Origin of the sequence: Nocardia sp. NPDC058519, assembly GCF_042719755.1 — a bacterium.
In the GTDB taxonomy this organism is placed as follows: Bacteria; Actinomycetota; Actinomycetes; order Mycobacteriales; family Mycobacteriaceae; genus Nocardia.
The window spans coordinates 56,454-112,610 of record NZ_JBHXNK010000013.1; the positions used below are offsets into that span (position 1 = coordinate 56,454).

Annotated in this window: 57 protein-coding genes (2 of these 57 running past the window's edge); 26 read left to right on the forward strand and 31 right to left on the reverse strand. The window is 66.7% G+C overall.

The window, feature by feature from the left end; translation table 11 throughout:
* On the forward strand, nt 1–272 hold the 3' end of the coding sequence (locus ACFWPK_RS16560; RefSeq protein ID WP_378916406.1) for an alpha/beta hydrolase. 745 nt of this gene lie to the left of the window's left edge; 272 of the gene's 1,017 nt are visible here — the last part of the coding sequence; the start codon falls outside the window, past its left edge; it ends in the stop codon at nt 270–272.
* A gap of 62 nt (nt 273–334) precedes the next feature.
* Here ACFWPK_RS16560 and ACFWPK_RS16565 read toward each other — a convergent pair whose 3' ends face one another.
* The 5 genes from ACFWPK_RS16565 to ACFWPK_RS16585 all read right to left on the reverse strand — a co-directional run bounded on the left by ACFWPK_RS16565 (nt 335) and on the right by ACFWPK_RS16585 (nt 4,555).
* On the reverse strand, nt 335–1,009 hold the full coding sequence (locus ACFWPK_RS16565) for a TetR/AcrR family transcriptional regulator (RefSeq protein WP_378916408.1): 675 nt from the start codon (nt 1,007–1,009) through the stop codon (nt 335–337).
* Between the two features lie 96 nt (nt 1,010–1,105).
* On the reverse strand, nt 1,106–1,471 hold the full coding sequence (locus tag ACFWPK_RS16570; RefSeq protein WP_378916410.1) for a DUF3349 domain-containing protein: 366 nt from the start codon (nt 1,469–1,471) through the stop codon (nt 1,106–1,108).
* Between the two features lie 11 nt (nt 1,472–1,482).
* On the reverse strand, nt 1,483–1,764 hold the full coding sequence (locus ACFWPK_RS16575; RefSeq protein ID WP_378916413.1) for a hypothetical protein: 282 nt from the start codon (nt 1,762–1,764) through the stop codon (nt 1,483–1,485).
* Between the two features lie 12 nt (nt 1,765–1,776).
* Nucleotides 1,777–2,964, reverse strand: coding sequence for an anion permease (locus ACFWPK_RS16580; RefSeq protein ID WP_378916416.1), 1,188 nt, complete (start codon nt 2,962–2,964; stop codon nt 1,777–1,779).
* A 73-nt stretch (nt 2,965–3,037) separates the two neighbouring features.
* Nucleotides 3,038–4,555 carry an ATP-dependent DNA ligase gene (locus ACFWPK_RS16585; protein ID WP_378916417.1) on the reverse strand — a complete coding sequence of 506 codons (1,518 nt, stop codon included), beginning with the start codon at nt 4,553–4,555 and terminating at the stop codon, nt 3,038–3,040.
* A 93-nt stretch (nt 4,556–4,648) separates the two neighbouring features.
* Between ACFWPK_RS16585 and ramB the strand changes: the two genes are divergently transcribed.
* Nucleotides 4,649–6,055, forward strand: coding sequence for an acetate metabolism transcriptional regulator RamB (gene ramB / locus ACFWPK_RS16590; protein WP_378916418.1), 1,407 nt, complete (start codon nt 4,649–4,651; stop codon nt 6,053–6,055).
* A 10-nt stretch (nt 6,056–6,065) separates the two neighbouring features.
* On the opposite strand, the gene ACFWPK_RS16595 is transcribed toward ramB, so the two are convergent.
* Entirely contained in the window at nt 6,066–7,895 is a 1,830-nt protein-coding gene (locus ACFWPK_RS16595; RefSeq protein ID WP_378916421.1) for an acyl-CoA dehydrogenase, read from the reverse strand.
* Between the two features lie 337 nt (nt 7,896–8,232).
* Here ACFWPK_RS16595 and urtA point away from each other — a divergent pair, with 337 nt between their 5' ends.
* The 6 genes from urtA to ACFWPK_RS16625 all read left to right on the forward strand — a co-directional run bounded on the left by urtA (nt 8,233) and on the right by ACFWPK_RS16625 (nt 13,814).
* Nucleotides 8,233–9,483 carry an urea ABC transporter substrate-binding protein gene (gene urtA / locus ACFWPK_RS16600; RefSeq protein ID WP_378916423.1) on the forward strand — a complete coding sequence of 417 codons (1,251 nt, stop codon included), beginning with the start codon at nt 8,233–8,235 and terminating at the stop codon, nt 9,481–9,483.
* Between the two features lie 70 nt (nt 9,484–9,553).
* The gene (gene urtB / locus ACFWPK_RS16605) at nt 9,554–10,438 is read left to right on the forward strand and encodes an urea ABC transporter permease subunit UrtB (protein WP_378916425.1); all 885 of its coding nucleotides are present in this window, start codon (nt 9,554–9,556) and stop codon (nt 10,436–10,438) included.
* On the forward strand, nt 10,435–11,565 hold the full coding sequence (gene urtC / locus ACFWPK_RS16610; protein WP_378916428.1) for an urea ABC transporter permease subunit UrtC: 1,131 nt from the start codon (nt 10,435–10,437) through the stop codon (nt 11,563–11,565). Before urtB ends, urtC begins: the two co-directional genes overlap by 4 nt.
* Nucleotides 11,562–12,365, forward strand: a complete 804-nt coding sequence (urtD, locus tag ACFWPK_RS16615; RefSeq protein WP_378916431.1) for an urea ABC transporter ATP-binding protein UrtD — start codon at nt 11,562–11,564, stop codon at nt 12,363–12,365. The genes urtC and urtD overlap by 4 nt, the downstream gene beginning before the upstream one ends.
* Nucleotides 12,358–13,050 (forward strand): urea ABC transporter ATP-binding subunit UrtE, encoded by a 693-nt coding sequence (gene urtE, locus ACFWPK_RS16620; protein WP_378916433.1) that lies wholly within the window; start codon nt 12,358–12,360, stop codon nt 13,048–13,050. The genes urtD and urtE overlap by 8 nt, the downstream gene beginning before the upstream one ends.
* A gap of 14 nt (nt 13,051–13,064) precedes the next feature.
* Nucleotides 13,065–13,814, forward strand: a complete 750-nt coding sequence (locus ACFWPK_RS16625; protein WP_378916435.1) for a GntR family transcriptional regulator — start codon at nt 13,065–13,067, stop codon at nt 13,812–13,814.
* Here ACFWPK_RS16625 and ACFWPK_RS16630 read toward each other — a convergent pair whose 3' ends face one another.
* Nucleotides 13,815–14,696: an NERD domain-containing protein gene (locus ACFWPK_RS16630; RefSeq protein WP_378916438.1), complete on the reverse strand. Its 882-nt coding sequence runs from the start codon at nt 14,694–14,696 to the stop codon at nt 13,815–13,817.
* 200 nt (nt 14,697–14,896) lie between these two features.
* Here ACFWPK_RS16630 and ACFWPK_RS16635 point away from each other — a divergent pair, with 200 nt between their 5' ends.
* Together ACFWPK_RS16635 and ACFWPK_RS16640 are read left to right on the forward strand one after the other, a co-directional pair.
* A complete protein-coding gene (locus ACFWPK_RS16635) occupies nt 14,897–15,442 on the forward strand; it encodes a carboxymuconolactone decarboxylase family protein (protein WP_378916440.1) in 546 nt (181 codons plus the stop codon).
* 90 nt (nt 15,443–15,532) lie between these two features.
* Nucleotides 15,533–15,910, forward strand: coding sequence for a VOC family protein (locus tag ACFWPK_RS16640; RefSeq protein ID WP_378916443.1), 378 nt, complete (start codon nt 15,533–15,535; stop codon nt 15,908–15,910).
* Here the strand turns inward: ACFWPK_RS16640 and ACFWPK_RS16645 are convergent, their stop codons facing one another.
* Together ACFWPK_RS16645 and ACFWPK_RS16650 are read right to left on the reverse strand one after the other, a co-directional pair.
* Nucleotides 15,911–16,294, reverse strand: a complete 384-nt coding sequence (locus ACFWPK_RS16645; protein WP_378916445.1) for a hypothetical protein — start codon at nt 16,292–16,294, stop codon at nt 15,911–15,913.
* 133 nt (nt 16,295–16,427) lie between these two features.
* Nucleotides 16,428–17,267, reverse strand: a complete 840-nt coding sequence (locus ACFWPK_RS16650) for an NmrA family NAD(P)-binding protein (protein WP_378916448.1) — start codon at nt 17,265–17,267, stop codon at nt 16,428–16,430.
* An 85-nt stretch (nt 17,268–17,352) separates the two neighbouring features.
* Between ACFWPK_RS16650 and ACFWPK_RS16655 the strand changes: the two genes are divergently transcribed.
* A complete protein-coding gene (locus tag ACFWPK_RS16655; protein ID WP_378916450.1) occupies nt 17,353–17,751 on the forward strand; it encodes a winged helix-turn-helix transcriptional regulator in 399 nt (132 codons plus the stop codon).
* Nucleotide 17,752: 1 nt separating this feature from the next.
* On the opposite strand, the gene ACFWPK_RS16660 is transcribed toward ACFWPK_RS16655, so the two are convergent.
* The 3 genes from ACFWPK_RS16660 to lpdA form a co-directional block, all read right to left on the reverse strand.
* Complete coding sequence (locus ACFWPK_RS16660) at nt 17,753–18,448, reverse strand: polysaccharide deacetylase family protein (protein ID WP_378916452.1); 696 nt, start codon at nt 18,446–18,448, stop codon at nt 17,753–17,755.
* 52 nt (nt 18,449–18,500) lie between these two features.
* Nucleotides 18,501–18,995: a L,D-transpeptidase gene (locus ACFWPK_RS16665; RefSeq protein WP_378916455.1), complete on the reverse strand. Its 495-nt coding sequence runs from the start codon at nt 18,993–18,995 to the stop codon at nt 18,501–18,503.
* 290 nt (nt 18,996–19,285) lie between these two features.
* Nucleotides 19,286–20,689, reverse strand: coding sequence for a dihydrolipoyl dehydrogenase (gene lpdA, locus ACFWPK_RS16670; protein ID WP_378916457.1), 1,404 nt, complete (start codon nt 20,687–20,689; stop codon nt 19,286–19,288).
* Between the two features lie 134 nt (nt 20,690–20,823).
* On the opposite strand from lpdA, the gene ACFWPK_RS16675 reads away from it, so the two are divergent.
* Nucleotides 20,824–21,891 carry an AraC family transcriptional regulator ligand-binding domain-containing protein gene (locus ACFWPK_RS16675; protein WP_378916459.1) on the forward strand — a complete coding sequence of 356 codons (1,068 nt, stop codon included), beginning with the start codon at nt 20,824–20,826 and terminating at the stop codon, nt 21,889–21,891.
* Nucleotides 21,892–22,023: 132 nt separating this feature from the next.
* A complete protein-coding gene (locus tag ACFWPK_RS16680; protein ID WP_378916461.1) occupies nt 22,024–23,052 on the forward strand; it encodes an NADP-dependent oxidoreductase in 1,029 nt (342 codons plus the stop codon).
* A gap of 7 nt (nt 23,053–23,059) precedes the next feature.
* Here ACFWPK_RS16680 and ACFWPK_RS16685 read toward each other — a convergent pair whose 3' ends face one another.
* Nucleotides 23,060–24,034, reverse strand: coding sequence for a dipeptidase (locus tag ACFWPK_RS16685; protein ID WP_378916463.1), 975 nt, complete (start codon nt 24,032–24,034; stop codon nt 23,060–23,062).
* A 139-nt stretch (nt 24,035–24,173) separates the two neighbouring features.
* Here ACFWPK_RS16685 and ACFWPK_RS16690 point away from each other — a divergent pair, with 139 nt between their 5' ends.
* The gene (locus tag ACFWPK_RS16690) at nt 24,174–24,704 is read left to right on the forward strand and encodes a hypothetical protein (protein WP_378916466.1); all 531 of its coding nucleotides are present in this window, start codon (nt 24,174–24,176) and stop codon (nt 24,702–24,704) included.
* A 1-nt stretch (nt 24,705) separates the two neighbouring features.
* Here the strand turns inward: ACFWPK_RS16690 and narI are convergent, their stop codons facing one another.
* From narI to ACFWPK_RS16715, 5 genes are read right to left on the reverse strand one after another with little or no spacing between them, the layout of a single operon-like run.
* Nucleotides 24,706–25,437: a respiratory nitrate reductase subunit gamma gene (gene narI / locus ACFWPK_RS16695; protein ID WP_378916667.1), complete on the reverse strand. Its 732-nt coding sequence runs from the start codon at nt 25,435–25,437 to the stop codon at nt 24,706–24,708.
* A gap of 16 nt (nt 25,438–25,453) precedes the next feature.
* Nucleotides 25,454–26,134 (reverse strand): nitrate reductase molybdenum cofactor assembly chaperone, encoded by a 681-nt coding sequence (narJ, locus tag ACFWPK_RS16700; RefSeq protein WP_378916468.1) that lies wholly within the window; start codon nt 26,132–26,134, stop codon nt 25,454–25,456.
* Complete coding sequence (gene narH, locus ACFWPK_RS16705; RefSeq protein WP_378916470.1) at nt 26,131–27,780, reverse strand: nitrate reductase subunit beta; 1,650 nt, start codon at nt 27,778–27,780, stop codon at nt 26,131–26,133. The genes narJ and narH overlap by 4 nt, the downstream gene beginning before the upstream one ends.
* The gene (locus tag ACFWPK_RS16710; protein WP_378916473.1) at nt 27,780–31,466 is read right to left on the reverse strand and encodes a nitrate reductase subunit alpha; all 3,687 of its coding nucleotides are present in this window, start codon (nt 31,464–31,466) and stop codon (nt 27,780–27,782) included. The genes narH and ACFWPK_RS16710 overlap by 1 nt, the downstream gene beginning before the upstream one ends.
* Before the next feature lie 52 nt (nt 31,467–31,518).
* Complete coding sequence (locus ACFWPK_RS16715; protein ID WP_378916475.1) at nt 31,519–32,715, reverse strand: MFS transporter; 1,197 nt, start codon at nt 32,713–32,715, stop codon at nt 31,519–31,521.
* A gap of 191 nt (nt 32,716–32,906) precedes the next feature.
* Between ACFWPK_RS16715 and ACFWPK_RS16720 the strand changes: the two genes are divergently transcribed.
* The gene (locus ACFWPK_RS16720; protein ID WP_378916478.1) at nt 32,907–34,967 is read left to right on the forward strand and encodes a prolyl oligopeptidase family protein; all 2,061 of its coding nucleotides are present in this window, start codon (nt 32,907–32,909) and stop codon (nt 34,965–34,967) included.
* A gap of 21 nt (nt 34,968–34,988) precedes the next feature.
* Here ACFWPK_RS16720 and ACFWPK_RS16725 read toward each other — a convergent pair whose 3' ends face one another.
* Nucleotides 34,989–35,858, reverse strand: coding sequence for an alpha/beta fold hydrolase (locus tag ACFWPK_RS16725; protein ID WP_378916480.1), 870 nt, complete (start codon nt 35,856–35,858; stop codon nt 34,989–34,991).
* Nucleotides 35,858–36,490, reverse strand: coding sequence for a TetR/AcrR family transcriptional regulator (locus ACFWPK_RS16730; RefSeq protein ID WP_378916482.1), 633 nt, complete (start codon nt 36,488–36,490; stop codon nt 35,858–35,860). The genes ACFWPK_RS16725 and ACFWPK_RS16730 overlap by 1 nt, the downstream gene beginning before the upstream one ends.
* A gap of 545 nt (nt 36,491–37,035) precedes the next feature.
* Here ACFWPK_RS16730 and ACFWPK_RS16735 point away from each other — a divergent pair.
* The gene (locus ACFWPK_RS16735) at nt 37,036–37,488 is read left to right on the forward strand and encodes an SRPBCC family protein (RefSeq protein WP_378916485.1); all 453 of its coding nucleotides are present in this window, start codon (nt 37,036–37,038) and stop codon (nt 37,486–37,488) included.
* A 51-nt stretch (nt 37,489–37,539) separates the two neighbouring features.
* On the opposite strand, the gene ACFWPK_RS16740 is transcribed toward ACFWPK_RS16735, so the two are convergent.
* Entirely contained in the window at nt 37,540–37,989 is a 450-nt protein-coding gene (locus ACFWPK_RS16740; RefSeq protein ID WP_378916487.1) for a MarR family winged helix-turn-helix transcriptional regulator, read from the reverse strand.
* 82 nt (nt 37,990–38,071) lie between these two features.
* Here ACFWPK_RS16740 and ACFWPK_RS16745 point away from each other — a divergent pair, with 82 nt between their 5' ends.
* Nucleotides 38,072–39,049, forward strand: coding sequence for an SMP-30/gluconolactonase/LRE family protein (locus ACFWPK_RS16745; protein ID WP_378916670.1), 978 nt, complete (start codon nt 38,072–38,074; stop codon nt 39,047–39,049).
* On the opposite strand, the gene ACFWPK_RS16750 is transcribed toward ACFWPK_RS16745, so the two are convergent.
* Entirely contained in the window at nt 39,036–39,815 is a 780-nt protein-coding gene (locus tag ACFWPK_RS16750; RefSeq protein ID WP_378916490.1) for an alpha/beta fold hydrolase, read from the reverse strand. The two genes, ACFWPK_RS16745 and ACFWPK_RS16750, sit on opposite strands and share 14 nt — an antisense overlap.
* A gap of 76 nt (nt 39,816–39,891) precedes the next feature.
* Here ACFWPK_RS16750 and ACFWPK_RS16755 point away from each other — a divergent pair, with 76 nt between their 5' ends.
* Both ACFWPK_RS16755 and ACFWPK_RS16760 read left to right on the forward strand, forming a co-directional pair.
* On the forward strand, nt 39,892–40,578 hold the full coding sequence (locus tag ACFWPK_RS16755) for a ZIP family metal transporter (RefSeq protein ID WP_378916493.1): 687 nt from the start codon (nt 39,892–39,894) through the stop codon (nt 40,576–40,578).
* A gap of 106 nt (nt 40,579–40,684) precedes the next feature.
* Nucleotides 40,685–41,485 carry a DUF6585 family protein gene (locus tag ACFWPK_RS16760; protein ID WP_378916496.1) on the forward strand — a complete coding sequence of 267 codons (801 nt, stop codon included), beginning with the start codon at nt 40,685–40,687 and terminating at the stop codon, nt 41,483–41,485.
* A gap of 20 nt (nt 41,486–41,505) precedes the next feature.
* On the opposite strand, the gene ACFWPK_RS16765 is transcribed toward ACFWPK_RS16760, so the two are convergent.
* The 3 genes from ACFWPK_RS16765 to ACFWPK_RS16775 all read right to left on the reverse strand — a co-directional run bounded on the left by ACFWPK_RS16765 (nt 41,506) and on the right by ACFWPK_RS16775 (nt 44,531).
* The gene (locus tag ACFWPK_RS16765; protein WP_378916498.1) at nt 41,506–41,841 is read right to left on the reverse strand and encodes a hypothetical protein; all 336 of its coding nucleotides are present in this window, start codon (nt 41,839–41,841) and stop codon (nt 41,506–41,508) included.
* 87 nt (nt 41,842–41,928) lie between these two features.
* Nucleotides 41,929–43,554 (reverse strand): chaperonin GroEL, encoded by a 1,626-nt coding sequence (gene groL, locus ACFWPK_RS16770; protein ID WP_378916501.1) that lies wholly within the window; start codon nt 43,552–43,554, stop codon nt 41,929–41,931.
* Nucleotides 43,555–43,799: 245 nt separating this feature from the next.
* Nucleotides 43,800–44,531, reverse strand: coding sequence for a Clp protease N-terminal domain-containing protein (locus ACFWPK_RS16775; protein ID WP_378916503.1), 732 nt, complete (start codon nt 44,529–44,531; stop codon nt 43,800–43,802).
* Between the two features lie 72 nt (nt 44,532–44,603).
* On the opposite strand from ACFWPK_RS16775, the gene ACFWPK_RS16780 reads away from it, so the two are divergent.
* Nucleotides 44,604–45,836 (forward strand): hypothetical protein, encoded by a 1,233-nt coding sequence (locus ACFWPK_RS16780; protein ID WP_378916505.1) that lies wholly within the window; start codon nt 44,604–44,606, stop codon nt 45,834–45,836.
* A gap of 18 nt (nt 45,837–45,854) precedes the next feature.
* Here ACFWPK_RS16780 and ACFWPK_RS16785 read toward each other — a convergent pair whose 3' ends face one another.
* The 5 genes from ACFWPK_RS16785 to ACFWPK_RS16805 form a co-directional block, all read right to left on the reverse strand.
* Nucleotides 45,855–46,937, reverse strand: a complete 1,083-nt coding sequence (locus ACFWPK_RS16785; RefSeq protein WP_378916507.1) for an NAD(P)/FAD-dependent oxidoreductase — start codon at nt 46,935–46,937, stop codon at nt 45,855–45,857.
* A gap of 84 nt (nt 46,938–47,021) precedes the next feature.
* Nucleotides 47,022–47,897, reverse strand: a complete 876-nt coding sequence (locus ACFWPK_RS16790; RefSeq protein ID WP_378916509.1) for an RNA polymerase sigma-70 factor — start codon at nt 47,895–47,897, stop codon at nt 47,022–47,024.
* 96 nt (nt 47,898–47,993) lie between these two features.
* Nucleotides 47,994–48,863 (reverse strand): CDP-alcohol phosphatidyltransferase family protein, encoded by an 870-nt coding sequence (locus ACFWPK_RS16795; RefSeq protein ID WP_378916512.1) that lies wholly within the window; start codon nt 48,861–48,863, stop codon nt 47,994–47,996.
* Complete coding sequence (locus ACFWPK_RS16800; protein WP_378916514.1) at nt 48,860–49,573, reverse strand: phosphatidylserine decarboxylase; 714 nt, start codon at nt 49,571–49,573, stop codon at nt 48,860–48,862. Before ACFWPK_RS16800 ends, ACFWPK_RS16795 begins: the two co-directional genes overlap by 4 nt.
* A 70-nt stretch (nt 49,574–49,643) precedes the next feature.
* Complete coding sequence (locus ACFWPK_RS16805; RefSeq protein WP_301903856.1) at nt 49,644–49,916, reverse strand: GlsB/YeaQ/YmgE family stress response membrane protein; 273 nt, start codon at nt 49,914–49,916, stop codon at nt 49,644–49,646.
* Between the two features lie 238 nt (nt 49,917–50,154).
* On the opposite strand from ACFWPK_RS16805, the gene ACFWPK_RS16810 reads away from it, so the two are divergent.
* The 5 genes from ACFWPK_RS16810 to ACFWPK_RS16830 all read left to right on the forward strand — a co-directional run bounded on the left by ACFWPK_RS16810 (nt 50,155) and on the right by ACFWPK_RS16830 (nt 55,152).
* Nucleotides 50,155–51,183 (forward strand): beta-ketoacyl-ACP synthase III, encoded by a 1,029-nt coding sequence (locus ACFWPK_RS16810; protein ID WP_378916516.1) that lies wholly within the window; start codon nt 50,155–50,157, stop codon nt 51,181–51,183.
* A 191-nt stretch (nt 51,184–51,374) separates the two neighbouring features.
* Nucleotides 51,375–51,566 (forward strand): hypothetical protein, encoded by a 192-nt coding sequence (locus ACFWPK_RS16815; RefSeq protein ID WP_378916518.1) that lies wholly within the window; start codon nt 51,375–51,377, stop codon nt 51,564–51,566.
* A 34-nt stretch (nt 51,567–51,600) separates the two neighbouring features.
* Nucleotides 51,601–53,268 carry an FAD-dependent oxidoreductase gene (locus ACFWPK_RS16820; RefSeq protein ID WP_378916521.1) on the forward strand — a complete coding sequence of 556 codons (1,668 nt, stop codon included), beginning with the start codon at nt 51,601–51,603 and terminating at the stop codon, nt 53,266–53,268.
* Between the two features lie 77 nt (nt 53,269–53,345).
* The gene (locus ACFWPK_RS16825; RefSeq protein ID WP_378916523.1) at nt 53,346–54,812 is read left to right on the forward strand and encodes an ATP-binding protein; all 1,467 of its coding nucleotides are present in this window, start codon (nt 53,346–53,348) and stop codon (nt 54,810–54,812) included.
* A complete protein-coding gene (locus ACFWPK_RS16830; protein ID WP_378916525.1) occupies nt 54,805–55,152 on the forward strand; it encodes a UBP-type zinc finger domain-containing protein in 348 nt (115 codons plus the stop codon). The genes ACFWPK_RS16825 and ACFWPK_RS16830 overlap by 8 nt, the downstream gene beginning before the upstream one ends.
* Nucleotides 55,153–55,315: 163 nt before the next feature.
* Here the strand turns inward: ACFWPK_RS16830 and ACFWPK_RS16835 are convergent, their stop codons facing one another.
* Nucleotides 55,316–55,780: a hypothetical protein gene (locus tag ACFWPK_RS16835; protein ID WP_378916527.1), complete on the reverse strand. Its 465-nt coding sequence runs from the start codon at nt 55,778–55,780 to the stop codon at nt 55,316–55,318.
* 77 nt (nt 55,781–55,857) lie between these two features.
* Here ACFWPK_RS16835 and ACFWPK_RS16840 point away from each other — a divergent pair, with 77 nt between their 5' ends.
* Nucleotides 55,858–56,157: the beginning of an AAA family ATPase gene (locus ACFWPK_RS16840; protein WP_378916530.1), read on the forward strand. It continues 1,956 nt past the right edge of the window; 300 of the gene's 2,256 nt are visible here — the first part of the coding sequence; its start codon is at nt 55,858–55,860; the stop codon falls past the right edge of the window.

A 56,157-nucleotide genomic window follows, 5' to 3' on the forward strand; every position in this document is an offset into this window, starting at 1 on the left:
ACATCTCCAGCGGTAGCGGCATGCCGACCAACGCCGACGTCGCCTACTACCTCAACGGTTCCCCCGGCCCGATGGGCGTGATCAACCTCGGTCTCGGTATCGGCATCGAAGCGGCGACCAACGCTTGCACGCAGAACCTGAAGGCCAAGCTGGACTCGCTGAACATCCCGGCGACCTACCAGTTCACCCCGATGGGCACCCACTACTGGCCGTACTGGGAGCAGGCGCTGCACGAGTCGTGGCCGCTGCTCGCTCAGGGCATGGGCATCTGATTTCCCACTGAAAGCGGGAGGCATCCGGATTCGGATGCCTCCCGTTTTTGCGTTGTGGGCAGCTACGTCGTCGGCGCGACCGCGGTGCGCACCGTGAGCCCGGAGCGGATGAAATAGGCGATCTCCTCGCAGATCTCGTCGACCGAGATCGCGTCACCGGGAACGGTGGCGTGCACCATCTCCTGCGCAAGCGAATTCACCGCGCCGATTACCGCGAGGCCGAACAGGTGCAGGCTGCGCGATTCCGCTTCGCCGCGCTCGGCGGCGCGTTGCGCTTCGCGGGTGAGCAGTGCCGAAATCGACCGCCGCTGCGCGCGCCGCCATTCCTCCACCACCGGACTCACGCCGACGACCTCGACGTAGAACACCCGCGCCGCCCGGCGATCACGGCAGGTCACCGCGAGGAACGCGCGGAAACTCTCCACCACGCGCACCACCAGCGGCTGTTCACTGGTACTTTCCAATGCCTCGTCGAGGCGGCGCAGCGCGGCCGCGTTCAACCTGTCGACGAGTGCGATCAACAATGCCTCGCGGCTACCGATGTCTTCGTAGAAACTGCGGGTCGACACATTCGCGGTCGAGCACAGCCGCTCGATCGAGGTCGACGAATATCCCTGGGTGCCGAATAGTTCCAGCGCCGCGTCGGTCAACCTGTTGCGGCGTAGCGCGACTCGCTGCTGGCGCGACAATCCACCGTAACTACGACCACTATCGGTTACATCCGCACGCCGAACCACGGATGCATGCTAGCGCGCGATCGCCCGGCAGCCAGGCGATTCGCCATTGTCACGGTGAATTGCGCTGGCACACGGGAATTGTCGAAGCTCCGGCGATCAATTCTGTTCGGTAGTTGGTTCGCCGTCGTCGAGCGGTTCGGCCAACGGCCAGCCACCGGCCGCCAGATGCGAAGCCACGCGCGAGACATCGGCGGGCGCGGGCTGCTCCTTCGCGAAATCGGCGATGGCCGCTTCGATTTCGGCCTCGCTGATCGACTCCCGATTCGGATTCGCCTCCACCAGTTTCTCCCCGATCACCACCACCTCGTAGTCGGTGAGGTGGCGGTGCAGCACCGCGAACAACGCGACGTAGTCCGACTGCGGAATGCCCTGCGGATAACCGGCACGCAACCAGCCGAGCACCCGCGAGAGCAGATTGCCGCGGACCGGCGGGCTCGGCGGGGTGGGGTTCGGATCGGTCATGGCGTCCTCACTCATGCTTGGCCGAACAGGTGGATGCCGAACTGATGGGCGATGAATGCCTTGGCGGTGAACAGGATTCCGGAGATCACCACGATGACGATGAGGACCAGGCAGATCAGCGCACCAGCCAGCGCCGGATAGTTGCGCTGCACCCGGCCCTCGGCGTCGACGGTCTCGGCATTGGCCCACCACCGCACGGCGTAGGCGAAGACCGCGGGTACGCCCGCGCCGAAGATCAGTGCGGCGAGCACCACTTCCCACAGTGAACTCAGATTGGTGATCACGGTGTGCACGATCGCTCCCCTCTACCCGGCATGGTTCTGGTCGATCGGCGACGGTGCCGAGACGGGTGGCTGATGACCCTCGGGCCATTCGTTCACATTGTGGGTGCCGACCGGGTCCCGGCGCGACCGGAGGTAGATCCCGAGCGACCCCGCGATCAGCAGGCCGAACACCACGAGAACGCCGGCGAGACCGCCGATGAGGTGCGCGATCGCCCAGCAGATCGCGCCGACGATGCCGGCCATCGGCAGGGTGAGCAGCCAGGCGACGGCCATCCGGCCCATCACCCGCCAGCGCACCTCGGCGCCCTTGCCGATGCCGGTACCGAGGATCGCGCCGGTCGCGGTCTGTGTGGTCGACAGCGGCAGGCCGAAGTGCGCCGAGGTGAGAATGATGGCCGCCGAGGTCGACTCCGCGGCCAGGCCCTGCGGCGACTCGATCTCGACCAGACCCTTGCCGAGGGTCCTGATGATCCGCCAGCCACCGAGATAGGTGCCGAGGGCGATCGCGACCGCGCAGGCCGACATCACCCACAGCGGCATGTGGTCGTCTTTGTCCAGCGAGCCGTAGGCGACCAGCGCGAGGAAGATGACGCCCATCGTCTTCTGCGCGTCGTTGGTGCCGTGCGCCAGCGAAACCAGCGAGGCCGAGCCGATCTGCCCCCAGCGGAAGCCCTCGTCGGTCTTTCCCCGATCGACACCGTGGGTGATCCGATACACCAGGAACGTGCCGATGGCCGCGACCACGGCCGCGATCGCCGGCGCGAGCAGCGCGGGCAACACGATCTTGATCAGCACTCCGTCCGAACCCGATGCCCAGATCACCCCGTTCCAGCCGAGCGCGGCGATCGTCGAGCCGATCAAGCCGCCGAACAGCGCGTGCGAGGAACTCGACGGCAAGCCGAGCAGCCAGGTGAACAGGTTCCACAGGATGCCGCCGACCAGGCCGGCGAAGACGATGACCAGCAGGTCGTGTCCGCTCACTTCGTTCAACTGCACGATGCCCTTTGCCACCGTCGCCGCTACCGACACCGACAGAAACGCACCGATCAGATTCAGCACTCCCGAGAGCGCGACCGCGGTCTTCGGCTTCAGCGCTCCGGTGGCGATCGAGGTCGCCATGGCATTGGCCGTGTCGTGGAATCCATTGGTGAAGTCGAATGCGAGAGCTGTGACGATGACGATCAACAGGACCATTAGTTCGGCGCTCACCCGAACAGTGTGTCGTATGCCGCCGCCGGATTGCCAAACTGTTGCGGGTAAGTCGCCCGAACACCAGGTGAGCTCAGCCGAGTGCGCGCACCGCATCGATAGTGTCAGCCTGCGCGGGTTCCTTGTCCGGCCGATAACGAACCACTCTGGAACGAACCACTCTGGCGAAGCGCAGCGCCACCCCACCCGGATATCGGGTACTGGTCTGGACGCCGTCGAGGGCGATCTCGACGACGAGTTCGGGGCGCACGTACACGGTCTGACCGTCGCGGTGGGTTTCGTGGCGTGGGAATTCCTCGGTCTGCCAGCGCAGCAGCTCGTCGGTGAGGCCCTTGAAGGTCTTGCCGACCATCACCGGCTCACCGGTCTCCGGATCACGGGCGGCCAGATGCAGGTTGGACAGGAACCCGGTGCGGCGGCCGTAGCCCCATTCGGCGCCGATCACCAGCAGGTCGAGGGTGTGCGCGGGTTTGACCTTCTGCCAGGCCTTGCCGCGTCGGCCCGCGGCGTAGGTGGCATCGAGCGCCTTGACCATCACGCCCTCGTTGCCGACGGCCAGTGCGTCGTCGTAGCAGTCGGCGGCGGCTTCCGGCGTCGGCGCGATGAGGGCGGGGATGCTGTGTTCGCCCGCGACCTGCTCGAGCGCGACGCGGCGGACGCGCAGTGGTTCATCGATGAGGTCGACACCGTCGAGGTGCAGGCAGTCGAAGAAGTAGGGATGCAACCGGCGTGGATCGCCGATGGTGGCGAATCGGCTCATCGTTTCCTGGAACGGGCGCGGGCGGCCCGAGTCGGTGAGGGCGAGGGTTTCGCCGTCGAGGACCACGGTGGTGCAGTCGAGGGCTCTGACCAGGTCGACGAGTTCGGGGACGCCGGTGGTGATGTCGCGCAGGGTTCTGGTGAAGACCCACACCTGGTCGCCGTCGCGGTGCACCTGGATGCGGGCGCCGTCGAGCTTGTGTTCGACACTGATGTCGGAGCCCAGTTCGGCGAGGGCCTCGTCCAGTGAGCCGCCCGGTGACGCGAGCATCGGCGCTACGGGGCGTCCTACCTCGAGCCGGAATGCGGACAGTGCTTGTTCGCCCCCGGCGAGCGCGGCGATCGCCGTGGTGGGCAGCTGGCCCGAGAGCATGTGGGCCCGGCGCACCACATCGACGGGGATACCGGTGGATTGCGCGAGCGCCTCGACGACGATCGCGGTGAGCGCGCCCTGACGCAGTTCACCGGTGAGCAGGCGGATCAGGAAGGACTGCTCCTGCTCGGTCGCTGCGGTGAAGAGCGCGGTCAGCAATTCGCGGCGCCGGTTGGCCGAGCCTTTGCCGTTGAGCCCGGTGAGCTGGGAGAAGATGTCGTCCACCGCGCCGACGGTGAGGCTCGCGTCGCTGCTCGGTGGCGTATCCAGCCCGGTCACCGTGCGCCAGCCTGCCCCGATCCGGCCCTGCACCAGCTCACCGGACAGCCACGCCACCACGGTGCCGATCTCGGACGGCCCCGCGGCACCGAAAAGGTCGGCCAGCGTGGCGGTTTTCGCCTTGCGCGACCTGGTCGCTCGCACGGCCGCGGAGGCCGTGACGACATCGCTGAACAGCACCTCACGACAGTATCGCGAGGGTGTGACACAGAGCTCGTACCCGTTGTTAAGAATCCATTGGCAAGCCTGCGAAAACGCCCTTAAACTGGACATATGGCCAAGACCTATGTCGGTGCGCGGCTGCGCCAGCTGCGCACCGAACGTGGGCTGAGCCAGGTCGCGCTCGCGCAGAAACTGGAGATCTCGGCCAGCTACCTGAACCAGATCGAACACGACGTGCGACCGCTCACCGTGCCGGTGCTCACGCGCATCAACGAGGTCTTCGGCGTCGACCCCACCTTCTTCTCCGCCCAGGACGACACCCGCCTCATCGCCGAGTTGTCCGAAGTCGTGCTCGATGCCGAGCTGGGTATCGAGGCCGACACCCAGCAGATCGCCGACATGGTGTCCGCGCATCCGTCGATGGCGCGCGCCCTGGTGGCCATGCACAACCGCTACCGCAACACCAGCGCGCAGCTGGCCGCCGCCACCGAGGACCGGTTCGCCGACGGCTCCGGCAGCGCCGCGATCAGCAAGCCGCACGAGGAAGTGCGCGACTACTTCTATCAGCGGCAGAACTACATCCACGAATTGGATACCGCCGCAGAGGATCTCACCGCGCGCATCCGGTTCCACGGCGGCGAGGTGAGCACCGAGATCGTGCGCCTGCTGCGCGCGCATGGCGTGCGGATCAACGAGCGCATCGACCTCGGCGAGGGGGTGCTGCACAACTTCGACCCCGAGACCAAACAGCTCGAGATCTCCCCGCACCTGTCCGGCGGACAGCGCACCTTCAAACTCGCCGCCGAACTCGCCTACCTCGAATGCGGCCCGCTACTCGAAAAGCTGGTCGACGAAGGAAATTTCGCCTCCGACGCCTCGCACAAACTCGCGATGCTCGGACTGGCGAACTACTTCGCGGCCGCGATGGTCTTGCCTTACACGCACTTTCACGAAGTAGCCGAGAACTTCCGCTACGACATCGAGCGGCTGTCGGCCTTCTTCTCGCAGAGTTTCGAAACCATCTGCCACCGCCTCTCGACCCTGCAACGACCGACCCTGCGCGGCGTCCCCTTCTCCTTCGTCCGCGTCGACCGTGCGGGCAATATGTCGAAACGCCAGTCCGCCACCGGTTTCCACTTCTCGGCCAGCGGCGGCACCTGCCCGCTGTGGAATGTCTACGAGACCTTCGCCTACCCCGGCAAGATCATGACCCAGATCGCCCAGATGCCCGACGGCCGCAAGTACCTGTGGATCGCCCGCACCGTCGAACGCCGCGCCACCCGCTACGGCCAACCCGGCAAGACCTTCGCCATCGGCCTCGGCTGCGAACTGCGCCACGCGGGCCGCGTCGTCTACGCCGACGGCATCGACCTCGGCGAAGCCAACGCCACCCCCATCGGCGCCGGCTGCCGAGTCTGCGTCCGCTCCAACTGCCCCCAGCGCGCCTTCCCCCCGCTGGGCAAGGCCCTCGACATCAGCGAACACCGCAGCTCGGTCTCGCCCTATCTCATCAAGTAGCGTCGCCCGCTCAGAAGGCTTCCTCCGGGACGGCCATGATGTCGTTGTCGATGGTGGCGAGGATGTTCTTGGTAGCGGTGAGTCCGGGGAGGACGTTCTTGGCGAAGAAGCTCGCCGCGGCGACTTTGCCCTGGTAGAACGGGCGATCCTGCGGTGCGGCGTCGGAGGCGAGGGCGGCGGCCGCGATGTCGGCCTGGACCAGCAGGCGCCAGGCGATGAGGAGGTCGCCGACCGACATCAGGAAGCGCACCGAGCCGAGGCCGACCTTGTAGAGCTCGGTGGGCTCGGTCCCGCCCGCCATGGCGTACCCGGTGAGGGTGGCGGCCATGGCGCCGACATCGGCCTGGGCGGTGCGCAGCAGCGCGCGCTCGGCGGCGAAGCGGCCGGTGTCGTTGTCGAGGTAAACACTGATCTGAGCGTTCACGTGGGCCAGGGCGACGCCGCCATCACGCACGATCTTGCGGAAGAAGAAGTCCTGGGCCTGGATCGCCGTGGTGCCCTCGTAGAGCGAGTCGATCTTGGCGTCGCGGATGTACTGCTCGATCGGATAGTCCTGCAGATAGCCGGAGCCGCCGAAAGTTTGCAGAGACTCGGTGAGCAACTGGTAGGCACGCTCGGAGCCGACACCCTTGACGATCGGCAGCAGCAGATCGTCCACGCGGTGCGCGGTCTCCGGATCGGCACCGGATACCAGCTGCGCCACATCCTCGTTCTGATGCGCGGCGGTATACAGATACACCGCGCGCAGCCCCTCCGCGTAGGCCTTCTGCATGGCCAGCGACCGGCGTACATCGGGGTGATGGGTGATGGTCACGCGCGGCGCCGCCTTGTCGGCGATCTGCGTGAAATCCGAGCCCTGCACCCGCGTCTTGGCGTACTCCAGCGCGTTCAGATACCCGGTCGACAACGTCCCGCACGACTTCACACCCACCGTCATCCGCGCGTTCTCGATCACCTCGAACATCTGGGCGATGCCGTCGTGCACCTCGCCGACCAGCCAGCCCTTGGCGGGCACCGCGGTGCCGCCGAAGGTCATCTCGCAGGTCGGCGATGATTTGATCCCCATCTTGTGCTCGACCCCGGTCACATACACACCGTTGCGGTCGCCCAGTTCCAGCGTCTCGGGATCGAAGAGGAACTTCGGCACATAGAACAGCGAAAGCCCCTTGGTACCGGGACCGGCGCCTTCCGGCCGCGCGAGCACCAGGTGGAAGATGTTCTCCGCCAGATCACCCACGTCACCGCCGGAAATGAACCGTTTCACTCCCTCGATGTGCCACGACCCGTCGGGCTGCGGCACGGCCTTGGTGCGGCCGGCGCCGACATCGGATCCGGCGTCGGGCTCGGTGAGCACCATGGTGGCCTGCCACCCGCGCTCGAACCCGCCACGTGCCCAGCGCTTCTGCTCGTCGTTGCCGACCCCGTAGAGCACCGAGCCCATCAGCGGGCCCATGTTGAAGAAGCTGGCGGCCGGATTGGCGCAGATGATGAGCTCGTTGATCGCCCACATCAGCACATTCGGGGCGGCCGTGCCGTCCATGCCTTCCGGCATCCCGAGGCGGTACCAGCCCGCCTCGTGCACCATGTTCACCGTCTTGCGCAACGGTTCGGGCACGGTGATGTCGTAGGTATCGGGGTGGAAGACCACCGGGTGCCGGTCGGCCTCGGCGAACGAGTCCGCGATCGGCCCCTCGGCCAGGTGTTTCACCTCGTCGAGGAGTTGGCGCACCGTATCGGAGTCCAGGTCGCCGTAGGCGCCGGTGTCCAGGAGTTTGTCGAGGTTGAGCACCTCGAACAGATTGAACTCGATGTCACGCACGTTCGCCTTGTAGTGCCCCACTGGGCCCTCCTCGACTGACCGCACACGGCCCGATTGCCGCGTGGCTCGGCTGCTCGACGTCGTACAAATCGAAGCGTGCCGTATCGCCACATCCCTACGCAACCGTAGGCAAGCCGATCCTCAGTCGACCGTTCGGCGAACAATTCACATGGATGAAACAGACGAAACGGGCACGTGACCGGAAGACATTCGGGTGCAACAAGTTCCATCTACTGTCTCGAATCACGAATACAGCAGCTGTATACAACTCGGTGTACATCCAGTCGCCGGGGAGCAGCGGTGGTGTTCGTTGTGGCGCGTGTGGCGCCGCCGTTACACCTGATGAGGAGAACCGCCCATGTCTGAATCCCGTTTGGTCAAGGCACTTGCCGTGCCTGCCGCGGTGGCCGTTGCCGGCCTGTTGCTCACCGGCTGTGGTGCGCGCGACGACGCGTCGACCGGCTCGACCGCCGCCTCCTGCGTCGATACCACCAAGGACACCATCAAGGTGGGCTCGCTGCACTCGCTGTCGGGCACCATGGCCATTTCCGAAGTGACCGTGGCCAATTCGACCAAGCTGGCGATCGACCAGATCAACGCGGCGGGCGGTGTCCTCGGCAAGAAGATCGAGATCGTGCTCGAGGACGGTGCGTCGGACCCGAAGACCTTCGCCGAGAAGGCCGAGAAGCTGATCAGCTCCGACTGTGTCGCTTCGGTATTCGGCGGTTGGACCTCATCGAGCCGTAAGGCCATGAAGCCCAAGTTCGAGAACCTGAACTCGCTGCTCTACTACCCCGTGCAGTACGAGGGCCTGGAAGATTCCAAGAACATCTTCTACACCGGCGCCACCACCAACCAGCAGATCATCCCCGCGCTGGACTACCTGAAGCAGAAGGGCATCAAGTCCCTCTACCTGGTCGGCTCGGACTACGTCTTCCCGCAGACCGCCAACCGCGAGATCAAGGCCTACGCGGCGGCCAACGGCATCGAGATCAAGGGCGAGGACTACACCCCGCTCGGCTCCACCGACTTCTCCACAATCATCAACAAGGTGCGTGCCGCCAAGGCGGGCGCGGTGTTCAACACTCTCAACGGTGACTCCAACGTCGCCTTCTTCCGCGAGTACACCAACGCGGGCCTGAAAGCCGCTGAGATGCCGGTGGTTTCGGTGTCGATCGCCGAGGAAGAGGTCGCCGGTATCGGTGCGCAGAACATCGCGGGCCAGCTGACCGCCTGGAACTACTACCAGACCGTCGACTCCCCGGCGAACAAGAAGTTCGTCGCCGACTACAAGGCCGCCTTCGGCGCCGACAAGCCCACCTCCGACCCGATGGAAGCCGCCTACGCCTCGGTCTACCTGTGGAAGAACACCGTCGAGAAGGCGAAGTCGTTCGCGGTGGCCGACATCCAGGCCGCGGCCGACGGCGTGAGCTTCGACGCCCCGGAAGGCACCGTCACCATCGACGGTTCCAACCACCACATCACCAAGACCGCCCGCATCGGTGAGATCCGCCCCGACGGCCTGATCTACACCGTCTGGGATTCCGGCAAGGCCATCACCCCCGACCCGTACCTGAAGTCCTACGAGTGGGCCAAGGGCCTGAAGTAAACAGCCCGATAGATGTGGGACGCGCGGCTCGCGCGTCCCACATCGCCCCATTTTCAAGGAGTCCACTGCAATGGACGTGCTGATCAGTCAGCTCTTCACCGGGTTGAGTCTGGGATCCATTCTTCTGCTCGCCGCGCTCGGCCTGTCACTGACCTTCGGTCAGATGGGCGTCATCAATATGGCGCACGGCGAATTCATCATGGCCGGTTGCTACACCACTTATGTTGTGCAACAGGTGTTCTCGTCGGCCGGAGTTTCGCTGGTCGTGTCCCTGCTGATGGGCTTCCTCATCGGCGGCCTGCTCGGCGCCGCCCTGGAAATGGGGCTGATCCGCCACATGTACGACCGACCGCTGGACACGCTGCTCGTCACCTTCGGTGTCGGGCTCGTGCTGCAGCAGGCCGCGCGTGACATCTTCGGCGCACCGGCCAAGAACGTGCTGGTACCCGAATGGCTCAGTGGCGGAATCACTATCGCGGGCGCGGTCGTGCCGAAGACCCGCATCTTCATCCTCGTGCTGGCGATCGTCGCGGTGACCACCCTGGCCGCCGTGCTCAAGACCACGCCGATGGGCCGACGGATTCGCGCCGTCGTGCAGAACCGCGGACTTGCCGAAACCAGCGGAATCTCGAGCAGATTCACCGATATCAGCACGTTCTTCATCGGCTCCGGGCTGGCCGGTGTCGCCGGTGTCGCGCTCACCCTGATCGGCTCGACCAGTCCCACCATCGGCCAGAGCTATCTGATCGACGCGTTCCTGGTGGTCGTGATCGGTGGACTCGGTCAGATCAAGGGCACGGTGATCGCGGCGTTCGCGCTCGGCCTGCTCAACTCGTTCATCGAATACTCCACCACCGCGTCCATCGCGAAGGTGATCGTGTTCGTGCTGATCGTCATCTTCCTGCAGGTCCGCCCGCAGGGCCTGTTCACCGTGCGGACGAGGAGCCTGGCATGACCGCACTCACCGAACGTCGCCGCGCTCACCCGCGACTCACGCCCCTGGCCGGGTTCGCCGTTGCCGCCATCCTGCTGTTCGCCGTCGCACCGGCGGTGCTGAGCGACTTCCGCCTCAACCTGCTCGCCAAGTTCCTCTGCTTCGCCATCGTCGCGGCCGGGATCGGATTGGCCTGGGGCCGTGGCGGAATGCTCACCCTGGGGCAGGGTGTGTTCTTCGGCATCGGCGCCTACATCATGGCCATGCACATGCAGCTCGCCGACGCCGCCCGCTTGGGCAACGACGTCCCCGAGTTCATGGAGATCTCCGGCATCAGCGAACTCCCCGGTTTCTGGCAGCCGTTCAGTTCCGCGCCGGTCGCCATTCTCGGCATCCTGGTGCTGCCCGCGCTGGTCGCCGCCGTGCTCGGTTACGGCGTGTTCAAGCGCCGGGTACGTGGCGCCTACTTCGCCATCCTGAGTCAGGCGCTGGCCGCGGCGCTGGCGATCCTGCTCACCGGTCAGCAGGCCATCGGCGGCTTCACCGGTCTGTCGGACTTCCGCTCCTTCTTCGGATTCCGGCTCTCGGACCCGGCCAACCGGCAGATGCTGTTCTTCATCGCCGCGGGCACGCTGCTCGTGGTGGTAGCGCTCATCCGTCAGCTCAATCGCAGCCGCTACGGCGAACTGCTGGTCGCGGTGCGTGACGCGGAGGAGCGCGTGCGATTCCTCGGCTACGACCCGGCCAATATCAAGATCGTCGCCTATGTGGTGGCGGCGTTCCTGGCCGGTATCGCCGGTGCGCTGTTCACCCCGATCGTCGGCATCATCTCCCCCGCCGACATCGGCGTCATCCCGTCGATCGCCTTCCTGATCGGCGTCGCCATCGGTGGCCGCACCACGCTGCTCGGACCGGTTCTCGGTGCGATCGGGGTGGCCTGGGCGCAGACCTCGCTGTCGGAGTCGTTCCCGTCGGGCTGGACCTACATGCAGGGCGTGTTGTTCATCGTGGTCGTCGGGTTCATCCCCGCCGGTCTGGCCGGGCTGTGGCCGATGCTGAAGGGCTGGCTCGACAGCCGCAAGAAGCTGCCACCCGCACCGGAAGAGCCCGCCGCCGTCGTCACCGAGGAGAAGGTGCAAGCGCGATGACACACGAACCCAAAGCGGGCGGCAACGCCGGCATGGACAGCGACTACCTCGAAATCCGTGGCCTCTCGGTCAGTTTCGATGGCTTCAAGGCGGTCACCGATGTCGATCTCACGGTGCTGCAGGGTGACCTGCGGTTCCTGATCGGCCCGAACGGCGCGGGCAAGACCACGCTGATCGACGCCATCACCGGCCTCGTCCCGGCGACCGGTTCGGCGCAGAAGTCGGGCACCGAACTACTCGGCAAGAAGGTGCACCAAATCGCGCGCCTCGGCATCGGGCGGACCTTTCAGACGGCCAGAGTGTTCGAGCAGCTCACGGTGTTGCAGAACCTGGATATCGCCGCGGGCGCCGGACGTTCGGCATGGTCGCTGCTGCGCACCCGCAAGTCGGTCCTGCCGAGCATCGAAGAGGCCTTGGAGACAACGGGTCTCACCGCGCTGCGCGACAAACCCGCCGGGGTACTCGCGCACGGGCAGAAGCAGTGGCTCGAGATCGGCATGCTGCTCGTGCAGAACGCGTCGGTGCTGCTGCTCGACGAGCCCGTGGCAGGAATGAGTGCCGAGGAGCGCGAGGAGACCGGAAACCTGCTGCGCCGCATCGGTGGTGACCGCGTGGTGATCGTCGTCGAGCACGACATGGACTTCATGCGGTCCTTCGCCAGCTCGGTCACCGTGCTCGCGGGCGGCAAGGTACTCAGCGAGGGCAGCGTCGAACAGGTGCAGGCCGACCCGAAGGTGCAGGAGGTCTACCTCGGCACCGCGAATCTGACTGCGACAGACAAGGAGTCGGCCGATGCTTGAACTTCACGACATCCGTTCCGGGTACGGGCGCACGGAGGTCATCCACGGCGTGAGCATGACCGTGCCCGACGACAGCGTCGTCGCGATCATGGGCCACAACGGCGCGGGCAAGACCACGCTGCTGCGCGCCGCCGTGGGTCTGCTGCCCACCAAGTCGGGGACCATCACCTTCGACGGCGAGAAGATCACCAAACTCTCACCCTCGCAACGGGTCAAGCGCGGCATCGGCTACGTGCCGCAGGGCCAGCAGAGCTTCGGGCAGCTGACCACCGCCGAGAACCTGCAGGTGGTCGCGGACGGACGCAAACGGGGCAAGGCGCTGATCGACGAATCCCTCGACCTGTTCCCCGCGCTGCGTGAGCTGCTCACCCGCAAGGCGGGCCTGCTCTCGGGCGGGCAGCGTCAGCAATTGGCCATCGCGCGGGCGCTGATCACCGAGCCGAAGCTGCTCATCCTCGACGAACCGACCGAGGGCATCCAGCCGTCGGTGGTCGCCGAAATCGAGCGAACCATCATCGAATTGACGCAGCGCGGTGGTTTGAGCGTGCTGCTGGTGGAGCAGCACATCGGCTTCGCACTGCAGGCCGCACAGCAGTACTACGTGCTGCACTCGGGGCATCTCGGCTCGACCGGTGCAGGCGGGGCAGGCGCGGAATCCGCGGTCCGCGCGGCGATGGCGATCTGATCGCAGCGGCGCACATGGCCGGGCGGGGATCGGGCGAGGACGCACGTCCCGCCGGCGGCGGGCGGCGGGTACCGCTGGCCGCGCGCGTCTACGACGAACTCCGCCACGACCTCGCCACCGGAGAACTGGCACCGACCGAGCGGCTGCGCGCCGAACGGCTGGCCCAGCGCTACGGCGTCTCGCGCACCCCGGTGCGCGAGGCGCTGGCCCGGCTCCAGGCCGACGGGCTCGTGCAGCGCCATCCCGATGGGCTCTACCTGTACCGGCCTCGTCTGAACGAACTCGACGAGCTCTACGAGCTGCGAATCGTGCTGGAATCCCGCGGTTTTCAGCGCATCGCCGCCGGTGGTTCCGTACAGGTACACATCCCGACCGAGCACGACCTGCCCACCGTGCGCGCCGAGCTGGCCCGCTGGCTCGAATACCGCGACACCCCACCGGAACCCGGACCCGACCTGGTCGCCGCCGACGAGCGGTTCCACACCGAACTACTCATGGCGGCGGGCAATTCCGCCCTCGCCGAGGCACTGGCAGCCGTCTACCTGCGGGTTCGCCCGGTTCGCACCATGGATGTGCCCACCGCCGAACGGGTGGCGGCCATGACGGCCGATCACATCACCATCGCCGAACAGGTGCTGGCAGGCGACGACGAACAGGCCCTGCGCACCCTCACCGCCCACATCGATTCCTCCCGCGCTCACGTTCGGGTGCGTGCCGAACAGGCGATCGCCTTCACGAAACTCGGTCGCGCCGTGCGAGATTGATCAACAGTCGCGCTGGAACGGCCAGCATTCGGTCTTGCGCGGCGGCGCCGACGTGGGCGCGCGGTTCGTCGAGGTCTGCGAAGTGTCCGACAACGGGCGCGGATCGGGCGAGTCCTGCAACAACGCCACGCCGACCGACACGAAGACGACGAAGATGCCGAGCAGCGCGGCGGCGAACATCGCGATGCCGACGAGCTTTCCCCGGCGCGACGGATCAGCGGGCGGGACGGGCTCGCTGAACTTGCGCACCTGCGGCACCACCGGCGTCGGCGCGGGCCGATTGTTCGCGAAACCCTCCTCGGCCAGCTCGGCGCGCGACGGCACCTCGGCCACCCCGAGCGTCGCGCAGGTGTTGAGCACCCGATCGATCGTCCATTCGCGTGGCCCCGCAGAGAACCCCTCGAGGTATACCCGCAGCTCATGTGCGTCGACGCTGTTCGCGACCAGCACATCGAGCCCCGGCCGCAGCGCGGTGCGCGCGGGCCGGACGACCACGCCGCGATACGGCACGAGCACCACCGCGCCGGATACATGCCTGCTGTCCTGCAACGCCTGTTCCAGCGCGACGCGAACCGCGTGCACCCCGTGCTCGACCCGGTCGGTGAGACCGTTCGACGGCTCGGCTTCCAAATCCAGCGGGCTGTCGCTGATCCGCCACGCGCCGTCGGCGGTAGCGGTGAGCAGCCCGCTCTGCCGCCGCCGGAAGCCCTTCACCTCGAGCACCGTGATGCCGCGCGGCGTCACGATCACCCCGCCCAGCCGCCGGTCACCCACCCGGCACTCGACCAGCGCGAGCCCCGTACTCGGATAGGCGCGCAGGCAATCGACGAGCTCGCGCTCGGCGCCGGTGAGCTCGGCACCCGGTCTGATCCGAACCAGCATGTGCGATGTTCCCCTAGTGCTGCGACCTCACACCGCCGCTGCGCGCTGCGGTACTCACCGATCATGACGCGCAACTGTTCCGAAAACCACTGGAAACCAAAGAAAACCGGCACGAATACAGGACTGGCCCCCCGAGCCGATACCGACGACTACGCTGGCGACCCGGACCGACGATGTTCGAGAAGACAGGTGGACCAGAGATGGATGCAGCGCCCCTACCACGCGTTTCACCGGGCCGGTTCGGTGAACTCGGGCCGATCAACTGGGTTGTCTGGCAAGTGCTTTCCCGCGCGGCGGGCACCGACGACGCGCACCTGTTCAGCACCCTCGGTCGCACGGGTGGGCTGTTTCGCGGCTGGCTGCACTTCTCCGGCAAGCTGATGCCGGGCGGCAAGTTGCCGCGCGCGGAGGCCGAATTGGTGATCCTGCGCGTGGCACAGCTGCGCAAGTGCGACTACGAAGCCGATCATCATCGCAGGCTGGGGCGCAAAGCGGGGCTGTCGGCCGTCGAGATCGAGCGGGTCGGCGCAGGTCCAGAGGCCGAGGGCTGGACACCTCGGCAGCGGGCATTGCTCGATGTCGTCGATCAGCTGGTGACCACCCGGAATGTGGACGACGCGGCGTGGGCCGAGCTGGCCGAGCACTACGACGAGCGGGTGCTGATCGAGATCGTGCTGCTGATCAACCAGTACGAAGGTCTGGCGTCGACCATCACGACCCTGCGGATCGAGCGCGACAAATTCTGAGAGTGTGACCTAGGTCATATGGCGGGGCCGCACGAGATCTCCCACAGTAAAGGCGTACAACGTACGGAGTTCATCGACCGAGGAGAACCCATGCAGATCACCGCTTCCGCCCTCTCGCTCAATGTCGCCGATCCGCAGGCGTCGGCCCAGTTCCTGATCGACCACCTCGGCTTCACCGAGAAGATGGCCGCCGAGGGGTTCGTCAACGTGGAGCGGGCCGACGCGGGCATGGACGTGATCTACCTGCGCACCGGTCTCGGCTCGTTCAAGCCCGCCCGCATCGCGGGCAACGCGGGCGAGGGGCTCCTGGTCGTGTTCGTCGTCGACGATATCGACCGCGAATACGACCGATTGCGCGCCGAGGGCGTCCCGATCGAGACGCCCATCGAAACCGAGGAGTGGGGCGAGCGCTACTTCCAGATGACCGACCCCAACGGGATCGTCATCCAGCTCGTCCAGTGGGTGTGATCAGCGGCGCGCGACCCGCAACGCCGCCACGATCATCGGGATCTGCAACGGCAATCGCGCCAGCACCCCGGCCTTGAAAGCCTTGGGCGCCTTCGGATTACCGACCACATCGACGGTCATCTGAATATTGGCCGGGAAGACACCGATGAACAGCGCCGCGGCCAGCCAGCCACCGAGCCGCCGGGTGCGCGGCACCGCGAGCGCGGCCGCCACACCCAGCTCGGCAACCCCGGACCCATACGTGTAGGTCCGCGGGTTGCCGGGCAGCTGCGGCGGCACGATCTTGTCGAAAGGCTTCGGTGCTACGAAGTGCAGGGTGCCCACGACGAACAGCAGTCCACTCAACCAGGTGTGCGCACGTCGACGAGAAGTTTGATCAGCCACAACCCCGACCGTACAGCTGTTGCGCCGCGCCGGAAATACAGGCGGGACCGAGACCGGTCGGCGGTGTCACTCACCGGGGCCGGGTCAGCCGCCCGGTGAGTGACCCATTTGCTCGTCGTCGCGCGGGCCGCGACTACCGCCCGAAGACCGCGGATGCGGAGGTCGCCGGGCGGCCGAGGAGTTTGGTCAGGTCGCCGGTGTTCACCTCGAGCACGCCCTCGCCGATGCGGGCGTCGGCGTCGGCGAGGACGGCGGCGTACTGATCCTCGAGGCCCGCGGCGCGCAGGGCTGCCGTGTAGTCGTCCTGGGTGTGGTTTTCGTAGCGGACCGCGACACCCTTCGCCTCTGTGACCGCGGCCGCCAGATCCGCGCCGGTCAGCGCCTCGTCACCGCCCAGTTCGTAGACGCGGCCCTCGTGGCCCTCGCCGGTGAGCACGCGTGCGGCGGCCTCGGCGTAGTCGGCCCGTGCGGCGCCGGAGACGCGGCCCGCGGCCATCGCGCCGTGCAGCACGCCGGACTGTGCCGCGTTCGCGACGGCGCCGCCGTAGTTCTCCCAATACCAGCTGTTGCGGAGCAGCACCGTCGGCACCGAGGCGGTCGCCAGCACCTCTTCGGTGCCCCGATGGTCGGCGGCGATCAGCATCGAATTGCTCTCGGCGCGGGGGATGCTGGTGTAGGCGAGCAGTTCGACACCGGCGCGCTCGGCGGCCCGAATGACATTGGTGTGCTGGGCAATTCGAGACCCGAATTCATTGCCCGAGATCAGCAGCACCCGGTCCACCCCCACCAGTGCGGCATCGAGGGCGGCCGGATCGTCGTAGGACGCCTGCCGCACGTCGGCCCCTCGCACGGCGAGATCGGCCACCTTGCTCGGATCGCGCACGATCGCGACCGGCCGCTCCCCCGCGTCGAGTAGAGCCTCCACGACCAACCGGCCGAGCTGTCCGCCTGCTGCTGTCACTGCCACGGTCATTGTTACCTCCAGTGCTACAAGTACTAACTATTAGTAAGCACTATGCCTTCAGTGGGCACTTGCGTCAAGTGGGTATGATGGACGCATGCCCGAGACGGACCACGACCCCACGCTGGAAGCCGACGTCTTCGCGCGCAATTGCACCTCCCGCCCCGTCCTGCAGAACATCGCCGGGCGGTGGGGGGTGCTGGCCCTGGTCGCGCTGCGCGACGGCCCGGTCCGCTTCAGCGCCCTGCGCCGCCGGGTCGACGGCGTGAGCGAGCGCATGCTCTCGCAGACCCTGCAGGCGCTGGAACGCGACGGCATGGTCCATCGCGAGGTGCTCGAAGCCATCCCACCCCGCGTCGAATACACCCTCACCGAGCTGGGCGCGGAGGTCGCCGACCATCTACGGTCGCTGATCGTGGTCCTGGAATCGAATATGGACACCGTCCGCGCGGCACAGGACAGCTACCACCGCGCCGGGGCCGTCGGCCAGGACTAGCTCAACGCGCGAGCAGCTCGGAGACCGTGACGAATCGGTAGCCCTGCGCACGCAATCCGTCGACGATCTCGGGCACCGCGGTAATGGACTCGGCACCGTGCATGACGTGGAGCAAGATGATCGAGCCCGGCCTGGTCTCGGCGAGGGTGTCGGCGACGATGGCTTCGCGAGACGCGCCACCCGCGGAATCGGGCTCGACATCCCAGGTCACCGTGGTGCGGTCGTGGTCGGCGAGATAGTGCGGCAGCGTCCACAGTTTCTTGCCGTAGGGCGGGCGGAAACTGATCGGTCCGGGATAGCCGGCGCGGCGGATCTCGGTGTCGGTCCGTTCGATCTCCTCGCGCACGGTGTCACCGGAGACCAGCACCATGCGCCGGTGCGAATACGAGTGGTTCCCGAGCTCGTGGCCCGCTGCCACGATCGCCGCACCGTATTCGGGATGCGCGGCCAGGTCCGCGCCGACCAGGTAGAAGGTCGCGGGAACCTGGGCTTGCCCCAGCACCCGCAGCACTTCCGTGGTACGCGCGGTCGGGCCGTCATCGAAGGTCAGCGCGACAACCTTCTCGTCGGTCTCGATCCGATCGACCAGCCGCCCCGTCACCTGATAGGTCCGGGAATTCATCAACACATACAGGCCGACCGCCACCGCCGAAACCACAACGATGCCGACAATCCCGCCCACCAACCAACGACGCATCGACAGACGGTAACTCACCGGGTCGGGTCGGCCCGGTGAGTTATCCGCGTACTTACACGATCACCTGGGTGATGTCGCCCGGGTTGAGGTAGTCGAAGAAGCGGTGGGCGCCGTCTTCGGTCATCCGCACACAACCGTGCGATTTCGAATCGACCGGTCCCACATGGAATGCCATGTCGCCGTTGAAGAAGGTCGCCCATCGCATGGGCGCATTGTGCATCGTGCTCCAGTGGAATTCCCGTTTGAAGGAAATCTTGGTCACCGCGGGCGGGGTTTCGAATCCGGCCATGCCGTGCGAGATCGGCGTCGGCCCGAAGATCACCCGGCCGTTGTCGACCAGCCACGCCTCGTTCGTCGACAGCCGCATGCACGCCCTCGCTTCGACAACCGGGCACGGCGATGCGGTGGGAACCATGGCGGGAACTCCGGGAACGTCCGGCCCACCGGGGAAAAGAGGTTCGGCCACGGCCGGTGTCACCATGCCGAGTCCGGCCGCAGCGACCGCGGCCACCGCCGCGAAACGTGCTGTCCAACCGAGAATGCTCATCGAGTTTCGTACCCTCTCTGTCCGCCTCGCCGCGCCTTCTGCCGGTCGTTCGGTACGACGACAGCGCGGTGCCGGGCTGGCGGTCACTATGGAGTCAGCTTGTGGGCGTGCCCGGCGAGTTACCCATGTACGCACAAGATCAGATGTTGCGACTAACAAGCGAACGAAAGAGCTACAGAGATCATCGGTGACAGGCTTCGATTCACCAAATCAACGGCGAGAAAAAGACCAAAAAGAAACCAAAAGGGCCGGGCACGCGATTCGCGCACCCGGCCCTGTCGGCTGAAATGTCAGAAGTTGATCATGTGCCCCGCGAGGCCGTGGATCGCTTCCTGCACCGCTTCGCTCAGCGTCGGGTGCGTGTGCACATTGCGGGCCACCTCGTTGACCGTGAGGTCCCACTTCTGCGCCAGCGTCAGTTCCGGCAGCAGCTCGGACACATCGGGGCCGATCAGGTGCCCACCGAGGAGTTCACCGTGCGCGCCGTCGGCGATCAGCTTCACGAAACCGGTCGGGTCGCCGAGGCCGTGCGCCTTGCCGTTGGCCTGGAACGGGAAGGTCGCGACCTTCACGTCGTAGCCCTCGTCGCGGGCCTGCTGCTCGGTGAGACCGAAGCTGGCGACCTGCGGCTGGCAGAAGGTGGCGCGCGGCATCATCCGGTAGTCACCGAGGGTCATCGTCTCGGCGCCGCCGATGGTCTCGGCCGCGACCACGCCCTGCGCCTCCGCCACGTGGGCGAGCTGCAGCTTGGCGGTGACGTCACCGATCGCGTAGATGTGCGCCACGTTGGTGCGCATGTAGTCGTCGATCTCGATGGCGCCCCGGTCGGTGAGGGCGACACCGGTGGTCTCCAGGCCGTAGCCCTGCACCCGCGGCGCGAAGCCGACAGCCTGCAGCACCTTGTCGACCGTGACGGTCTCGATCGCGCCGGACTTGTTGTCCTTGATCTGGACGGTGACCTTGGAGCCGTCGTCGTCGATCGACTGCACGGCCGCACCGGTGGTGATGGTGACGCCGAGCTTCTTGTACTGCTTGGTGATCTCTTTGGAGACGTCGGCGTCCTCGTTGGGCAGCGCGCGGTCGAGGAACTCCACGATCCGCACGTCGACGCCGTAGTTCTTGAGGACGTAGGCGAACTCCATGCCGATCGCGCCCGCGCCGACGATCAGGATCGAGCCCGGTAGGTCACGGGTGAGGATCTGCTCCTCGTAGGTGACCACGTTGTCGGAGAGCTGGGTGCCCGGCAGCAGCTTGGTGGTGGTGCCGGTGGCGATGATGACGTTGTCGAACGTGACCGTCTCGCTGCCACCCTTGGTGAGGGCGACATCGATCGAGTTCGGGCCGGTGAAGGTACCGAGGCCGTCGAACTCGTCGATCTTGTTCTTCTTCATCAGGAAGTGCACGCCCTTGACCCGACCGTCGGCCACCTTGCGGCTGCGATCGAAGGCGGCACCGAAGTCGAAGCTGACCTCACCGGAGATGCCGAAGGTCTTGGCTTCCTTCTGGAAGATATGGGCCAGCTCGGCGTTGCGCAGCAGTGCCTTGGACGGGATGCAGCCCACGTTCAGGCACACGCCACCCCAGTATTTCTGCTCGACAATCGCTGTTCGCAGGCCGAGTTGAGCGGCACGGATCGCGGCGACATATCCGCCGGGACCAGCGCCGAGAACGACGACATCGTAGTGGGAAGTCACGTCACCGAGCCTAACTCTGTTTCGAGGAGTTCACCCACCCGTCCCCCACATAGGTGAGATGTGCCCTCGACCGGCGGTGCGCGCCCACGCCGCGGCATCGTCGACCGACCGGATCGAGCAGTACTGTCGAGTCCGTGAGCGGCGGGGCAGTGAGCAGCCGAGCGGCACAGCCGGTGCTGACCGAAGGCACGGCCGATGGCCAGGGGATCGGCAGTCGGCTCGACGGCACGGTGTCGACGCACCTGGTGCGGCTGCTGGTGCAGGCCGCCCGGCAAGCAGGCGCGGCCGAGGATCAGCTGACCCGCATCCCCGGCACCGACGAGGTGGTGTTGCGCGGTGAGCTGAACCGGATCCCGATGAGTTCGCTGCTGCGGCTGTGGGAGCTGATCGCGCACGCCCGCCCGGCGGGAGCGGGTGCCGCGGTGGCCGCTGCCGCACCGCTCGGCACCCTGAACACCTGGGACTATCTGGTGACCGGCGGTGCCACACTGACGGATTCGCTGCGTGCCGCTCAGCCGTACCACCGCCTGGTCACCGCGGCCACCGAAGGTTTCGACCTGTCCGGCGAGGGCGATCTCACCATCGGCTACCGCACCTCGGCGGGCGATCCCGCGGTGGCGTCGGTGGTCAACGAGTACGTGATGGCGTATTACCTGCGCCGGGCACGTGAAGCCACCGGGCGCCCCGTCGTTCCGACCAGGGTGAGTTTCGGCCACAGCGCACCGCCCGACCGCGCGGACCTGGTCGCCGTATTCGGCACGGACAACATCGAATTCGACGCCGCGTCGGACTCGATCACCTTCCATGCCGACGACGCCAACGCACCGCTCCCCCGCGCCGACCCGATGCTCGCCGATCTGATGCGCAGCCACGCGGGCCTGGTCCTTTCCTCCTCCCGCACCATCGCCGACCCCCTCGATACTTTCCGCATCGCCCTCGCCGACGCCATCGACGCCGCCGACCCCACCCTTGCCCGAGTCGCGAAAACCCTGGCGATGAGCCAGCGCACCCTCCAGCGCCACCTCGCCGAACACGGCACCACCTGGCGCGACGAACTCGATCTACTCCGCTACGAACGCGCGAGAACCCTGCTGGATCAAGGACTCACCAAAAGCGTGATCGCCCAGCGCCTCGCCTTCACCGACGACCGCGCCTTGCGAAAGGCCTTCCACCGCTGGACCGGGGCGACACCAGCCGTATAAGCCATCCAGTTCGAGATGTGGCGTGAATGGACCGGGTGGTGGCGTGCGGGGACCTCGAAAGGCCCGATCGCGCGCCCTAACGTAGTCATCACCGGCGAGAAACACCGGCTGACCTCGAAAGAAGGCTCGATCATGTCGAACACGGCCACCCGCGCACTGCCCACCTTCACCCGCGAGATCCACCTCGCCGCCCGCCCGAACGGCGCACCGGTCGCAGGCGATTTCGCACTGGTCGAGCGGGAGCTGCCGGAGCTCGCCGAGGGCCAGATTCTGGTCCGCAACACCTGGATGTCGGTCGATCCGTACATGCGCGGACGGATGGACGACAAGGTGTCCTACATGCCGCCGTTCGAACTCGGCGCGGCCCTCGATGGTTCAGCGGTCGGTGAGGTGATCGCCTCCCGCTCAGCCGATATCGCGGTCGGCGCGACGGTCTCGCACTTCGCGGGCTGGCGCGAACACGCCATCGTCGACGCCGCGACCGCCACGCCGATCGACCCGGAACTCGCCGCACCGCAACACTTCCTGAGCGTGCTCGGCACCACCGGCCTCACCGCCTACGCCGCACTCACCGACGTCGCCCAGGTCAAGCCCGGCGACACCGTGTTCATCTCGGCTGCCGCGGGAGCCGTCGGGAGCGTGGCGGGCCAGATCGCCAAGGCACTCGGCGCGAAGCGGGTGATCGGTTCGGCCGGTGGCCCCGTCAAGGCGGGAAAGTTGCTCGAGGAGTTCGGTTTCGACGCGGCGATCGACTACCGCGCCGGTGACCTCGGTGGTCAGCTCACGGCCGCCGCGCCCGACGGCATCGATGTCTACCTCGACAGCGTCGGCGGCGAACACCTGAAGGTCGCCATCGAGTCACTCAACCAGCACGGCCGCATCGCCCTGGTCGGCGCGATCAGCGGCTACAACGGTGCCACCGCCCAGCAGATCCCCGACCTCTACCTCGCGGCGACGAAGGAGATCACCCTGCGGGGCATGCTGGTGACCAGCTACTTCCCGATCTTCGGCGAATACATCGGCAAGGCCGCGGGCTGGCTCGCCGACGGCACCCTCCACACCACCGAGACCGTCTACGAAGGCCTCGACCAGGCCCCCGCCGCCTTCCTCGGTGTCCTCACCGGCGCCAACACCGGCAAAATGCTCGTCCACCTCGCCTGAGGCGACATCACGCACGCCAGACCTGGCTCGCGACCCTGGCGAAGTTGCCGCCGAAGACCGCTTCGCGCTCGGCAGCGGTGAAACCACGGGCGGCGAGGAGTTCGTCCAGGCCCGGAACGTCGGATTCGCCGAGGAGATCCTCGGGTGGGGTCCACTGCAGTGGACCCCACTTCGTATACGCGTCGGAGAACGCGCCGGGGTTGTCACGGATCTCGTCGTTGAACTGCTGACCATCGAACGAATAGTCCGAACCGATGCCGATGTGGTCGATGCCGACCAGGTCGACGCCGTAGCGAATGTGGTCGGCCATCGCCGCCAGCCGCTCGGAGCGCGCATCCGGCTCGTTGCAGCCGAGGAAGATCCCGACGCCGTTGATGCCGATCACCCCGCCCGTCGCGGCACACGCCCGTGCCTGCTCATCGTCGATATTGCGCGGATGTTCGTGCAGCGCGGCGAAATTGGAGTGGCTGTAGATCATCGGAACCGACGTGTGCGTGGAAATATCGAGGCCGGTGCGGCGCGAACAATGCGACCCGTCGGCGAACATGCCGACCTCGTTGAGCTTGCGTACCAAGTCTTTTCCGTAGCCGCTCAGCCCGGTGTCCACGGTGTCGAGGCAGCCGCAACCCGCCTCGTTGGCGTGGTTGTAGGTGGGCAGCAGAGAGCGAACGCCCAGGTCGTAGAACATCGCGACATTGTCGAGGTCGCCGTCGAGTGGCGCCGAGTCCTCCAGGTCGAATGCCAGCCCGATCACCTCGGGTGCGCCGATATCCGCGATTCCGTCGACCAACCGGAACCGTGGGTCGACCAGAGCCTCGCCCCGGAACTGGTGCAACAGCGCGAGGGAATCAGCCTTGCGCTCCCCCGAGTACCCGACATTCACCGACAGATACGACCCCAACGGATACCGCGCCAGGTCCGCCACCCTGGCCGTGGGCCGCAAAGGCAGACAGCAGTGCTGCTCCCACAGGAACACATCCACCTCCGGTTGATTCGTGACCTGTGATCGTACGTTTCGCAGCGCATTCGACGCCGGACCGACGCTAACGCGCTGTCTTGTCCCTCCGATAAGTCAGTACTGCATCCCCGACCCATGGGCCCTGATCCAAAGGCGGTGCGACATGCGTCGCGTCCTCGTCCTCCTCGCCTCCCTCGCGACCTGCCTCGGCCTGTCGGCACTGCCCGCCGCGGCCACCCCGTCCTACTGCGGACTCTCCTGGGGCTCATACGACAAGTCGTCCTCGAACTACTCCACCGCCACCGTCGCGGGCGTCCGCGCCGGCCGCCACGAGTGCTACGACCGCTTGGTCGTCGACCTGTCCGGCCCCACCGCCGGCTACCGCGTCGGTTACGTCGGCACCGTCACCCAGGACGGTTCCGGCGCCGCTGTGCCGCTGCGCGGTGGCGCGTTCCTGCAGATCACGGTCCTGGCCCCCGCCTACGACAACGCGGGCAACAGCACCTACAACCCGCCGAGCCGCACCGAACTCGTCACCGTGAACGGCTACCCGACCTTCCGCCAGGCCGCGTTCGCCGGCTCCTTCGAAGGACAGACCACCTTCGGCCTCGGCGTGCGCGCCCGCCTCCCGTTCCGCGTGAGCACCCTCGACAACCCCGCTCGGGTGGTCATCGACGTCGCCCACAAATGGTGATTCACCAACCCTGCCGTTCCGGGCGCGAGCCGATCAGCTCATCGGGCTCGGCGCTCGCCCGGGAGCGGTACACGATGTAGGGCCGGTAGAAGTAGCTGAACGGTGCGCTGAAGGCGTGCACGAGCCGGGTGAACGGCCAGATCGCGAACAAGATCAAGGCGATCGTCACGTGGATGTGGAACGACAGCGGTGCCTGCGCCATCAGGTCACCACGCGGCCGCAGGATCCAGATCGAACGGAACCACGGCGAGACCGTTTCCCGGTAGTTGTGTTCGGGCCCGATCGCGCCGGAGCCGATCAAGGTGGTCGCCAGCCCGGTGATCAACGCGCAGACCAGGATCAGGTACATGAGCTTGTCGTTGAGCGTGGTCGCGGTGAAGACCGGACCGTTGCGGCGGCGGCGATAGATCAGCAGCACGATGCCGGTGAGGGTGGCCACGCCCGCGATGCTGCCGAGTGCGATGGCTTGGATGTGATAGACGTGCTGGCTCACGCCGATGGCGTCGGTCCAGGATTGTGGGATGACCAGCCCGATGATGTGGCCGACGATCACCACCATCATCCCGTAGTGGAACAGCGGACTGCCGATGCGCAGCAATCTGGACTCGTAGAGCTGTGAGGACCGGGTGGTCCAGCCGAACTTGTCGTATCGGTAGCGCCACCAGGTGCCGACGATCAGGATCGCCAGACTCACGTACGGGACGATGTCCCAGTAGATCTCACCCGCCGACACATCGTTGGCTGCCATATCACCGAAGTCCTTTCGCTACAGCGGGTTCCCGGTCGTGCGCACCTCGGCGCGGCGGCACGGTGAGGGTGAACGGGGCCAGCCCCACCGATTCGGCCGCCGGTCCCGCGTCGACCAGCCTGCGGGCCCAGCCGAGATCCTGTTCGGTCGCGGGCGGCAGGGTCGCGATGACCGCGGCCAGCACCGGGGCGTAGCGCGAATCCTCCTCCGACAGCGCGAGTCCGATCGCGTGGATCGCGCGCCGATACGCGGTGAGCAGGGCGGCACCGGCGACGGGGTCGACGGTGGCGGCGAACTCGAGCACGACGGGCAGGTGGTCGGCGACCTCGCCGCTCGGCGGCTCCACGCCCGCGCCGCGGTATGCCTCGGCGAAGGCGAGCATCGCCGTGCCACGGTTGCGGGTATCGCCGTCGGTCCAGTACGTGAGCAGCAACGTCGCGCGCCTGCGCAGGTCGAAGGTCTCGGTGAACTGTTGTGCCGCAGCCACTTCGGTGAGCAAGCCCAGTTCGGCCGCCACCCGGAGCAACGGGTCGGCCTGCTCGCGCGGCAGGTGCGCGCACAGTTGCGCGACCAGTTCGAGTCTCGTTCGGTGTTCGCTGTCGGGATAGGCCAGCAGCAGCGAGGCCGCCTGCCACACCAGTCGATGCTCGGCGGCGCGCCGGGCCGCGCGAGGGCGCATCATGTGCGGCCACCCGGGAACATGCCCTCCGGTGCGCCTTTCCCGTCCCAGTTCAGCAGGTTGACCCGAGAACCGTTGCCCGCTGGGGTGGATTCACTGGTCTGTCGCTGTTTGAGCGCGTGGAACGTCTCCACCGCGACCGGCACCGGTTTGCCGCTGGTCTCACCGAAAGGACCCGAAACCTGTTCGTACATGCCCGGTCCGCCGTCGAAGTCGAGGGCGCAGTCGGCCACGGACTCCTCTAGCTGATGCCCCTGATCGGCATAGGCCGAGGGAATCACGTACCGGTCCTCGATTTTCGCCAGCGCCAGCAGCCGGTACATCTCGTACATCTTTTCCTCGGTCATCCCGACGGCCGCCGGAATCTCCGCTCGCGGCTCACGCCCGAGGTTGATATCGCGCATATACGACCGCATCGCGGCCAGCTTGCGCAACACCACCGCCACCGGTTCGGTGTCCCCGGCGGTGAACAGCCCGGCCAAGTACTCCAGGGGAATTCGCAACGATTCGAGCGCACCGAACAGGTTGCAGACATCCTCGCCGTCGTGCCCGTCCCGGCTGACCGCGTCGACCACCGGTGACAGCGGCGGGATGTACCACACCATCGGCATCGTCCGGTATTCCGGATGCAGCGGAAGCGCGACCCGGAAGTCCTTGATCAGCGCGTGAATCGGGGACCGTCGCGCCGCCTCGATCCAGCTGTCCGGAATACCCGAGGCACGCGCTCCCGCGACAACTTCTGGATCGGCGGGATCGAGCAGCACGTTCACCTGCGCCTCGTACAGATCCCGCTCATCGGCGACGGCGGCGGCGTCGAGCACCTTGTCCACGTCGTAGAAGATCAGCCCGATATACCGCAACCGGCCGACGCAGGTCTCCGCGCAGACCGTCGGCAAGCCGACCTCGACCCGCGGATAGCAGAAGGTGCATTTCTCGGCCTTGCCCGTCTTGTGGTTGAAATACACCTTCTTGTAAGGGCATCCGGAGATACACATCCGCCAGCCACGGCACTTGTCCTGGTCGACGAGCACGATCCCGTCCTCGGTGCGCTTGTACATCGCGCCGGAAGGACAGGACGCGACGCACGCCGGATTGAGGCAGTGCTCGCAGATACGCGGCAGATAGAACATGAAGGTCTGTTCGAGATCGGCCTTCACCTTCTCGCTCACCTTCGCCAGCACCGGGTCACCGGGGAGGATCTCGGGCGAACCGGCCAGATCGTCGTCCCAGTTGGCCGAGCCCTTGATCATCATCGGCTCGCCGGTGAGCAGGCTGCGCGGCGCGGCTACCGGAACCTGGTCGCTCAGTGGGGCGTTGGTCAGGTTCTCGTAGTCGTAGGTCCACGGCTCGTAGTAGTCCTCGATCGAGGGCATCTTCGGATTGGCGAAGATATTGGCGAGCTTGCTGAAACGGTCACCGCCGAGCAAGCGCAACCGGCCGTTCTTCATGGTCCAGCCGCCGCGCCACTTCTCCTGATCCTCATAGGTGCGCGGATAGCCCTGTCCCGGACGGGTTTCCACATTGTTGAACCACACGTATTCGGTGCCGGTGCGATTGGTCCACGCCTGTTTGCAGGTCACCGAACAGGTGTGGCAGCCGATGCACTTGTCCAGGTTCATCACCATCGCCAACTGCGCCATGACTTTCATCAGTACGTCACCTCCTGGCTGCGGCGACGGACCACGGTGACTTCGTCGCGCTGATTTCCGGTCGGGCCGAGATAGTTGAACGCGTACGAGGTCTGGGCATAACCGCCCGCCAGATGCGTCGGTTTGATCAGCAACTGGGTGAGCGAATTGTGAATGCCGCCACGGGTTCCGGTGGTCTCCGACAGCGGGACATCGATGGTGCGTTCCTGCGCGTGGTACACGTACACCACACCGTCGGGCATGCGCTGGGACACGATCGACCGGCAGACCAGCACGCCGTTGCGGTTCACCGCCTCGACCCATTCGTTGTCGCGCACACCGATCTTCTCCGCGTCGCCGGGGCTCATCCACATGGTCGGGCCGCCGCGCGAGAGCGACAGCATCAGCAGGTTGTCCTGGTATTCGGAGTGGATCGACCATTTCGAATGCGGGGTCAGATAGCGCAGGGTCAGGCCGACGCCGTCGCGGGTTTCCCCGATTCCGGGCTCGCCGAACAGTTTCCCCATGTCCAGCGGCGGGCGGTAGATCGGCAGCGCCTCGCCGAGTTCCTCCAGCCAATCGTGGTCGACGTAGAAATGCATGCGACCGGTGAGCGTGTGGAAAGGCTTCAGGAATTCGATATTCTGGGTGAACGGCGCGTAGCGGCGCCCCCCGGTTTCGCTGCCCGACCACTCCGGACTGGTGATCACCGGAACCGGCCGGGACTGGGTCTCCGCGAACGTGATTCGACGTTCCTCGCTGCCCTCGGCCAGCTCCACCATGTGACGACCGGTGCGCCGGTCCAGTTCCTCGAACCCCGCCACCGCCAGCCTGCCGTTGGACGTGCCCGACAGCATGAGGATGGTCTCGGCCATCTTCTCGGCCGTCTCCAGCGCGGGGCGGCCTGCTGCCACACCGGAATTCATCACACCGTGCAGGCGGCCCAGTTCGACGACTTCCTGATCAGGGAACACCGTGATGCCCTTGGTCGTCAGTCCCGCCTTCTCGACCAGCGGGCCCAGTGCCGCCCATTTCTCCGCGATGGCGGCGTAATTCCGTTCGACCACCGCCAGTGGACCCATCGTTTTGCCCGGTACCGGAACATCACCGGTGTCCTGCCAATTCGACTGGGTGCCATGGGGATAGGCCATCGCGCCGGGGGTGTCGTGCTGCAATGTGCCGAGCACGATATCGGTGCGGGTGCCGAGGTGCACCGCCGCCATCGCCGAGAACGCGCGGGCGATCGCGGCGAACGCGTCGAAATCGGACCTGGTTTCCCACGGTGGGTCGATGGCCGGGGTGAAGGCGTTCATGAAGGGGTGCATATCCGTGCTGGACAGGTCGGCCTTCTCGTACCAGGTGGCCGCGGGCAGCACGACATCGGAGAACAGGGTGGTCGAGGTCATCCGGAAGTCGATCGACATCAGCAGGTCGAGCTTGCCCTCCGGGACCGGATCGGGCGAGACCACATCCACGGGACGCTGCCCCGCCTCGGCGAGCGTGTTGCGCACGTTGGAACCGGTACCGAGCAGATGCTTCAGGAAGTACTCGTTGCCCTTGGACGAGGAGCCGAGCAGATTCGACCGCCACACGCTCAGCACCCGCGGCCAGTTCCTCGGGCTGTCCGGATTCTGGACCGCGAATCGCAGCTTGCCGCTGTGCAATTGGTCGACGGTGTAGGCCACCGGGTCGATGCCGGCGGCGGCCGCCTCGTCGGCCAGGTCCAGCGAGGAACGGTCGAACTGGGGAAAGAACGGCGTCCAGCCCATCGCCACGGCCGAGCTCATCACGTCCATGGTGTGCTTGCCGCGGAACAGGCCGCGACCGGTCGGCGCGGCGAGCACATCGGCACGGTAGCCGTCGTAGCGCCACTGGTCGGTGTGCGCGTACCAGTACGAGGTGCCCGCCATCAGGCGCGGCGGGCGCGACCAGTCGGTGCCCATCGCGACGGTGGACCAGCCGGTCACCGGCCTGCATTTCTCCTGCCCGACATAGTGGGCCCAGCCGCCGCCGTTGCGGCCCATCGAACCGGTGAGCAGCAGCATCGCCAGAATCGCGCGGTAGGTGGCGTCGCCGTGGAACCACTGGCAGATCCCCGCGCCCATGATGATCATGCTGCGGCCGCCGGAATCGACCGCGTTGTCGGCGAATTCGCGGGCGATCCGGATCACCTGCGCGCCCGAGACGCCGGTGATCGGTTCCTGCCAGGCGGGGGTGTAGAGCGAACCGGGATCGTCGTAGCCGCTCGGCCATTCCCCCGGCAGACCCGGCCGTGCCACGCCGTACTGGGCGAGCATGAGATCGAAGACCGTGCAGACCGGACGACCAGCGACCATCCGCACCGGCACACCACGATCGATCGTCTCGCCGTGGCCGTCGACGGTGTCGAAGCGCGGCAGCGTCACCACCACCGACCGCCCGTCGCCCGCATCGGCGACGGTCAGCGCGGGTTGCAGCTCACCCAGGTCGAGATTCCATTTGCCGACACCTTCGCGCCCGAACCGGAAACCCAGCGAGCCGTGCGGTACCGCGGGCTCGCCGGTGACGCTGTCGATGAACACCGGCTTGAAGGCGGCGTTCTCGGCGCTGGAGCCCAGATCGGCGGCGGTGAGATTCTTGCCGGGAACCAGGCGGCCGTCGCGCTCGACCAGGCTGACCAGAAAGGGCAGATCGGTGAACTGCCGGACATAGTCGACGAAGAACGGTTCCCGTGCGCGCACGAAGTAGTCGGTGAGGATGACGTGCCCCATCGCCATCGCCATCGCCCCGTCGGTGCCCGCCGCGCACGGCATCCATTCGTCGGCGAACTTGGTGTTGTCGGCGTAGTCGGGGCTGACCGTGACGACCTTGGTACCGCGGTAGCGCACCTCGGCCATCCAGTGGGCGTCCGGCGTGCGCGTCACCGGCACATTGGAACCCCACATCATCAGATAGGAGGCGTCCCACCAGTCACCCGACTCCGGCACATCGGTCTGGTCACCGAAGACCTGCGGCGAGGCCACCGGCAGGTCGGCGTACCAGTCGTAGAACGAGGTCATCACCCCGCCGATCATCTCGACGAACCTCGACCCCGCCGCGAAGGACACCATCGACATCGCCGGGATGGGCGAGAACCCGGCCACCCGGTCCGGGCCGTATTCGGCGATGGTGTGCACATGCGCCGCGGCGATCATCTCGACCGCCTCGTCCCAGCTCACCCGCACCAAACCGCCCATACCCCTGGCCTTTTGATACGTCCGGCGCCGATCGGGATCGGCTTGCAGGTCGGCCCAGGCCAGGACGGGATCGCCGAGCCGCCGCTTGGCTTCGCGATACATCTCGACCAGCACACCGCGCGCGTACGGGTAGCGCACCCGCGTCGGTGAGTAGGTGTACCAGGAGAAGGCGGCCCCACGGGGACAGCCCCGCGGCTCGTAATCCGGCCGGTCGGGGCCCGCCGACGGGTAGTCGATGTCCTGGGTCTCCCAGGTGATGATGCCGTCTTTGACGTAGACCTTCCACGAACACGACCCGGTGCAGTTCACGCCGTGGGTCGAGCGCACCACCTTGTCGTGGCTCCACCGGTTGCGATAGAAGATGTCGCCCTCGCGACCGCCGGAACGGGCGACAGTGCGCAGATCCGGGGATTCGGTACCGGGGGTGAAGAACCGGCCGCTGCGCACCAACAGGTCTTCGACGGGTCCGCCGATCCGCGCTCGAGATGCCACTGTTCATTTCTCCTTCGACGAGGTCCGATCAGGGATGGCGCGGGGAGTACCGCTACTCGACGGCGTGCAGCTTGAACGCGGTGTAGGCCAGCGCGGCCAATGCGGTCGCGGCCAGCAGCAGCAGGCCGACGGTGTAGCTGTTGCTCGCCTCGTCGTAGGTCATGCCCATGATCAGCGGCGGGAAGTAGCCGCCGAGTCCGCCCGCGGCCGACACGATGCCGGTGACGCTGCCGACGCTCTGCGCGGGCGTTCGCCGCGCCACCCAGGCGAACACGCCACCCGTCCCGACCCCGAGGAACAGCGCGAGGGTGATGAACGTGGCCGCCGAGGCGAGGTCGGCAGGCGGTTTGAACGAGGCCACCACCGCCATCGCCGCGGTGCCCGCCAGCGAGACGATCACGATGTACTTCGGCGCGATGCGGTCCGAGAGCGCGCCGCCGATCGGGCGCGCGATCACCGCGGCGAGTGCGAAGGCCGCGGTGCGGCTGCCCGCGTCGACCGCGGAGAAGCCGTAGATGTGCTTGATGTAGGTCGGCAGATACGAGCTGAAGGCGACGAACCCGCCGAACACCACCGCGTACAGGAACGACATCTCCCAGGTGACACCCAGCTTCATCGCGGCCCGCAGCTTGGGCAGCACCGGGTCGGTGTTCGGGGTGAAATCCGGCGAGTTCCGCATGAACAGGATGCACAGCACCGCGGTCACCGCGAGCGCGGCCGCCACGATCAGGTGGGTGGGCAGCAGCCCGAACCAGCGGACGAACCGGGGTGTGAAGAACGCCGACACCGCGGTGCCCACCATGCCCGCGCCGAACACACCGGTCGCGAAACCGCGGCGGGCAGGCACGTACCAGGAGTTCGCGAACGGGATGCCGACGGCGAAGATGGTGCCGGGGATACCGAGCAGGAAGGCGAACACCAGCATCAGCGGGTAGGACTCGATGCTGCCCGCGATGCCGACCGCGACAACCGGCACGATCGAGGCCAGCGAGACCCCGATGAACATCGAGCGGCCGCCGATACGGTCGGTGAGCGCGCCGGACACGATTCGGCCCAGCGAGCCGACGAGAATCGGCATCGCCACCATGATCGAGGCCGCCATGCTGCTGAGTGCCATCTTGTCGGCGTAGTTCGGCGAGAGGGGGCCGATGAGGTTCCACGCCCAGAAGTTGATGGCCGAAACCCAGGTGGCCAGGGCGAGATTGAGGGTCGGGGACCCGGTCCGTACCGCTGCCTGTAGCGAGGTCACCAACCCAGGAGAACACACTCCCCCGAACCTGCCCGGACAACACGCAACAAGATGGCAACCATCGAATGCTCTACTGCTACCTGCGCATAGAGAACATGGAATCCGTGCACAGGCCGCTGTCGATCCCCTGCAGCAAACCATCGAACACCACGGGTGTGAATGTGGTCGGCCACATCGGCAACAATGTGGGGATGAGCGGCGTTGAGCGATGCGTGACCGATCCCTATCTCTGGCTCGAGGACGTGACCGACGAGGGCGCGCTGGACTGGGCGCGCGCCCGCAACGACGTGGTGGGCCACCGGTTCGCCGCCACCGACCGATTCGCCGACATGGAGCGTCGCGTACTGGCGATGCTCGACGACGACACCAAGATCGCCTACCCCGGCAGGCGTGGCCCGTGGCTGTACAACTTCTGGCGTGATGCGCAGCATCAGCGCGGACTGTGGCGGCGCACGACGTTCGAGTCCTACGCCACCGATGAGCCCGAGTGGGATGTGCTGATCGATGTCGACGCGCTGGCCGAGGCCGACGGGGAGAACTGGGTGTGGTCGGGTGCCGCGGTGCTGCGGCCCTCGCAGGAGCGCGCCATCATCCATCTGTCCCGCGGCGGTGCCGACGCAGGCGTCGAGCGCGAATTCGACTTGATCACCAGGCAATTCATCGCCCCGGAGGACGGCGGGTTCTACTTGCCGGAGGCCAAGTCGCGCATCGGCTGGATCGACGCCGACACCGTCTACGTCGGCACCGATTTCGGACCAGGATCGCTCACCGACTCCGGATACCCGCGCATCGCCAAGCGGTGGCGACGTGGCACGGAATTGTCCACAGCCGAAACGGTGTACGAGGGCAAGCCGAGCGACGTCTCGATCGGCGCCGGATACGACCGCCACCCCGGCTACGAGCGCCACTACCTGCACCGTTCGACGGACTTCTTCAACAGCGAGGTGTCGCTGCTCGACGACGGCGAATGGCGCCTCATCGAAACCCCCACCGACGCGGACGTCGACTGGTACCGCGACTGGTTGCTCGTGCGCCTGAAGACCGAATGGACACCGGCCGACACCACCTACGCCCCCGGCAGCCTGCTGGTCACCGACCTGAACGACTTCCTCGCCGGTTCGCGGGAGTTCGAGGTTCTCTTCGCCCCCGACCCGCACACCTCGTTGGAATCGTGGGGATGGACCGAGAACCACCTGATCCTGACCACCCTGCAAGATGTGCAGACCGGATTCCGGGTTCTCACTCCCGGCCCGGACGGGTGGACGACCATCAAGCTCACCGACTCCCCCGCGATGTCCTCCACCTCGGTCAACAACCTCGACCCACTCGAGGGCGGCGACGAATTCATGCTCACCACCACCGGTTTCACCACCCCGACCACACTGCTGAGCAGCGCCATCGGCGAAACCGCGGTGACCTTGAAGCAGGCGCCCGGCTACTTCGACGCCACCGGCATCGAGACCGAGCAGTTCTTCGCCACCTCCGACGACGGAACCGCGGTGCCCTACTTCGTGATTCGGCATCGTGACCGCCGCGGCACTCCGGGCCCGACGATCATGAACGGGTACGGCGGTTTCGAAATCTCCAAGACCCCCGCCTATCTCGGCTCCGCGGGCATGAACTGGCTCGAACGCGGCGGCACCTACGTGATGACCAACATCCGCGGCGGCGGCGAGTACGGCCCCGAATGGCACACCGCCGCACTGAAAGAGCATCGCCACCGCGCCTTCGAGGACTTCGCCGCGGTCGCCCGCGACCTGGTCACCCGTGGCATCACCACCCCCGATCGGCTCGGCGCGATCGGCGGCAGCAACGGCGGTCTGCTGATGGGCGTGATGCTCACCCGCTACCCGGATCTGTTCGGCGCCATCGTCTGCCAGGTACCGCTGCTGGACATGAAGCGCTATCACCTGCTGCTGGCCGGTGCGTCGTGGGTCGCCGAATACGGCGACCCGGACAAGCCGGAGGAATGGGCCTACATCAGCGAGTACTCGCCGTACCAGAACACCGACACCGGCAAGCAGTACCCGCCGATCCTGCTCGCCACCTCCACCCGCGACGACCGGGTCCATCCCGGCCATGCGCGAAAGATGGCCGCGCTCCTCGAGTCGCAGGATCGCACCGTCTGGTACTACGAGAACATCGAGGGTGGTCACGGCGGTGCCGCCGACAACAAGCAGTCGGCGTACCTGTCCGCGCTGGTCTACGAGTTCTTCATCCAGATGCTGATCGAGGGCCGCCGCTCGGCCTGAGCCTGGGCGGTCCGCACCGGATCAGCGGTCGCGCAACCACTTCTCCACCGCGTCGACGGTGGAGTCCGGATTGGTGATCCAGCCGATGTGCCCCAGGGCCTCCGGCTGGAACCACCGGGTGATCTGCGCACCGGTCAGCTTGCCGAGCAGGTGGTCGGCGGAGGTCTGTGGGGCCATTTCGTCACCGGCGACGGTGATCGACAGGACCGGGAACTTCAGCCGCGACATCCGCTCGTCGTAGTCGATATCGGCACCGACGGGCACGAAGCGCCCGGTGCGCGCCAGCCTGGCCCAATCCGACATGAGCACTTTGGACTGCCTGCCGTACGCGCGCTTGCCGAGCAGGTCCCCCGGCCAGAAACCGGCCAGGTTCGACGCGACCGCCACCGCGGCGGTACCGACCAGCACACCCGGACCGAGAACACCGCGAAACCCACGGAAATACGGCGTGCCGGAAGCGACCAGGATCAGACCACCGAGCCTGCCGCGCACCCGAGCCGCGTACATCGCCGAGAGCTGCCCGCCCATGCTGTGGCCGAGCAGGTACGGCGTGCTGGCCGGGAACCGGTTGCGCACCGCGGCCAGCATCGCCGGAAAGTCCACCGAGACCAATTCCTGGTAGCCGTAAGAACTTCCCGCATCAGGACGAGGTTTACTCGCGCCCTGACCTCGCAGTTCGCCGATGGCGACGTCGAATCCGCAGGCGGCGAGCCGGTGTCCGAAATACTCGTAGTACTCCCCTGGCACGGCCAGGCCGGGCACGATGACCACGACCGGGCGTGGTGTGTCCGCGGTGACCGGATGCCGGTGTGCACCGGTGGCCGGAATGAGCCGCACCGGCAGGGTGCTGCCGTCGGGTACCTGGATCGGGACGATCTCGACCCGCGGCATCAGGCCCCGACCGCGCCCAGGATCACCCTGCTCAGCACCTTGATCACTTCGTCGAGCGGAGGACGCGGATCGCTGCCGCTCCAGCCGTCGACGACATAGTTCACCGCGCCGATGATCGCGAGCACCCGCAGTTCGTAGTCGCCGGGCGGGATTTCGCCGTGCATGGCCGCGTCCTCGGCGGCGCTGGCCAGCAACGACCCCCACACGCGACGCAACTCGAGCCGGAACTTCTCGACCTTGGGGCCCGCTCCGACCACTTCGACCAGCGCCACCCGCGCCTTGCGTGGATCGTTGCCGATCGACTCGACATAGGCCCGCACGGCCGCGTCGATCTGCTCGAGCACGGTCGCCTCGGACTTGTCCTCGAGTGCGGTGGCCACCGCCTCGCGTGAATGCCGATCGATCTGCTCGTACAGCTCCAGCAGCAGGGACTCGCGGCCGGTGAACTCCTCGTAGAACTGTCGAGACGACAGCCCCGCGTCCTTACAGATAGCACCGACCGAACTGTTGGCATACCCATCGCGCGCGAAGACCGTAAGGCCTGACTCCAGAAAACGCGCACGCCGCTGGCGTTGCCGGTCCTCTACGGGTTGCCCGGCATACATTCGTCCCGTATTCGCATCCTGTGACATTGTCGCTGACAATACCGAAGGGCCTGATCCCCTCGTCATGGATCAGGCCCAACGGCTGCCCATTCGGCCAACCGCGCGTTAGCCGAAAGTTGGCTACAGTCGCATCAATTCCCGGAGGTCTGCGCCGAACCGCTGCTGAGCGAGCTGGTGAGCAGTCCGAGCAGCAGGGTCAGAATGTTGCCGTCGCTGCCGTCATCAGTGATGTTGTAAAGCATGTGTCACTCCAAGTCGATGTTTTGTGACTTCGTCGTCACCGGCCATTTGCCGTCTCGGACGATACCCAGACACAATGTGAAGTGGAGGTGTTTTAAAGGAATTCTCTAGAATTTTTTCCAAAGGACGCAAGACCCGAGAAGTTCGGTCTCACCTAGGGCACCAGCCCGGGACTACCGACATGTGAAACGCGAGTGTACCGACGCGAAAGCCCCGCCTTCGCGGTATCGGGAAGTACCAACGGACAAGATCCGCCTAGGGGCGGAGGTCGGGCGCGGTCACGGTGCTTATGCTGAGCGTGACAGCCCGTCACGTTTACCCCGGAGGCAACGTTGCCGAACACTCTCGAAGCCAGCATCGACATCGCCGCATCGCCGGAAAAGGTCTGGTCGGTGCTCGCCGACCTGCGCCGCATGCCCGAGCTCAGCCCGACGACGTTGAAGATGGTCGCGGTCGGTGGCGTCCGCGACGGCGCGTTCACCGTCAATGTCAACAAGGTCGGCTGGAAGATCTACCCGACCACCTCACGCATCGTGCGCTTCGAGCCGAACAAGGCACTGGCGTTCCGGATGAACGAGAACCGCACGACCTGGGCCTACGAGCTCGAACCGACCGCCACCGGCACCCGCGTCGTCGAGACGCGCACGGTCGACGTCAAGGGCTTGCCCGGCTGGCTGCGTGGAACGATCAAGGTCGCCATGGGCGGCGAGGAGAAGTTCGAGGCCGACCTGGTCTCGGGGATGCACGAAACGCTGAGCAAGGTGAAGGTCGCCGCCGAGCGCTGACCTCGATCATCTTGTGAGCCCGCCGGAACCTTCCGGCGGGCTCTTTTTTCGTCACGGCAGGTCGTCGCGAATCGCGTCGAGTGCCTGCGCGGCGCGCGTGAGCGACTCCTGCACCGCCGCGAGTTCGGCCGTGCTGAATTGCTCGGCCAGTGCGCGTTCCACCGCGATCGCGCGGGCGTCGGCGTCGTTCATCACCGCCCGCCCCTCCTCGGTCAGGCGGGTTTCCAGCACGTTCTTGTGCCACTCGTGCGGGGTGCGGTCGACCAGGCCCCGGTCCTGCAGATTGGTCAGGACGGTGTTCATCGTCGGCGGGGTGACGCCGGCCAGCCGGGCCAGCGCCGCGGCCGAGATACCGGGATTCTCCGCGAGGTGCAGCAGCGCGCTGTACTGCGGGACGGTGAGCCCGGCGGGTTTCAGCGCGGCCGTCTTCGTCGCGATCAGGGCTTGCTCGGCGCGCTTGATATACGTGCCGAGCCTCTCGGCGGCGGACATGGACGTCATGCGGTGCATGGTATCCGCCCATCACTTCATAATGCCCTTGACGATCATAACGACTCTAATCTATCTTACTGCCTATCGCTTGATGCTTGTCATTACATCACTGAGAGGCTTTATTATGTTGAGAACCGTCGCCGTTGCCGCCGCGTGCCTGGCCATGACCGCGTGCGGGACCTCGCCCGCCACACCCACATTGAGCACCGCGTATGAACTGCCAGGCGATGCCGTGTATCCCGAGGGCATCGGCTTGGACGCGCGTAACGGTGACACCTACGTCGGGTCGTTCGCGGACGGTGCGGTGTATCGCGCGGCAGCCGACGCTTCGCGCGCCGAGGTGTTCCTGCCCGCGGGCGCCGACGGCAGGAAGACTGCGAACGGTCTGAAGGTCGATCGGAGCGGTCGGCTGTGGGTGATCGATTCCGGTGTGGGCGTGAGTGTTTACGACACCGGGTCACGTGCGCTGCTCGCACGGTTCGAAGTGCCCGGTGACGCACCGCGTTTCGTCAACGACCTGGATTTCGGCGCGGACGGGTCTGCCTATCTGACCGATAGCGTGCGAAATGTCGTCTACAAGGCGGCAATCGGTGTCGGCAGTGAACTGACCGTCGCCTACGACCTGACCGCTGCGCTCGGGCCGCGCGATCCGAAGGTGTTCGAGCTCAACGGAATTGTCGCCGACCCGGCCGGGAAGTATCTGATCGTCGTCGCCATGTCAGCGGCCCAGCTGTATCGCATCGACCTCACCGGCGGCACCGACCCGATCCGGAAGGTATCGCTGACCGGTGGCGACGCGCGCCACGGCGACGGGTTGGACCTGCGCGATGACACCCTGTGGATAGTCCACAACCTCGACAACACCATCAGCCGCTGGACTCTCGCCGACGACGGCGCAACCGCCACCCGCACCGGCGAATTCCACGATCCCGCACTGAATGTTCCTACGACGATGGTGCATTCGGGCGAGCGGGCGCTGATCGTGTCATCGCAGTTCGACAAGGGTGGTCCGCTGGGGCAGGCGGGCACACCGGGGACGTTCGTGGTTTCGGCGGTCAGCGGGTTCTAGTGATGAATTCGCGGAGGACGGAGACGAATTCGTCCGGTTGCTCGACCTGGGGCGAGTGGCCGGCGTGTTCGACGAGGTGTGTGTCAGCGCCCGCGGCGGCGAAGCGGGCGAGGGTCGCGGTGCTGTCGTAGAGGTAGTCGTGGCGGCCGTGGATGGCTAGGACGGGCTGGTCCAGGGCCTGTACGCGGGTGTCGAGGGGCTGTGCGGCGAGGTCGTCGGCTCGGGCGCCCGTTGCGTAGGCGAGACCAGCGGGGAGGGTGGCGCGGAAGTCACGGACCAGCGCGTCGGCCAGCCCCGGTGCCGAGTCGTAGCGGAAGCGGGGCGCGAAGGCCGATCGGCTCGCCAGCCGGATCACCGGTCCGGGTGTCCACCGTTGTGCCAGGCGCACCGCCCACGGGCGGACAACCCACTTGGCGGCGGCCGGGATCTTGGCGGCCCGGTAGTCCGGGGCTTGGCCGACGACCACCACGCGGGCGATGCGGTTCGAGACAGCGGCGAGTTCCAACGCGATCTCGGCGCCGAACGAATGGCCCACCGCGGTCACGTCGGTGAGGTCGAGGTCGTTCATGAGTTCGATGAGCGGGGCGGTGCGGGCGGCGGCGCTGAAGTCGCCGTCGGCGCCGAGTTCGTGCGCATCGACCCGGATCACCCGGAAGTCGCCGCTCATCCGCTCGGCGGCGGCAGCGAACCAGTCGACCGAGCCCGGGATGCCGTGGATGAACACGATCGCGGGCGCGGTGGGTTCGCCCTCGTCCAGAAACAACACGTCAACCACCCTAATCGGCGCAGGCGCGCCAGGTTCCCGGCGTTTCGCGCACGGCGGGTCGAATAGGCTCTGGCCCATGCCCACCGCCCTGCTGTACGGCCTCGGCACCGCGGTCCCGCTGCTGATCGGGGTCGCGGTGGGACTTCGGTGGACGCTGCCGAAGGCCGTGCTCGCCGCGATGATGGCATTCGGTGCCGGAACGATGATCGCGGCGATGTCGGAGGAGCTCTTCGCGCCCGCCTTCCGTCGCGACGGTCCGCTGATCGCCGGTGCTGCGCTGTTCGCCGGTGCGGGGGTGTACGTGGTCGCCAACCACCTCATCGAGAACAAGCTGGGACCCGCCGCGATCGGCTGGGCATTGCTGCTGGGGACCGTGCTCGACGGCGTGCCGGAGAACCTCGCTCTCGGCGTATCCCTCAGTGGCGGAGGCGGATTCGTATTGCTGGTCGCGATCGCGGCGGGCAATGTGCCCGAAGCGCTCAGCGGGGCGGTACTGATGCGCGAGCAGCACGGGTTCGAGACGGCCCGGACCTTCGCGCTGTGGGCGGTGACAGCCTCGGTGCTCGTCGCGGTGACCGTGCTGGGCAACGGTTTCGCGGGTTCGGTGTCGACGACGGCGATCAGCGTGGTGCAAGCCTTCGCAGGCGGCGCGACGATCGCGGTGCTGGCCGACTCGCTCATTCCCGAGGCCTATCGCGAAGGCGGCTGGTGGGTCGGGATGGCAACCGCGGCAGGATTCTTCGTCGCTTTCGCCATCGGCTGAACCATTCCGCCCGGTCGCGGCCAGAATTTCCGAACCATACCGGTGGCAATATTCCGCCGGTTCGCATACGCTTCGCCGCGGATGAAAACGCCTCATGGAGGGACGAGTGATCACTCCGAACAGGCCGGAGGACGTAGCCGATACGCGGCACGCGGTGCCGTTGACCCAACTGATACACCTGATGGCGGAGTATCAGCACCTCGGCGCGCACCGTGACACCTTTCTCGCCACCCCCGCCGACGACACCTTCGTGCGCGGCTGCGGCATCGTGGCGGGCTGTATCGCCACCATCGGCGTCATCGTCGGCGCTGTGGGCGCATGGCAAGGCGGTATCACCCTGCTGGTGATCGCTGCCGCGCCCGTGCTCCTCGCACTGCGCCGTGGCGTGATCAACCGGCAGAACCGCGCCGCCCGCATCGACCTGTTCGACCACGGCGTCACCGTCTACCGATCGGGTCAGCGCGTGGCCGGATTCCGTTGGGACAGCACCGAAGTGCGTCAGCACTCGATTCCCTTCCACGACACCACCCCGGTCACCTACCTGCTGGAACTGTCGGGCCCCGGCGGTGTCGAGGCGACCATCGACGAAGAGGGTTTCGCCCGCGCCCGCGAATGGGCCCGCGCCATCCAATCCGCCGTCACCGCAACCCAACTCCCCGCCGCGGTAGCCGCCATCGACAACGGCGAAACCGTCCCCTTCGGCGACCTCGCCCTCTCCCTCGACGCCCTCACCTTCCGCGCGGAAGCCCTGTCCTGGGAAGACATCCAGCTCATCGACGCCCGCAGCGGCCACATCCGCATCAAACTCTCCGGCATGTGGATGTCCCTGGCCCCCGTCAGCACCATCCCCAACTTCTACATCTTCAACGAACTGGCCGAGCGCCTGCGGTTGACCCCGGTCGGCTGACCTCCCGCGCGCGGATCGGTCTATTCGCTCGGGTAGGCCTTCTTGGCCAAGTCGCGTATGGCAGAGCAACCTATCCACAACATCACCGCACCGATGATGACCCGCACCGAGTCCAGGACATTGTTGATCATCTTCACGTCCGCGTAGTTGGCGTAGCCGGACTTCGGCATCCCGCACGCGTTATCCCCTGGGGCCATGTCATAGCTGGTGAAATCCAGGACGAGTGGGCTCCAGTCGTGACAGGTGGCCGTACTGTCAGCCAGATCGAGCAGACCCGACAGAATCACCCAGCCGCAAATTATCCCCATCAGTACACAGAACAACCAGTACTTGCGGACCGTGTGGACGATCGCCATGTTCACTCCCCTATTTCATGCCGAAGACCGGCCCACCGAGTGGTGGACCGGTCTTCGTGAATTGCGTTGGGCTAGCTGATCAGGGGATCAGAAGTCCATGCCGCCCATGCCGCCGGTGGGGTCGCCCGCGGGGGCGGACTTCTCCGGCTTGTCGGCGACCACTGCCTCGGTGGTGAGGAAGAGCGCGGCGATGGAGGCCGCGTTCTGCAGGGCCGAGCGGGTGACCTTGACCGGGTCGGCAACGCCGGCGGCCAGCAGGTTCTCGTAGACACCGGTGTCGGCGTTCAGGCCTTCGCCCTCGGGGAGGTTGGAGACCTTCTCGGCCACGACGCCGGGCTCGAGGCCCGCGTTGAAGGCGATCTGCTTGAGCGGAGCCGACAGCGCGACGCGCACGATGTTGACACCGGTCGCCTCGTCAGCGGTCAGGCCGCTGAAGCCGTCGAGCGCGGGGGCGGCCTGCAGCAGCGCGACGCCACCACCGGCAACGATGCCCTCTTCGACGGCGGCCTTGGCGTTGCGCACGGCATCTTCGATGCGGTGCTTGCGCTCCTTGAGCTCGACCTCGGTAGCGGCACCGGCCTTGATCACCGCGACGCCGCCGGCCAGCTTGGCCAGACGTTCCTGCAGCTTCTCACGGTCGTAGTCCGAATCCGAGGACTCGATCTCGGCGCGGATCTGCGCCACGCGGCCCTTGATGGCCTCCGCGTCGCCCGCACCCTCGACGATGGTGGTCTCGTCCTTGGTGATGACGACCTTGCGCGCGGTGCCGAGCAGCTCGATGCCTGCGGTCTCCAGGGAGAGGCCGACCTCTTCGCTGATGACCTCGCCACCGGTGAGGATGGCGATATCGGCCAGCTGGGCCTTGCGACGGTCACCGAAGCCGGGCGCCTTGACGGCGACGGACTTGAAGGTGCCACGGATCTTGTTCACGACCAGGGTCGAGAGGGCTTCGCCCTCGACGTCCTCGGCGATGATCAGCAGCGGCTTGCCGGCCTGGATGACCTTCTCCAGCAGCGGCAGCAGGTCCTTGACGGTCGAGATCTTCGACGACACCAGCAGGATGTACGGGTCCTCGAGGACCGCTTCCTGACGCTCGGGGTCGGTGACGAAGTAACCGGAGATGTAGCCCTTGTCGAAGCGCATACCCTCGGTCAGCTCCAGCTGGAGCCCGAAGGTGTTGCTCTCCTCGACGGTGATGACACCTTCCTTGCCGACCTTGTCCATCGCCTCGGCGATGAGCTGGCCGATGGCCGAGTCGCCCGCGGAGATACCAGCGGTAGCAGCGATCTGCTCCTTGGTGTCGATCTCCTTGGCGGTCTCGAGCAGCTTGGCGGTGACGGCCTCGACGGCCTTCTCGATGCCGCGCTTCAGGCCGAGCGGGTTCGCGCCGGCCGCGACGTTGCGCAGACCTTCACGCACGAGCGCCTGGGCGAGCACGGTAGCGGTGGTCGTACCGTCGCCGGCGACGTCATCCGTCTTCTTGGCGACTTCCTTGACCAGCTCGGCGCCGATCTTCTCGTACGGGTCCTCGAGGTCGATCTCCTTGGCGATGGAAACACCATCGTTGGTGATCGTGGGGGCGCCCCACTTCTTCTCGAGCACGACGTTGCGACCCTTCGGGCCCAGCGTCACCTTGACAGCGTCGGCGAGGGCGTTCAGACCCCGCTCGAGACCGCGACGGGCCTCTTCGTCGTACGCAATTGTCTTGGCCATTGCGTTGAGATCCTCCACATGTCTATGGCTGACACACGAGACGACCACAGGTTGGATCGCCCCAAAGTTACGCTGGCCAGGTGCGGTGCCCGCGACGGACGACCGAGGGTGTCGATGGAACCCGATCTCACCACCCCGACCTGGCACTCAACAGTCACGAGTGCCAAAGCCATTTTTAGCACTCGGGTGACGAGAGTGCAAGGTCGCGCCCGGCGCGCAGGACACACCGGGCGCGACCCGCCCGCTCAGGCCTCGCCGTCGGCCGAAGCCAGGAACTGATTCAGCAACTCGACGAGTTCGGCCTCGACGACGGCCTTGTCAAGGCCCACACCGCTGAGTACGCCCGAGCCGTTCTCCTGTTCCAGCAGAGCCAGCAGGATGTGCTCGGTGCCGATGTAGTTGTGGCCGAGGCGCAGCGCTTCGCGAAAGGTCAGCTCGAGAACCTTCTTCGTGTCACCGTCGAACGGGATGAGGGCAGGCACGTCACCCTCGGCGGCGGGCAGCGAGGCGGTCGCGGCATCGCGCACCGCGTCCAGCGCCACACCCCTGGCGACGATTTCCCGGGCGGCCAGCCCCTCGGACTGACCGATCAGACCCAGGATCAGATGTCCCAGCGCGATCTGGCTACTCCCCGAGGCGCGGGCAGCTTCCTGGGAGCCGACGACCACCTGCCGGGCGCGGTCGGTGAACTTGGCGAAGCCCGCCTGCGGGTCCATGGCGGCCGTATCGCTCGGCCCCTTCGGCACGAACCGTTTCTGGACGGCCTGTTTGCTGACACCCATGCTGGAGCCGATGTCGGTCCAGGAGGCGCCGGAACGGCGGGCCTGGTCGACGAAGTGGCCGATCAGGTGGTCTGCCGTCTCACCGAGGTGATTGGCGGCGACCACGGCGTCGGAGAGTTGGTCGAGGACGTTGTCGGGGCGGGCCTTCTTGATGCCGTCGATGAGGTCGTCGAGGCGGAAGTTCGGAGTGCTCATGCGTCAACTGTAGGTTGACGATGCGGGATCGTCAACGGTTGGTTGACGGTCAATTCCTGGCAGAGTGGCGCCATGGGGAGATTTCGGCGCTGGGCGCCGCGCGTTGCGGGGATCGTCGTGACGGTGGCGTGCCTGGTCGGCGCCGGACGGCTGCTGTGGCCGCAGCCGGGGCTCGACGAGCAGCCGGGGGCCACCGAGCGGCAGCTGGCATTCGTGCGTGACGCACTCGATGAAGGCTCGGATACTGCTGCGCAAGAACTGTTTCCGGAGGGGTACGTCTTCTCGAACGTGCTCTACGGCCTCGCCTGGGTGCAGGCCGCGCACACCGATTCGGGACTGCGCGATGACGCGCTGCGTGAATCACGGTGGGCGCTGGCACGAGTGGAGTCCGACGAGGGGCGCGCGGTTTTCAGCCCTCGATTGCAGCCCGCGTACGGGGTGTTCTGGGCGGGGTGGACCAACTGGTTGCGCGGGGCGATCCTGTCGCTCGATCACTCCGATACCTCGGCGGTGCACCAGTTTTCCGTGCACAGCGCCGAGATCGCGCAGGCGTTCTCGACGGCCGACACGCCATTCCTCCAGGCCTATCAGGGTCAAGCCTGGCCGGTCGATTCGACTGTCGCGATGGCTTCACTTCGCCTGCACGACAAGCTGTTCGGCGCGAAGTACACCGCAGTCATCGACCGTTGGCTGGCGCAGGCCAAGACCCGACTCGACCCCGCGACCGGACTGCTGCCGCATCAGGTTTCCGCGGCCGACGGATCGATGATGACCGGCGCTCGGGCCACCTCGCAGACAGCGATACATCGGTTCCTGCCCGAGATAGATCCGGCGTTCGCGAAGAACCAGTACGCGCTTTTTCGCGATCAATTCCTGTCCTACCCCGGTGGTTTCGGTCCGGCCGTTCGCGAGTATCCGAAGGGGGTCGACGGGAGCGGTGATGTCGATTCCGGGCCGTTGGTCGCCGGGATCAGCCTGTCCGCCACCGTCGTCGCCGTCGGAGCGGCCAGGATGAACGGTGACCGCACCCTGGCGGCCGCGATCGGATCGGAAGGCGAGCTGCTCGGATTGCCGATCGATCTGCCGTGGTCCAAACGCTATGCGTTCGGGCTGTTGCCGATCGGGGATGCGTTCGTGGTGTGGTCGTCGACGGCGCGGCTACTGACCGAGCCGCCGACGGAAGTCGAGCACGAATCACGTTGGTGGTGGCGGCTGCCCTGGCTGGGCGTGCTCGGCCTGGTCGCGATCGCACCGTGGGGGTGGGCATTGGGCCGTCGGGTCCGGACCGCGCTGGGCGCACACTGAGTGTGCGCCCAGCGCGGCTCACCGCAGCCCGACCGTGAAGGCGGTGCCGCGCACGATCAGTTCTTTCATCACCACACCGATTCGACCGGTGAACACCCTGTTCGTCGGGGTGTCGTCCGCCTTGACGAGCTGCAGCACCGCGTCGTTGCGACCGAGGCTGATGCACTGCGCGACGTAGCGGCCGTTCATCGGCTCGGGTTCGCGACCACCCGCCCGCGCCGTGATCGCGCCGACCACGTACTGGCCGGCGGGAATCGCTGTCGCACACGCCATCCGCAGCGGGCGGCCGTCCACACCCGCCATCAGCGCGGCGTCGCCGACGGCGTAGATGTCGGGGTGCGATACCGAGCGCAGCGTGTCGTCGGTGCGGATGCGACCGTCGGCGGCGACCTCGAGGCCCGCACGACGAGCCAGGTCGGGGACGGTGAAACCGGTGGTCCAGACGGTGGTGGCGGCGGGTACCAGGGTGCCGTCCGCGAGCCGGACAGCATCGGGCAGCACCTCGACAACCTTGACACCGGAACGGATTTCGACGCCGAGACGGGTGAGCGCGGCGCGGATCGCCTGGTGCGCGCGCGGCGAGAGCCAGGCGCCGGGATCTTCGGTGCCGAGCAGGCTGATCTGCGAATCCGGCTGCGACTCAGCGAGTTCGGTGGCCAGTTCGATGCCGGTCGGGCCCGATCCGACGATGACAATCTGACCGGACAGCTCCGTCAGGTCTTCGGCGGTGGCGACGAACTTCGCGTGCTCGGCGGCACCGGGCACGGCATTGCGGTCGGCCTGGCTGCCGAGCGCGTAGACGAGGGTGTCGTAGTGCAGCGTCCACTCACCGTCGATGGCGACGATCTTGCGGTCCGGGTCCAGATCGGTGGCCCGTGCCTGGATGAACTCGATGCCCTTGCGTTCCAGCGACTTCCGCAGGTCGAGCCGCTTGACCGGCTGGCCCGCGGCGGCCTGGTGCAGACGCACCCGCTGCACGAATTCGGCGCGGGCGTCCACGACGGTGATCTGGGTGTCGCGAGTCTTCTTCGCGAGGGCGCGGGCCGCGGTGAGTCCCGCGTACCCGGCGCCGAGGACGACGATCCGATGCTGACCGGTCATGATGTGGCTCCTTCTCTCGAAATGCCGACACACACCAGACCGATCAGCAGCCGAGTTCCTGACAGGTTCTCGTCGTGATCTGGATCACACTGCTACGGCGCCCAATTTGACCGGGTTCACGACCGTGCGAACCGCCAGGATCGAACCCGCTTCGTCGAAGTCGAAAACGAGCACGCCGGCCGGGACCTCGTCCTGGAACATGATCAGACTCACGTCGCCGTTGATCTCGGCGAATTCGAACCGCGACGTCGGACTCAGGAAGCGGCGCAGGTTGGACAGGTAGCGCGCGACCACATCGCCGCCGACCACCGGGATCTTGGCGGCGACAACCCGGCCGCCACCATCGGCGACCGACACCACATCGTCGGCGAGCAGTTCGCGCAGGCCGCCCACATCGCCGGTCGAGGCCGCCTGCAGGAACTTCTCGATCATCGTGCGCGCATGCTCGGCCGACACCACGTAGCGCTGTTTGCCGGTGCGCACCCGCTGACCGGCCCGATGGAATACCTGCTGGGTGTTGGCCTCGGTGAGATCGAGCATCTGCGCGATCTCGGCATGCGGGTAGCCGAACGCCTCGCGCAGCACGAATACGGCGCGCTCGATCGGGCTGAGCCGTTCCATCGCGGTGAGCACGGCAAGGGAGACCGACTCGCGTTCCTCGACGGTCCCCAGCGGGCCGAGCGCACCGGCGCCGGTCGGCACCGGCTCCGGCAGCCACTGACCGACGTAGGTCTCGCGCCGGGCGCGGGCCGAAACGAGCTGGGTACGACACAGATTCACGGTGACGGTCGTCAACCACGCTTCGGCATTGGCGATCTCGCCGCGGTCGGCCAGCGCCCACCGCAGATAGATCTCCTGCACGACGTCCTCGGCCTCGCTCGCCGCACCGAACATCCGATATGCCAGCGAGAACAGCCGCTGACGATGCTCCATGAACTCGGCGACGCCGTCGGATTCCACTCGTTGCCCCTTTGCCCGCGGATTCAGTGCCGCAACGGTACCGCCGCACTCCCCGCCGATCACCACGATGTGGGCGCCGTCTCGCGCGGTGAGAACCTAGTCGTCGTTGCGCGGACGACGCAGACGCAACCGCGCGGATCCGCGAATAGCCGGTCGGCGAATCGCGGGCATCCGCCGCTGCGCGCGACGCTGCGCCCGACGCTCAGCGGGCTTGTGCTGCCAGGTCTCCGGCCGTGCAGCCACCCAGCGGGCCGACCGCCAGGCGAACGGGATGTGCGCCAGATACAGCGCGACCAAGATCAGCAGCAGCACGATCGGGTAGGTCACCAGCAGCGCGGCAGCCAACGCGGTCAGAACCAGCAGACCCGCTGCGGCCTGCGGGGCGACGGAGACGGACTTCATCGCCAGGGTCGGGATCGTGCTCACGCACAGCAGCGCGGCGAAGACCGTCCAGGCGGCGACGAAGGCGAAACCGTCCCACCAGCCGTCGCCGAACTGCACCTTCAACGCGATCGGCACCAGCGCGATCAACGCACCTGCGGGCGCGGGCACACCGACGAAGTACTCACGCGCCCAGTTCGGGCGGGAATCGTCGTCGAGCAGGGTGTTGAAGCGGGCAAGGCGCAAGACCAGACTCACCGCGAACAGCAGCGCGACGATCCAGCCCGCGCTGTAGCCGTCGAGCAGGGTCACGTAGATGACCAGCGCGGGCGCGACACCGAAGGAGATGGCGTCCGACAGCGAATCGAGTTCGGCGCCCATCTTGGAAGTGGCGTCGAGCATGCGCGCGAGCCGACCGTCGAGAGTGTCGAGCACGGCGGCCGCGCCGACCATCGCCAACGAGATACCGAGCTCACCGTCGAGCCCGAACTTCACCGCCGACAGGCCCGCACACAGCGCGAGGATGGTGACAACGCTCGGCAGCAGCCGTACCGAGCGGGGACGCTTACGAGCCTGTTCGATCATCCCAGCACAGCCAGGACGGTTTCTGCCCCGATCGTGCGCTGCCCGGGGGCGACCAGCAGTTCGGTGCCGACCGGGAAGTACGTGTCGACGCGAGACCCGAACCGGATCAGGCCGTAGGTGTCGCCGATGGTGAGCAGGTCACCGCCGCGGGCATCGCAGACGATGCGCCGGGCCAGCAGACCGGCGATCTGCACCACGACGACCTGCTTGCCATCGGCGGTGTCGATGACCATGCTGTTGCGTTCGTTGGCGTCGGAGGCCTCCGGCAGATCGGCCGAGAGGAACTTGCCCGGCTGATGCAGCACCTCGCGCACGGTTCCGGACACCGGAACGCGCTGCACGTGCACATCGAGCACCGAAAGGAAGATGCTGACGCGCGGCAACGGCTGATCGCCGAGTCCGAGCTCGACGGGCGGCACCGCGGTGTCGACCAGCGCCACTTCACCGTCGGCGGGCGCGACCACGATGCCCGGCCGGTTCGGCGGCACGCGATGCGGGTGCCGGAAGAAGGCGGCGCACGCGGCGGCCGCGGTCAGACCGGCTCGACGCACCCATTTATTGCGTCCGCCGACGACCGCCACCGCCAACGGCACCGCGACGAACGGCAGTCCGGCGGGATGAAGCGGGGGTACAGCGGCCCGAACCAGGTCGACGACATGGCCGACGGCAGTGGTATCGGGCGTGCCGGACGGGGTGGGGCGGCGTGCCACGGGCTCCCTCTTTCGTGTGATGACTACAAGCGATCACACCTTACGGGAAGCCCGGGGCAAGCACCCGTGGTCAGTGGACCGATTTACGCCCGGTGAACAGCTTCACCAGATACAACAGCACGCAGGCGCCCACCAGACAGGTGATGAAGCTGAAAATCCAGCCCGCGCCCTCGACATCGACGCCGAACAGGCTCAGCACGAAGCCGCCGAGCAGACCGCCGATGACCCCGACGACGATATTGAGCAGGATGCCCTGCTGTGCGTCGGTCTTCATGAACTTGCTCGCGATCCAGCCGGCGAGACCGCCGATGATGATCCAACTGATGATTCCGAGTCCGAGCATGATGTCCTCGATCCCTCGATGGGTCGGCGAGCAATCGCCTTGTCCCCAAGATACCCCCGGCCCTCTTGTGACAATCGACACTCAGATCACAATCTGACGCGCTAATATGAGGAAGCCTCATGTCTCAGCGTTCACATGGTGTCCACGCACGAGTCACGGGCGATGAGGGACAGATTTCGATGCTTCGGGTACACCCAGCGGTGCTGCCGCAGGTTGACAGGTACATAGGAGACGCACAATGGCTGCTCGAATCGCCCAGACGACGGGTGCTGAGCACACCGCGATCCTCGGATTGGGCGTCTACCGCCCAGCTCGGGTGGTCACCAACGACGAGGTCGCAGGACCGATCGACTCCAGCGACGAGTGGATCCGCACTCGATCGGGCATCAAGACCAGGCGCTTCGCCTCGGCCGAGGAAACCATCCAGGCCATGAGTGTCGCCGCCGGGCGCGACGCGATCGCCGCCGCGGGCGTGCAGGTCGAGCAGATCGACTGCGTCATCGTGGCGACGTCGACGAATCTGGTGCTCACCCCCTCCGTGGGCCCGCGCATCGCCACCGACCTCGGCATGACCGGCGCGGCCGCCTTCGACATCGCCGCGGGCTGCGCCGGGTTCTGTCACGCGGTCGGGATGGCATCAGACCTGGTCCGCGCGGGCACCTCGAACCACGTGCTGGTGGTCGGTGTCGAAAAACTCACCGAGACCATCGATTTCACCGACCGCTCGACGGCGTTCCTGTTCGCCGACGGCGCGGGCGCGGTAGTCGTCGGCCCGTCTGCCGAGCAGGGCATCGGCCCGACCGCATGGGGTTCGGACGGCACCCAGCACCACGCCATCCGCCAGTCGAAGGACTGGGCGGAGTTCTTCGCCGAGATCGAGGAGAAGGGCACCGACGCGGTCCGCCCGTACCTCACGATGGAGGGCACCGCGGTGTTCCGCTGGGCCGCGCACTCACTGGAGAAGGTCTGCCGCGAGGCGATCGACCGCGCGGGCCTGACCACCGGCGATCTCGACGCGATGATCCCGCACCAGGCCAACGGCCGGATCATCGAGATCATGGCCAGGGTGCTCGAGCTACCGGAGCACTGCGCGCTCGCCAACGACATCGAGGACTCCGGCAACACCTCGGCAGCATCTGTCCCCCTGGCGATGGAGGCGCTGCTGCGCAAGGGCGAATCGAAGCCGGGCGACACCGCGCTGCTGATCGCCTTCGGTGCCGGGCTTTCCTATGCGGCACAGGTTGTCACCATGCCCGCCTGGAAATAGCTGATCAGCAACTACTCGCGAAACCGGGGTGGCCTGCGCCGAAGCGGGCCGCCGACCGGTTGGCTCGCCGTGTCCACCTTGTCCCACTTGCACCACCTCGGACATGCTGGCAAACTTTTCGCTACCGACATTTGCTGATCTACGAAGCTCAGCCTCCAGCGTTCCCGTCGTCAAACCCGAGGTGATCGGCCGTGAAACTGCGCTCACTCCTGCCACGCAGGCACATCAACGAGGTCCCGCTCCTGCCGAGCATCCACCCCGACGACGCCTTCGCGCTCCCCAGCGCGTTCGTGTCGCGCGGCACCCGTCTCAAACGCGAGGAACGCCTCGAACGTTTGCTCACCCCCACCGAACTAGACCTCGTGCTCCACCGCCAGCTCTGACGACCACCGCACCCCAAGGGGGATACTCGATCGGGTGAGCACTCCCTCGGTAACCAAACCGGCCATTCTGAGCGTTGACGACGACCCCGGCGTTTCCCGGGCGGTCGTGCGCGATCTGCGCCGCCGCTACGGCGCCGACTACCGGATTCTGCGAGCCGAATCGGGGCAGCAGGCGCTGGAGGCGCTGCGGGAGATGAAACTGCGCGGGCAGCCAGTGGCGGTGCTGATCGCCGACTACCGGATGCCCGGTATGGACGGGATCGAATTCCTCGAACAGGCGATGGATCTGCACCCGTACGCGCGTCGGGTGCTGCTCACCGCCTACGCCGACACCGATGCCGCGATCGACGCGATCAATGTCATCGATCTCGACCACTATCTGCTCAAGCCGTGGGATCCGCCGGAGGAGAAGCTGTATCCGGTGATCGACGGGTTGCTCGATGTGTGGCGCAGTGCCGAGCAGCGGCCGGTGTACGAGACCAAGGTCGTCGGTGACCGTTGGTCGCCGCGGTCTTCGCAGGTGCGAGAGTTCTTGGCGCGCAATCAGTTGCCGTATCGGTGGTACCCGGTCGACGAACCGGAGGGCACCCGGTTGCTGGAGGCGGCGGGCGCCGATCCGCTGACCTGTCCGGTGGTGATCACGGCCGCTGGCACCGCGCTGATCCAGCCGACCGACAGCGAGCTCGCCGAAAACGTCGGGCTCACAGTCGAACCCAGTGGGGACTTCTACGATCTGATCGTGGTCGGCGGCGGGCCCGCCGGGCTCGGCGCGGCGGTCTACGGCGCGTCGGAGGGGTTGCGCACGGTGCTGGTGGAGCGCACGGCCACCGGCGGGCAGGCGGGGCAGAGCTCGCGGATCGAGAACTATCTCGGATTTCCCGACGGGGTCTCGGGGTCGCAGCTGGCGGATCGGGCCCGGCGACAGGCGGCGAAATTCGGTGCGGAGATCATCACCACTCGCGATGTGGTCGCGCTCGAGATCAACGGTTCGGCGCGCACGGTGCGGTTCGCCGACGGCGGAAAGCTCTGCGCGCATACGGTTCTGATCGCGACAGGTGTGGACTACCGGCGTCATCCCGCGGCGGGTGTGGACGAATTCACCGGGCGCGGTGTGTATTACGGCTCGGCGATGACCGAGGCGGCCGAGTGCGCCGAGCAGGAGGTCTACATCGTCGGCGGGGCCAATTCGGCCGGACAGGCCGCGGTGTTCCTGTCCCGCAATGCCCGTCGTGTGCACCTGGTTGTCCGGGGCGACTCGCTGGATCGGTCGATGTCGCACTATCTGGTCCAGCAGATCGCGGAGATCCCGAACATCGTGGTGCACACCGAGACCGAGGTGGTCGGCGTCGACGGCGACACGCACCTGGAACGGATCATCCTGCGCGACAACAGCACCAGCACCGAGGACAAGGTCGACGCGCAACGACTGTTCCTGTTCATCGGCGCCGCACCGCAGACCGGCTGGCTCGACGGCGTCGTCACCCGCGACGCCGCCGGATACGTGCTGGCCGGACCCGATCTGATGGTCGACGGCGCGCGACCACCCGGCTGGGAACTGCCGCGCCCACCGCAGCATCTCGAGACCAGCGTGCCAGGGGTGTTCGTCGCGGGCGATGTGCACGCCGAATCCGCCAAGCGGGTCGCCTCGGCGGTCGGTGAAGGCGCGATGGCGGTCATGCTCGTCCACCGGTATCTGGCATGAGAGGTCAGCGGCCGGAGGCGGTAGCGGAGCGTGACCACGCAGGCCGCCCGATCATGCCCATAGAGACGGCCTAGGAGATGAGTTCTTTGATCTGCGATCCGGAAGAACTGCGCACGCTGTTCCTGTTCGAGAAACTCGACGACTCCCAGCTCGCCGAGCTGTGCGCCGTCGGGCGCATCGAGTACGTCGACCCGGGCCCGGTGTTCCGCGAGGGTGAACCGGCGACCTGCTTCTACGTGATGATCGACGGCGAGGTGCGGCTGACCAAGCTGTCCGGTGGGGTGGATATCGAGATCAACCGCACCGACCATCGCGGGGTGTACGCCGGTGCCTGGATGGCGTATCTGGGTGAGCGGGCGAACCAGAACTACAACGGCTCGATGTACGTGCTGCGCCGCTCCCGGTTCCTGGTCATGGACGCGGCGGATTTCTCCCGGATCATGCACGAGTGGTTCCCGATGGCCGTGCACCTGCTCGAGGGCGCGTTCTTCGGCGGGCAGAAGTCCAGCCAGCGGATCGCCGAACGGGAACGGCTGCTCGCCCTCGGATCGCTGTCGGCCGGGCTCACCCACGAGCTCAACAATCCCGCCGCCGCCGCGGTGCGCGCCACCTCGGGCCTGCGTGAACGCGTGGCCGGGATGCGGCACAAGCTCAAGATGATGGCCGAGGGCAAGTTCCCGGCCGACGCGCTGGTCAAGCTCATCGAGTTGCAGGAGCAGGCTGCCGAGCAGGTCGCCAAGGCACCAGACCTCAGCCCGCTGGAAGCGGCAGATCGGGAGGACGCGCTGGCCGACTGGTTCGACGAGCGCGGCATCGCCGACGGCTGGAATCTGGCGCCGACCTTCGTGCAGGCGGGCCTGGACACCGACTGGCTCGAAGGCGTGCACGCCACGCTGGAAGCCTGCAAGGCGCCGGTGTTCGAGGGTGCGGTGCGCTGGCTGAACTACACCATCGAGACCGAGTTGCTGATGAACGAGATCTTCGACTCGACCACCCGCATCTCCACGCTCGTCGGTGCCGCCAAACAGTATTCGCAGATGGATCGCGCGCCCTATCAGGTCGTCGACCTGCACGAACTGCTCGATTCCACCCTGGTGATGCTCAACCGCAAACTCGGTGACGGCGTACACGTGGTGAAGGACTACGACCGCGGCCTGCCGCCGGTCCCCTGCTTCGCCGCCGAACTCAATCAGGTGTGGACCAACCTCATCGACAACGCGGTCTACGCGATGGGTGGCGAGGGCACCTTGACGATCCGCACCTTCAAGGAGAACGACTGCGCCGCCGTGGAAATCGGGGACACCGGGCCCGGCATTCCACCCGAGGCTCGTGGTCGAATCTTCGAGCCGTTCTTCACCACCAAACCGGTCGGCGACGGTACCGGCCTCGGCCTCGACATCTCGTTCCGGATCGTGGTGAACAAGCACAACGGTGACATCCGGGTCGAATCAGAACCCGGCAACACGCGGTTCATCGTCCGCCTGCCCCTGGAGCCGGCGGCGGAGGATGTGAGCACACCTATTACAGGAGGTCAGGATGGCTGAAGCGGGGATCGATCCGAGCGTGCCGCCGAGTGGCGCGGGTTGCGCCGAGTGCGACGAGAGCGGCGGCTGGTGGGTGCATCTGCGCCGCTGCGCCGAATGCGGGCACGTCGGCTGCTGCGACAGCTCCCCCAGCAAGCACGCGACCAAGCACTTCGAGGCCACCTCGCACCCGTTCATGCAGAGCTACGAGCCGGGCGAGGACTGGTTCTACAACTTCTCCAGCGGGGAGATGTACAGCGACGGTCCCGAACTGGCCCCGCCGACCAGCCACCCGACCGATCAGTCCGTCCCCGGCCCGGCCGCCCGCGTGCCCGCCAACTGGCAATCGCTCCTGAGCTGAGCCGCAAACATCCCGAAGATCCCACCTGGCCAACATCGTATGTCTCTACCCCAAGGGGCCCGCCCTGATCTGGACTGAGCGGAGGGTGCGACGAAGGAGTACCCGGAGGGAGGGAAGATCAGGGGCCCGAAGGGCCCCGCTCGAGCGCGCCAGCGCTCCAAAACTAGGGCTTCATCCCGGCGGCGTCGGCGACCGGCTTGTCGGCATTGGCCGGCACCAGGCAGACCAGCTTCACGGTGCTGAGCGCCACGTTAGGGCTGCCGTCGAACGGCCCACCGGGGTTTTCCGCGAGGATCTTGTCGATCGCCTTCTTCTCGCCGTCCGCGTCGAGCGACTTGAACTGCGTGCAGGTGATGTCGGCGCTCACGGCGGCAGCGGTCGGCGCCGCGCTCGAGGTGGGCGCTGTGGTGGTGGCGGGCGCGCTGGAGCTCGGTGTGCCCTTGCGCAGCCCGCTCGCATCGGCGGAGTCGTCGCCGGAACCGCACCCGACCAGTGTCAGGGTCAGTGCCCCGGCGGCCAGAACGACGAGGGAGATTCGGTTCATCTGCTGCTTTCCCCGATAGATCGCGGCGCCGGTACCTCCGGCGCGTCCGGTGCAGCGTACCGACTTGCGGCGATAGTTCGTCATGTCCGCCAGAATGGCCGTCTGACCTTGCGGTCCGCCTATCGATTCCTGATCGCGCCGGAAAGCGGCAGAATGGGGCGGTGGCTGAACTTTCGCTCACCGCCCGGCTCAACCCCTCCGCAGCCGATGCCCGCCGCGGGGTGGTGCGCTTGCACCCCGAGACGCTCACCGCGCTCGGCCTGCGGGAGTGGGACGGAATCTCCCTGATCGGCGCGCGCAGGACCGCGGCGGTGGTGGCGAAGGCGCCCGCGGACAGTCCGCCGGGGGTGGCGCTGCTCGATGACGTGACGCTGTCGAATGTGGGGTTGCGGGAGAACGCGGCGGTGACGGTCGCCCCGGTGACGGTCTTCGGCGCCAGACAGATCTCGCTGAGCGGCTCG

Bases quoted from the DNA above. Each gene is read 5' to 3' on its own strand.
- ACFWPK_RS16635 (WP_378916440.1), top strand. From the start codon at position 14,897: ATGGATGCAGCGCCCCTACCACGCGTTTCACCGGGCCGGTTCGGTGAA.
- ACFWPK_RS16795 (WP_378916512.1), bottom strand. From the start codon at position 48,863: ATGATCGAACAGGCTCGTAAGCGTCCCCGCTCGGTACGGCTGCTGCCG.
- ACFWPK_RS16625 (WP_378916435.1), top strand. From the start codon at position 13,065: ATGGCCGGGCGGGGATCGGGCGAGGACGCACGTCCCGCCGGCGGCGGG.
- ACFWPK_RS16680 (WP_378916461.1), top strand. From the start codon at position 22,024: ATGTCGAACACGGCCACCCGCGCACTGCCCACCTTCACCCGCGAGATC.
- narJ (WP_378916468.1), bottom strand. From the start codon at position 26,134: ATGATGCGCCCTCGCGCGGCCCGGCGCGCCGCCGAGCATCGACTGGTG.
- ACFWPK_RS16740 (WP_378916487.1), bottom strand. From the start codon at position 37,989: ATGACGTCCATGTCCGCCGCCGAGAGGCTCGGCACGTATATCAAGCGC.
- ACFWPK_RS16660 (WP_378916452.1), bottom strand. From the start codon at position 18,448: ATGCGTCGTTGGTTGGTGGGCGGGATTGTCGGCATCGTTGTGGTTTCG.
- ramB (WP_378916418.1), top strand. From the start codon at position 4,649: ATGGCCAAGACCTATGTCGGTGCGCGGCTGCGCCAGCTGCGCACCGAA.
- ACFWPK_RS16650 (WP_378916448.1), bottom strand. From the start codon at position 17,267: ATGACCGTGGCAGTGACAGCAGCAGGCGGACAGCTCGGCCGGTTGGTC.
- ACFWPK_RS16570 (WP_378916410.1), bottom strand. From the start codon at position 1,471: ATGACCGATCCGAACCCCACCCCGCCGAGCCCGCCGGTCCGCGGCAAT.
- ACFWPK_RS16780 (WP_378916505.1), top strand. From the start codon at position 44,604: ATGGGGAGATTTCGGCGCTGGGCGCCGCGCGTTGCGGGGATCGTCGTG.
- urtD (WP_378916431.1), top strand. From the start codon at position 11,562: ATGACACACGAACCCAAAGCGGGCGGCAACGCCGGCATGGACAGCGAC.
- ACFWPK_RS16805 (WP_301903856.1), bottom strand. From the start codon at position 49,916: ATGCTCGGACTCGGAATCATCAGTTGGATCATCATCGGCGGTCTCGCC.
- ACFWPK_RS16640 (WP_378916443.1), top strand. From the start codon at position 15,533: ATGCAGATCACCGCTTCCGCCCTCTCGCTCAATGTCGCCGATCCGCAG.
- ACFWPK_RS16835 (WP_378916527.1), bottom strand. From the start codon at position 55,780: ATGACGAACTATCGCCGCAAGTCGGTACGCTGCACCGGACGCGCCGGA.
- ACFWPK_RS16775 (WP_378916503.1), bottom strand. From the start codon at position 44,531: ATGAGCACTCCGAACTTCCGCCTCGACGACCTCATCGACGGCATCAAG.
- ACFWPK_RS16810 (WP_378916516.1), top strand. From the start codon at position 50,155: ATGGCTGCTCGAATCGCCCAGACGACGGGTGCTGAGCACACCGCGATC.
- ACFWPK_RS16725 (WP_378916480.1), bottom strand. From the start codon at position 35,858: ATGCCGCGGGTCGAGATCGTCCCGATCCAGGTACCCGACGGCAGCACC.
- ACFWPK_RS16730 (WP_378916482.1), bottom strand. From the start codon at position 36,490: ATGTCACAGGATGCGAATACGGGACGAATGTATGCCGGGCAACCCGTA.
- ACFWPK_RS16785 (WP_378916507.1), bottom strand. From the start codon at position 46,937: ATGACCGGTCAGCATCGGATCGTCGTCCTCGGCGCCGGGTACGCGGGA.
- ACFWPK_RS16830 (WP_378916525.1), top strand. From the start codon at position 54,805: ATGGCTGAAGCGGGGATCGATCCGAGCGTGCCGCCGAGTGGCGCGGGT.
- ACFWPK_RS16665 (WP_378916455.1), bottom strand. From the start codon at position 18,995: ATGAGCATTCTCGGTTGGACAGCACGTTTCGCGGCGGTGGCCGCGGTC.
- ACFWPK_RS16720 (WP_378916478.1), top strand. From the start codon at position 32,907: ATGAGCGGCGTTGAGCGATGCGTGACCGATCCCTATCTCTGGCTCGAG.
- urtE (WP_378916433.1), top strand. From the start codon at position 12,358: ATGCTTGAACTTCACGACATCCGTTCCGGGTACGGGCGCACGGAGGTC.
- urtC (WP_378916428.1), top strand. From the start codon at position 10,435: ATGACCGCACTCACCGAACGTCGCCGCGCTCACCCGCGACTCACGCCC.
- urtB (WP_378916425.1), top strand. From the start codon at position 9,554: ATGGACGTGCTGATCAGTCAGCTCTTCACCGGGTTGAGTCTGGGATCC.
- ACFWPK_RS16745 (WP_378916670.1), top strand. From the start codon at position 38,072: ATGCTTGTCATTACATCACTGAGAGGCTTTATTATGTTGAGAACCGTC.
- narH (WP_378916470.1), bottom strand. From the start codon at position 27,780: ATGAAAGTCATGGCGCAGTTGGCGATGGTGATGAACCTGGACAAGTGC.
- urtA (WP_378916423.1), top strand. From the start codon at position 8,233: ATGTCTGAATCCCGTTTGGTCAAGGCACTTGCCGTGCCTGCCGCGGTG.
- ACFWPK_RS16825 (WP_378916523.1), top strand. From the start codon at position 53,346: ATGAGTTCTTTGATCTGCGATCCGGAAGAACTGCGCACGCTGTTCCTG.
- ACFWPK_RS16690 (WP_378916466.1), top strand. From the start codon at position 24,174: ATGCGTCGCGTCCTCGTCCTCCTCGCCTCCCTCGCGACCTGCCTCGGC.
- ACFWPK_RS16630 (WP_378916438.1), bottom strand. From the start codon at position 14,696: ATGCTGGTTCGGATCAGACCGGGTGCCGAGCTCACCGGCGCCGAGCGC.
- ACFWPK_RS16765 (WP_378916498.1), bottom strand. From the start codon at position 41,841: ATGGCGATCGTCCACACGGTCCGCAAGTACTGGTTGTTCTGTGTACTG.
- ACFWPK_RS16755 (WP_378916493.1), top strand. From the start codon at position 39,892: ATGCCCACCGCCCTGCTGTACGGCCTCGGCACCGCGGTCCCGCTGCTG.
- ACFWPK_RS16655 (WP_378916450.1), top strand. From the start codon at position 17,353: ATGCCCGAGACGGACCACGACCCCACGCTGGAAGCCGACGTCTTCGCG.
- groL (WP_378916501.1), bottom strand. From the start codon at position 43,554: ATGGCCAAGACAATTGCGTACGACGAAGAGGCCCGTCGCGGTCTCGAG.